At 71.4% G+C, this 57671-nt stretch carries 38 protein-coding genes (1 of these 38 running past the window's edge); 21 read left to right on the forward strand and 17 right to left on the reverse strand.

What is annotated here, in order from left to right; translation table 11 throughout:
* The 9 genes from rplK to panB form a co-directional block, all read left to right on the forward strand.
* Positions 1–246: the 3' portion of a 50S ribosomal protein L11 gene (gene rplK / locus WMF17_RS02830; RefSeq protein WP_437600428.1), read on the forward strand. The gene continues 198 nt to the left of window position 1, outside the view; the window shows 246 of its 444 coding nt (coding positions 199–444); its start codon lies beyond the left edge, outside the window; it ends in the stop codon at positions 244–246.
* Between the two features lie 147 nt (positions 247–393).
* A complete protein-coding gene (rplA, locus tag WMF17_RS02835; protein WP_437600430.1) occupies positions 394–1104 on the forward strand; it encodes a 50S ribosomal protein L1 in 711 nt (236 codons plus the stop codon).
* A gap of 3 nt (positions 1105–1107) precedes the next feature.
* Complete coding sequence (gene rplJ, locus WMF17_RS02840) at positions 1108–1638, forward strand: 50S ribosomal protein L10 (protein ID WP_437600431.1); 531 nt, start codon at positions 1108–1110, stop codon at positions 1636–1638.
* Between the two features lie 99 nt (positions 1639–1737).
* A complete protein-coding gene (gene rplL, locus WMF17_RS02845) occupies positions 1738–2124 on the forward strand; it encodes a 50S ribosomal protein L7/L12 (RefSeq protein WP_437486075.1) in 387 nt (128 codons plus the stop codon).
* A gap of 369 nt (positions 2125–2493) precedes the next feature.
* Positions 2494–6630 carry a DNA-directed RNA polymerase subunit beta gene (gene rpoB, locus WMF17_RS02850; protein WP_437600432.1) on the forward strand — a complete coding sequence of 1379 codons (4137 nt, stop codon included), beginning with the start codon at positions 2494–2496 and terminating at the stop codon, positions 6628–6630.
* Positions 6631–6771: 141 nt separating this feature from the next.
* A complete protein-coding gene (gene rpoC / locus WMF17_RS02855) occupies positions 6772–11055 on the forward strand; it encodes a DNA-directed RNA polymerase subunit beta' (protein WP_437600434.1) in 4284 nt (1427 codons plus the stop codon).
* A gap of 387 nt (positions 11056–11442) precedes the next feature.
* Positions 11443–13659 carry an HD domain-containing phosphohydrolase gene (locus WMF17_RS02860; protein WP_437600436.1) on the forward strand — a complete coding sequence of 739 codons (2217 nt, stop codon included), beginning with the start codon at positions 11443–11445 and terminating at the stop codon, positions 13657–13659.
* 22 nt (positions 13660–13681) lie between these two features.
* The gene (locus WMF17_RS02865; RefSeq protein ID WP_437600438.1) at positions 13682–14311 is read left to right on the forward strand and encodes a GNAT family N-acetyltransferase; all 630 of its coding nucleotides are present in this window, start codon (positions 13682–13684) and stop codon (positions 14309–14311) included.
* Between the two features lie 202 nt (positions 14312–14513).
* Positions 14514–15461 (forward strand): 3-methyl-2-oxobutanoate hydroxymethyltransferase, encoded by a 948-nt coding sequence (gene panB, locus WMF17_RS02870; protein ID WP_437600439.1) that lies wholly within the window; start codon positions 14514–14516, stop codon positions 15459–15461.
* Positions 15462–15533: 72 nt separating this feature from the next.
* On the opposite strand, the gene WMF17_RS02875 is transcribed toward panB, so the two are convergent.
* Positions 15534–17624 (reverse strand): VWA domain-containing protein, encoded by a 2091-nt coding sequence (locus tag WMF17_RS02875; RefSeq protein WP_437647959.1) that lies wholly within the window; start codon positions 17622–17624, stop codon positions 15534–15536.
* Positions 17621–18565 carry a DUF58 domain-containing protein gene (locus WMF17_RS02880; protein ID WP_437647961.1) on the reverse strand — a complete coding sequence of 315 codons (945 nt, stop codon included), beginning with the start codon at positions 18563–18565 and terminating at the stop codon, positions 17621–17623. Before WMF17_RS02880 ends, WMF17_RS02875 begins: the two co-directional genes overlap by 4 nt.
* Positions 18566–18839: 274 nt before the next feature.
* On the opposite strand from WMF17_RS02880, the gene ftsH reads away from it, so the two are divergent.
* Positions 18840–20699 (forward strand): ATP-dependent zinc metalloprotease FtsH, encoded by a 1860-nt coding sequence (gene ftsH, locus WMF17_RS02885; protein WP_437647963.1) that lies wholly within the window; start codon positions 18840–18842, stop codon positions 20697–20699.
* A gap of 61 nt (positions 20700–20760) precedes the next feature.
* Here ftsH and WMF17_RS02890 read toward each other — a convergent pair whose 3' ends face one another.
* The 3 genes from WMF17_RS02890 to WMF17_RS02900 form a co-directional block, all read right to left on the reverse strand.
* Positions 20761–22200, reverse strand: a complete 1440-nt coding sequence (locus WMF17_RS02890) for a choice-of-anchor D domain-containing protein (protein WP_437647965.1) — start codon at positions 22198–22200, stop codon at positions 20761–20763.
* 62 nt (positions 22201–22262) lie between these two features.
* Complete coding sequence (locus tag WMF17_RS02895) at positions 22263–23501, reverse strand: serine/threonine-protein kinase (protein ID WP_437647967.1); 1239 nt, start codon at positions 23499–23501, stop codon at positions 22263–22265.
* A complete protein-coding gene (locus tag WMF17_RS02900; protein WP_437600445.1) occupies positions 23498–24430 on the reverse strand; it encodes a LysM peptidoglycan-binding domain-containing protein in 933 nt (310 codons plus the stop codon). The genes WMF17_RS02895 and WMF17_RS02900 overlap by 4 nt, the downstream gene beginning before the upstream one ends.
* Before the next feature lie 164 nt (positions 24431–24594).
* On the opposite strand from WMF17_RS02900, the gene WMF17_RS02905 reads away from it, so the two are divergent.
* Positions 24595–25626 carry an OmpA family protein gene (locus tag WMF17_RS02905; RefSeq protein WP_437647969.1) on the forward strand — a complete coding sequence of 344 codons (1032 nt, stop codon included), beginning with the start codon at positions 24595–24597 and terminating at the stop codon, positions 25624–25626.
* Positions 25627–26646: 1020 nt separating this feature from the next.
* On the opposite strand, the gene WMF17_RS02910 is transcribed toward WMF17_RS02905, so the two are convergent.
* Both WMF17_RS02910 and WMF17_RS02915 read right to left on the reverse strand, forming a co-directional pair.
* Positions 26647–28167, reverse strand: a complete 1521-nt coding sequence (locus WMF17_RS02910; RefSeq protein WP_437647971.1) for a glycosyltransferase family 39 protein — start codon at positions 28165–28167, stop codon at positions 26647–26649.
* Positions 28160–29818, reverse strand: coding sequence for a helix-turn-helix domain-containing protein (locus WMF17_RS02915; protein ID WP_437647972.1), 1659 nt, complete (start codon positions 29816–29818; stop codon positions 28160–28162). The genes WMF17_RS02910 and WMF17_RS02915 overlap by 8 nt, the downstream gene beginning before the upstream one ends.
* Positions 29819–30027: 209 nt before the next feature.
* Here WMF17_RS02915 and WMF17_RS02920 point away from each other — a divergent pair, with 209 nt between their 5' ends.
* From WMF17_RS02920 to WMF17_RS02940, 5 genes are all read left to right on the forward strand, one after another.
* Positions 30028–31251 carry a DUF1015 domain-containing protein gene (locus WMF17_RS02920; protein WP_437600449.1) on the forward strand — a complete coding sequence of 408 codons (1224 nt, stop codon included), beginning with the start codon at positions 30028–30030 and terminating at the stop codon, positions 31249–31251.
* 32 nt (positions 31252–31283) lie between these two features.
* Complete coding sequence (locus tag WMF17_RS02925; RefSeq protein ID WP_437600450.1) at positions 31284–31721, forward strand: rhodanese-like domain-containing protein; 438 nt, start codon at positions 31284–31286, stop codon at positions 31719–31721.
* A 175-nt stretch (positions 31722–31896) separates the two neighbouring features.
* Positions 31897–32661, forward strand: coding sequence for a glycosyltransferase (locus WMF17_RS02930; RefSeq protein ID WP_437600451.1), 765 nt, complete (start codon positions 31897–31899; stop codon positions 32659–32661).
* Between the two features lie 199 nt (positions 32662–32860).
* Positions 32861–35029 carry a HAMP domain-containing sensor histidine kinase gene (locus tag WMF17_RS02935; RefSeq protein ID WP_437600452.1) on the forward strand — a complete coding sequence of 723 codons (2169 nt, stop codon included), beginning with the start codon at positions 32861–32863 and terminating at the stop codon, positions 35027–35029.
* Positions 35026–35394, forward strand: a complete 369-nt coding sequence (locus WMF17_RS02940; protein WP_437600453.1) for a response regulator — start codon at positions 35026–35028, stop codon at positions 35392–35394. Before WMF17_RS02935 ends, WMF17_RS02940 begins: the two co-directional genes overlap by 4 nt.
* Here WMF17_RS02940 and WMF17_RS02945 read toward each other — a convergent pair.
* Both WMF17_RS02945 and WMF17_RS02950 read right to left on the reverse strand, forming a co-directional pair.
* On the reverse strand, positions 35382–36404 hold the full coding sequence (locus tag WMF17_RS02945; protein WP_437647974.1) for a squalene/phytoene synthase family protein: 1023 nt from the start codon (positions 36402–36404) through the stop codon (positions 35382–35384). The two genes, WMF17_RS02940 and WMF17_RS02945, sit on opposite strands and share 13 nt — an antisense overlap.
* An 834-nt stretch (positions 36405–37238) precedes the next feature.
* Positions 37239–41174 carry a serine/threonine-protein kinase gene (locus WMF17_RS02950; RefSeq protein ID WP_437647976.1) on the reverse strand — a complete coding sequence of 1312 codons (3936 nt, stop codon included), beginning with the start codon at positions 41172–41174 and terminating at the stop codon, positions 37239–37241.
* 514 nt (positions 41175–41688) lie between these two features.
* On the opposite strand from WMF17_RS02950, the gene WMF17_RS02955 reads away from it, so the two are divergent.
* Both WMF17_RS02955 and WMF17_RS02960 read left to right on the forward strand, forming a co-directional pair.
* On the forward strand, positions 41689–42210 hold the full coding sequence (locus tag WMF17_RS02955) for a hypothetical protein (RefSeq protein WP_437647978.1): 522 nt from the start codon (positions 41689–41691) through the stop codon (positions 42208–42210).
* Positions 42211–42536: 326 nt separating this feature from the next.
* A complete protein-coding gene (locus WMF17_RS02960; RefSeq protein ID WP_437600457.1) occupies positions 42537–43667 on the forward strand; it encodes a hypothetical protein in 1131 nt (376 codons plus the stop codon).
* A 102-nt stretch (positions 43668–43769) separates the two neighbouring features.
* On the opposite strand, the gene WMF17_RS02965 is transcribed toward WMF17_RS02960, so the two are convergent.
* From WMF17_RS02965 to WMF17_RS02985, 5 genes are all read right to left on the reverse strand, one after another.
* Complete coding sequence (locus WMF17_RS02965; RefSeq protein WP_437647980.1) at positions 43770–44699, reverse strand: trypsin-like serine protease; 930 nt, start codon at positions 44697–44699, stop codon at positions 43770–43772.
* 588 nt (positions 44700–45287) lie between these two features.
* The gene (locus tag WMF17_RS02970; protein ID WP_437600459.1) at positions 45288–47078 is read right to left on the reverse strand and encodes a glycoside hydrolase family 15 protein; all 1791 of its coding nucleotides are present in this window, start codon (positions 47076–47078) and stop codon (positions 45288–45290) included.
* Between the two features lie 329 nt (positions 47079–47407).
* On the reverse strand, positions 47408–48922 hold the full coding sequence (locus WMF17_RS02975) for an AMP-binding protein (protein WP_437647982.1): 1515 nt from the start codon (positions 48920–48922) through the stop codon (positions 47408–47410).
* A gap of 10 nt (positions 48923–48932) precedes the next feature.
* Positions 48933–49202, reverse strand: coding sequence for an acyl carrier protein (locus WMF17_RS02980; protein ID WP_437600461.1), 270 nt, complete (start codon positions 49200–49202; stop codon positions 48933–48935).
* Between the two features lie 28 nt (positions 49203–49230).
* The gene (locus tag WMF17_RS02985) at positions 49231–50616 is read right to left on the reverse strand and encodes a cystathionine beta-synthase (protein ID WP_437600462.1); all 1386 of its coding nucleotides are present in this window, start codon (positions 50614–50616) and stop codon (positions 49231–49233) included.
* Between the two features lie 368 nt (positions 50617–50984).
* Here WMF17_RS02985 and WMF17_RS02990 point away from each other — a divergent pair, with 368 nt between their 5' ends.
* Positions 50985–52352 carry a sigma 54-interacting transcriptional regulator gene (locus tag WMF17_RS02990; protein WP_437600463.1) on the forward strand — a complete coding sequence of 456 codons (1368 nt, stop codon included), beginning with the start codon at positions 50985–50987 and terminating at the stop codon, positions 52350–52352.
* A 97-nt stretch (positions 52353–52449) separates the two neighbouring features.
* Here WMF17_RS02990 and WMF17_RS02995 read toward each other — a convergent pair whose 3' ends face one another.
* Positions 52450–52749 carry a CsbD family protein gene (locus tag WMF17_RS02995; protein WP_437600464.1) on the reverse strand — a complete coding sequence of 100 codons (300 nt, stop codon included), beginning with the start codon at positions 52747–52749 and terminating at the stop codon, positions 52450–52452.
* Positions 52750–53173: 424 nt separating this feature from the next.
* Between WMF17_RS02995 and WMF17_RS03000 the strand changes: the two genes are divergently transcribed.
* A complete protein-coding gene (locus WMF17_RS03000; protein ID WP_437600465.1) occupies positions 53174–53431 on the forward strand; it encodes a GlsB/YeaQ/YmgE family stress response membrane protein in 258 nt (85 codons plus the stop codon).
* Positions 53432–53805: 374 nt separating this feature from the next.
* Positions 53806–55020, forward strand: coding sequence for a pyridoxal-phosphate-dependent aminotransferase family protein (locus WMF17_RS03005; RefSeq protein ID WP_437600466.1), 1215 nt, complete (start codon positions 53806–53808; stop codon positions 55018–55020).
* Here the strand turns inward: WMF17_RS03005 and WMF17_RS03010 are convergent.
* On the reverse strand, positions 55017–56915 hold the full coding sequence (locus WMF17_RS03010) for a chloride channel protein (protein ID WP_437647984.1): 1899 nt from the start codon (positions 56913–56915) through the stop codon (positions 55017–55019). The two genes, WMF17_RS03005 and WMF17_RS03010, sit on opposite strands and share 4 nt — an antisense overlap.
* Position 56916: 1 nt before the next feature.
* Positions 56917–57474 (reverse strand): MarR family winged helix-turn-helix transcriptional regulator, encoded by a 558-nt coding sequence (locus WMF17_RS03015; RefSeq protein WP_437647986.1) that lies wholly within the window; start codon positions 57472–57474, stop codon positions 56917–56919.
* Positions 57475–57671 lie beyond the last annotated feature (197 nt).

Raw genomic sequence — 57671 nt, forward strand, 5'->3', positions numbered from 1 at the left:
ACGTTCATCATGAAGACGCCGCCGGCCTCCGTGCTCCTGAAGAAGGCGGCGGGGCTCGAGACCAAGAAGAAGCCGGGCGCGGGCTCCAAGGAGCCCAACAAGGTCAAGGTGGGCAAGGTGACGCAGCAGCAGCTGCAGGAGCTCGCCCAGCTCAAGATGCAGGACATGAACACGACGAACCTCGACTCCGCGATGCGCAGCATGACGGGCACCGCCCGCTCGATGGGCATCGACATCGTCGACTGAGGTTGGTCACAGCGCTCCCCGCCGTCGGGGATGCGCGCCGCCCTGGCGGCGCTCCGAATCGAGGGCGCCCCGGCGGACTGGGAGAAGACTTACCACGGTAGTTTAAGGCGCACCGTGGGAGGCGAGAGCCGTTACGAAGGAGGGCATATGCCGAAAGTCGCCAAGAAGAAAGTCGCAGCGCGAACATTCGTCGATCGCGCGCGAAAGTACACATTGCAGGAGGCGTGCGCGCTCGTGAAGCAAGCCGCGCCCGCCAAGTTCGACGAGACGGTGGACGTTGCGGTCCGGCTGGGGGTCAACCCGCGGCACGCAGACCAGATGGTCCGCGGCGCCGTGGTGCTCCCGCATGGCACGGGGCAGTCGCTCCGCGTGCTTGTGTTCGCCAAGGGTGAGAAGGCCAGGGAGGCCGAGGCTGCCGGGGCCGACTTCGTCGGCGAGGCGGATCTCGTGAACAAGGTCCAGGAAGGCTTCATGGACTTTGACCGCGTGATCGCGACGCCCGACATGATGGGCCTGGTGGGCAAGCTCGGCCGTATCCTCGGTCCGCGCGGCCTGATGCCGAACCCCAAGGTGGGGACGGTGACGTTTGACGTGAAGACGGCCATCTCGGAGGCCAAGGCCGGCAAGGTCGAGTACCGCGTCGAGAAGGCGGGCATCGTGCACGCTCGGATCGGCAAGGTCTCCTTCGCGGAGAACGCGCTCCAGGTCAACGCGGACGCGCTGATCCAGGCGCTCGTCCGGGCCAAGCCGGCGACAGCCAAGGGCATCTACCTCCGGAGCATCACGATGTCCTCGACGATGGGCCCGGGGGTTCGCATCGACCCGGTCCACTTCGTCGGCAAGGCAGAGGAGGCGTAGCCCATGGAACGGTCCCAGAAGGAAGCGGTTGTCGGCTCAGTCCGGCAGAAATTCGAGCGGATGTCTTCCGCGGTCTTCCTGGATTTCAAGGGAATGAACGTCGAGGCGGTCACCAAGCTTCGCGATGAATTCCGGAAGTCCGGCGTCGAGTACCGGGTCGTGAAGAACACGCTCGTCCGCCACGCCGTCAAGGAGCATCCCTGGGCGAACACGCTGGCGAAGAGCCTGACCGGCATGACCGGCGTGGCCTGGAGCTACGAGGATCCGAGCGCGGCAGCCAAGGTCGTCAAGGCGTTCCGCAAGGACAACCAGAAGCTCCAGATCAAGGCTGGGCTCATCGAGGGGCAGATCCTCTCGGGCGACGCCGTCGAGACGCAGCTCGCGACGATGCCCGGCAAGGATGAGCTCCGTGCCACGCTGCTCGCGACGCTCCAGGCGCCGCTCCAGCAGTTCGTGCAGCAGCTCAACGCGCCTCTCCAGAATTTCGCCTATCTCCTGAAGGCGAAGGAGGACGCGGCGGGTACGTCGGCCTGAGAGGGCGCTTTCGTAATAAATGGGCCTTGCGCCCGTCTGGTTTTGGTTTACATCGCCCCCCTCCCCGGGGCGCGCAGAAGAGTTTGAAGGAGTCTTGCAATGGCTGAGATCACGCGCGAGCAGGTCGTCGATTACCTCTCCAACCTCCCTGTCATCCAGATCGCCGAGCTCATCAAGGACCTCGAGAACAAGTGGGGCGTCAAGGCTGCCCCCGCGGCTGTCGCCGTCGCCGCCGGCCCCTCGACCGCCGCTCCGGCCGAGAAGCCCCCGGAGCAGACCGAGTTCGACGTCATCCTTGCGAGCGCCGGCAGCAACAAGATCGGCGTCATCAAGGCGATCCGCGAGATCACCGGTCTGGGCCTGAAGGAGGCGAAGGACCTGGTCGAGGCCGCGCCGAAGACCGTCAAGGAGCAGGTTTCCAAGGCGGACGCGGAAGAGATGAAGAAGAAGCTCGTCGAGGCAGGTGCTACCGTCGAGCTCAAGTAACGATCACCGTTCCCTGCCAGGGGAAATCGGGATCCGCCGGAGGACGGCGGCAGGGCGGTCGTCCCTGCCGCACGTCCCGCTTTTGTCTGAAGAAAGGGACCGCGGGTGCGGGTCCCTGCGCAACGCTGCTGTAGAGGACCGCGGCTACGGGTCCTCGGTCAATTCTGACGAGGACCGCGGGTGCGAGTCCTCGACCAATGCCGGAGCTCAATGGGTCGCCACGCGGTCCGCTCTGCCCCCACAGCCAAGATGTTTTGGGTCCTCACACCCTGGGGACGCTCGCTCGCCATTGGTGCGTAGCTTCGTGTTCGTTGCTCGGTTCGAGCCGTGCGCCCGCCCCGCACGGCTCGTGTGAGCCGGAGGAAATCGATGCCGTCGGTCGTCCAATCCAACTTCCGCGTCCGTAAGAACCTGGGTCGCGTTCGTCGCATCATCGACGTCCCCAACCTGATCGACATCCAGAAGTCGAGCTACGACAAATTCCTCCAGATGAGCGTTCCGCCGAACGAGCGGGAGGAGATCGGGCTGCAGGCGGTGTTCCGCTCGGTCTTCCCGATCAAAGACTTCAACGGCACGAGCGAGCTCGTCTTCGTCTCGTACAACCTCGAGCCGCCGAAGTACGACGTCGATGAGTGCCGCCAGCGCGGCATGACCTACTCGGCGCCGATCAAGGTCACGAACCAGCTGATGATCTACGACACCCGCGACGGCGGGGAGCGGATCGTCCGCGACATCAAGGAGCAGGAGGTCTACTTCGGCGAGCTCCCGCTGATGACCGAGACGGGCACGTTCATCATCAACGGGACCGAGCGCGTCGTCGTCAGCCAGCTGCACCGCAGCCCCGGCGTCTTCTTCGACCACGACAAGGGCAAGACGCACTCGAGCGGCAAGCTGCTCTATTCCGCGCGCGTCATCCCGTACCGCGGCTCGTGGCTCGACTTCGAGTTCGACCCGAAGGACATCATCTACGTTCGCATCGACCGCCGGCGGAAGATGCACGCGACCGTGCTGCTGCGCGCGCTCGGGTACTCGACGCAGGACCTGCTCAACTACTTCTACTCGACCGAGACCGTGTACCTCGAGACGGGGGGCAAGTACTCGAAGAGCATCGAGTACGACCTCCTGGCCGGCCAGCGGACGACGCGCGACATCAAGATCGGCGCCGATGTCATCGTCAAGAAGAACACCAAGTTCACCCGCGCCGCCATCCGGAAGATGAAGGAGGCGAAGCTCGAGCGGCTCAGCCTCGAGCCGGAGGAACTCGTCGGGAAGGTCGCGGCCCACGACATCGTCGACCCGGAGACGGGCGAGGTCGTGGTCGAGGTGAACGAGGAGCTCACCGAGGCGAAGCTCGAGCGGCTGCGCGACGCGAACATCGAGCAGTTCCGCATCCTCTTCATCGACGGCCTGAACGTGGGCTCGTACCTGCGCGACACGCTGCTCACCGACAAGGTGAAGACGATGGAGGACTCGATCCTCGAGATCTACCGGCGGCTGCGTCCGGGGGATCCGCCGACGCTCGAGACCGCCAAGACCCTGTTCCACAACCTGTTCTTCAACGCCGAGCGCTACGACCTGTCGAAGGTCGGCCGGCTGAAGCTGAACTACAAGTTCTACCGGGACGTCCCCGAGGACGAGCGGCCGGGGCTCGACCTCACCGTGCTCACGCCGCAGGACATCCTGGAGACGGTGCGGCACCTGATCGAGCTGAAGAACGGGCGCGGCTCGGTCGACGACATCGACCACCTCGGCAACCGCCGCGTGCGCGCGGTCGGCGAGCTGATGGAGAACCAGTATCGCATCGGCCTCGTCCGCATGGAGCGCGCGATCAAGGAGCGCATGAGCATGTCGCAGGAGATCGACACGCTCATGCCCCACGACCTGATCAACGCGAAGCCGGTCAGCGCGGTCGTGAAGGAGTACTTCGGGAGCTCGCAGCTCTCGCAGTTCATGGACCAGACCAACCCGCTCTCCGAGGTCACCCACAAGCGCCGCCTCTCGGCGCTCGGGCCGGGCGGCCTCACGCGCGAGCGGGCCGGGTTCGAGGTGCGCGACGTCCACGCGACCCACTACGGCCGCATCTGCCCGATCGAGACGCCCGAAGGGCCGAACATCGGCCTCATCGCGTCGCTGTCGACGTTCGCCCGCGTGAACGAGTTCGGCTTCGTCGAGACGCCGTACCGCAAGGTCGAGAACGGCCGCGTGACCGAGGACGTGATCTGGCTCTCCGCGCTGGAGGAGGAGGGCAAGTACATCGCGCAGGCGACCGTGAACCTCGATGAGAGCGGGCGCTTCAAGGAGTCGCTCGTCTCGGCCCGCTACAACGGCGAGTTCAAGATCGTCACGCCCGAGATGGTGGAGCTGATGGACGTCGCGCCGAACCAGATGGTGTCGGTCGCCGCCGCGCTCGTGCCCTTCCTCGAGCACGACGACGCGAACCGCGCGCTCATGGGCGCCAACATGCAGCGCCAGGCCGTGCCGCTGGTCCAGTCGCACGCGCCGCTCGTGGGCACCGGCATGGAGGAGCGGCTCGCCCGTGACTCCGGCGTCTGCGTCATCGCGCGGCGCCCCGGGGTCGTCGAGAGCGTCGACGCGACGCGCATCGTCGTCCGCGCCGAGGGCGAGGGCGCCGAGGTGCCCGATATCTACCACCTCATGAAGTTCCAGCGCTCGAACCAGTCGACCTGCTACACGCAGAAGCCGGTCGTCAGGACGGGCGAGGTGGTGAAGAAGGGCGACGTGCTCGCCGACGGCCCGTCCACGGACATGGGCGAGCTCGCGCTCGGCCAGAACGTGCTCGTCGCGTTCATGCCGTGGCAGGGCTACAACTTCGAGGACTCCATCCTGGTGTCCGAGCGCATCGCCAAGGACGACGTGTTCACCTCGATTCACATCGAGGAGTTCGAGTGCGTCGCCCGCGACACGAAGCTCGGCAAGGAGGAGATCACCCGCGACATCCCGAACGTCGGCGAGGAGGCGCTCAAGGACCTCGACGACTCCGGCATCGTCCGCATCGGGGCCGAGGTGCGCCCCGGCGACATCCTGGTCGGCAAGATCACCCCGAAGGGCGAGACCCAGCTCTCGCCCGAGGAGAAGCTGCTCAGGGCGATCTTCGGCGAGAAGGCGGGCGACGTCCGCGACAGCTCGCTCAAGGTGCCGCCCGGGGTCGGCGGGATCGTCATCAACGCCCGCGTGTTCTCGCGCAAGGGGACCGAGAAGGACGACCGCGCGCGGGACATCGAGGACCAGGAGCGCGCCAGGATCGAGCGGACGCGCGACGAGGAGATCAAGATCCTCCGCGACTCGTTCTTCCGCCGCATCCGCGAGCTCCTGCTCGGCAAGGAGGCGTCGGGCAAGCTCGTCGACGACAAGGGCAAGGTGCTCTTCCAGAAGGGCGCCATCATCGACGAGGCCTCGCTCGCCGAGATCCCCCGCAAGTACTGGGGCGAGATCCCCGTCGACGACGCCGAGCGGGTCCAGCAGATCCTGCGCGACCTCGAGGAGCTCGTCCGCACGCGCGAGGAGCACTTCCGCGACAAGATCGATCGCCTCTCCAAGGGCGACGAGCTGCCGCCGGGCGTCATCAAGATGGTGAAGGTCTATATCGCCATCAAGCGCAAGCTCCAGGTCGGCGACAAGATGGCGGGCCGCCACGGCAACAAGGGTGTCATCAGCCGCATCCTCCCCGAGGAGGACATGCCGTATCTGCAGGACGGTAGGCCGGTCGATCTCGTGCTCAACCCGCTCGGCGTGCCGAGCCGCATGAACGTCGGTCAGATCCTCGAGATCCACCTCGGGTGGGGCGCCTTCGAGCTCGGCAACCAGCTGCAGCGCATGGTCGAGCAGCAGCGGGCGACCGCCGAGATCAAGGCGCACCTGAAGGCCATCTATGCGGGCGACGAGTCGATGGACGGCTTCTTCGACGACCTCGACGACGGCGACGTCAAGCGCTTCGTCAAGACGGTCGACGAGGGCGTGTTCATGGGATCGCCGGTGTTCGACGGCGCTCACGAGTCGGATATCAAGGGCGCTCTCGATATCGCGGATCTCCCGACCTCAGGCCAGGCGATCCTCTTCGACGGGCGCACGGGCGAGGCGTTCGATCAGAACGTCACGGTGGGCATCATGTACATGCTGAAGCTCCACCACCTGGTCGACGACAAGATCCACGCGCGCTCGATCGGGCCCTACTCCCTCGTCACGCAGCAGCCCCTCGGCGGCAAGGCGCAGTTCGGCGGGCAGCGGCTCGGCGAGATGGAGGTCTGGGCGATGGAGGCCTACGGCGCGGCCTACGCGCTGCAGGAGTTCCTCACCGTGAAGAGCGACGACGTGATGGGCCGCACCCGGATGTACGAGGCCATCGTGAAGGGGGACTACACCCTGGAGGCGGGGCTGCCGGAGAGCTTCAACGTGCTCATCAAGGAGCTCCAGTCGCTGTGCCTGAACGTCGAGCTGGTCGAGTCGACCGGAGGCGTGGAGGCCTCGGCCGCGGAGGAAGAGGAGTGATGCAGTTCGTCACGTCACGAGCGCCGCGCGCCGGGTCGGTGATGGCGAGGGAGGCGCGTCGCGCGGGCGGCGCGCTCCCGAAGGCCGACACGGTGGGCGCGGACAGGTTCATCGGTTTCGTTTCCGTCTCCGGAGGTCTCCATGCGTGACATCTTCAGCTTCTTCGAGAAGCCCAAAGACCCGCTGTCGTTCAGCGCCATCCGCATCTCGCTCGCGAGCCCGGAGAAGATCCGCGAGTGGTCCCACGGCGAGGTGAAGAAGCCGGAGACCATCAACTACCGGACGTTCAAGCCGGAGCGAGATGGCCTGTTCTGCGCCAAGATCTTCGGGCCGGTGAAGGACTACGAGTGCAATTGCGGCAAGTACAAGCGCATGAAGCACCGTGGCATCGTGTGCGAGAAGTGCGGCGTCGAGGTCATCCAGTCGAAGGTCCGCCGCGAGCGGCTCGGGCACATCTCGCTGGCCACGCCGGTCGCCCACATCTGGTTCCTCAAGAGCCTGCCGTCGCGCATCGGCAACATGCTCGACATCACGCTCAAGGACCTGGAGAAGGTGCTCTATTGCGAGGCCTACATCGTCATCGATCCGAAGGAGACCGGCCTCATGAGGGGCGATCTCCTGAGCGAGGAGCGCTATCTGCAGCTGCTCGACGAGTACGGTGACGACAAGTTCAGCGCCGGGATGGGCGGCGAGGCGGTCCTCGAGATGCTCAAGCAGGTCGACGTCCACGGCCTGGCCGAGCTGCTCAGGACCGAGATGCGCGCGGCGACCAGCGAGGCCAAGCGGAAGAAGCTCGCGAAGCGGCTCAAGGTCGTCGAGGCCTTCCGCGAGAGCGGCAATCGGCCGGAGTGGATGATGCTGACCGTGATCCCGGTGCTCCCGCCGGATCTGCGCCCGCTCGTGCCCCTGGACGGCGGCCGCTTCGCGACCAGCGATCTCAACGACCTCTACCGCCGCGTCATCAACCGCAACAACCGCCTGAAGCGGCTCCTCGAGCTGAACGCGCCGGAGATCATCATCCGCAACGAGCGCCGGATGCTGCAGGAGGCGGTCGACGCCCTCTTCGACAACGGCCGCCGCGGCAAGACGATCACCGGCCCGAACAAGCGCCCGCTCAAGTCGCTCTCCGACATGCTGAAGGGCAAGCAGGGCCGGTTCCGCCAGAACCTGCTCGGCAAGCGCGTCGACTACTCGGGCCGCTCGGTCATCGTCGTCGGCCCGACGCTGCGCCTGCACCAGTGCGGTCTGCCCAAGAAGATGGCGCTCGAGCTCTTCAAGCCGTTCATCTACAACAAGCTGGAAGAGCGCGGCTACGTCAACACCATCAAGAGCGCGAAGAAGATGGTGGAGAAGGAGCGCCCGGAGGTCTGGGACATCCTCGAGGAGGTCATCAGCGAGCACCCGGTGCTCCTGAACCGCGCCCCGACGCTCCACCGCCTCGGCATCCAGGCGTTCGAGCCGGTCCTCATCGAGGGCAAGGCGATCCAGCTGCACCCGCTGGTCTGCGCGGCGTTCAACGCCGACTTCGACGGCGACCAGATGGCGGTCCACGTGCCGCTGTCGGTCGAGGCGCAGATGGAGGCGCGCGTGCTCATGATGAGCACGAACAACATCCTCTCGCCCGCGAGCGGCAAGCCGATCATCAACCCGACCCAGGACATCGTGCTCGGGCTCTACTACGCGACCCGCGAGCGCAAGTTCGAGAAGGGGTCGTACCGCGCGGACACCCTCTCCTTCGGCGAGGACGGCGTGGCGCAGGGCTACCTGCGGGGCATCTACGCCTCCCCCGAGGAGGTGCGGATGGCCTACGACAACGGCGAGGTCGCGCTGCACGCCGGCGTCCGCGTCCGGGTGCCGATCATCGACGACGACGGGAACCCGCAGCTCGACGAGTTCGGCCACGTGAAGCGCCGCATCGTCGAGACCACGGTGGGTCGCGTCATCATCTCCGAGGTCCTCCCGAAGGGGGTCGCGTTCGAGTACGCGAACAAGACCCTCGACAAGAAGGCGCTCTCGGCGCTCATCGACGTCTGCTACCGCATCCACCGCAACAAGGAGACCGTCCTCCTCGCAGACCGGCTCCGCACGCTCGGCTTCGACCACGCGATGCGGGCGGGCATCTCGATCTGCATGGATCACATGGTGATCCCGGCGGCCAAGAAGGTCCTCCTGGGCGAGGCCCAGAAGGAGGTCGAGCGCGTCGTCGAGCAGTACCAGGAGGGGCTCATCACCGACGGCGAGCGGTACAACAAGATCGTCGACATCTGGGCGAGCATCGCCGACCAGGTCACGACCGAGATGATGGCCGGCATCGGCAAGGAGACGATCGTCGATCACGAGACGGGCAAGTCCTCGATCGAGCCGAGCTTCAACCCGATCTACATCATGGCCGACTCCGGCGCGCGCGGCTCCACGCAGCAGATCCGGCAGCTGGCCGCGATGCGTGGCCTGATGGCCAAGCCGTCCGGCGAGATCATCGAGACGCCGATCACCGCGAACTTCCGCGAGGGTCTCAGCGTGCTCCAGTACTTCATCTCGACGCACGGCGCGCGCAAGGGCCTCGCCGACACCGCGCTCAAGACGGCGAACTCGGGTTACCTCACCCGGCGGCTCGTCGACGTGGCGCAGGACGCGGTCATCTCCGAGTTCGACTGCGGCACGCTCGACGGCATCCGCGTGGCGAAGCTCGAGGAGGCCGGCGAGGTCATCCAGCCGCTCGGCGACCGCATCCTCGGCCGCGTCGCGCTGGAGGACGTCGTCGACCCGCTCACCGGCGAGGTGCTCATCACCGCGAACACCGAGCTCGACGAGCAGGCGGTGCGGTCCATCGAGGACGCCGGCATCGAGGAGGTCGTCATCCGCTCGGTGCTGACGTGCCAGCTCCGCCGCGGGGTGTGCGCGCTCTGCTACGGCCGCGACCTGGCGCGCGGTTACCGGGTCAACATCGGCGAGGCGGTGGGCATCATCGCCGCCCAGTCGATCGGCGAGCCGGGCACGCAGCTCACGATGCGCACCTTCCACATCGGCGGCACCGCGGCGCGCGGCAAGATCGAGGCGAGCTACCTCGAGGCCCGCACCGAGGGCACGGTCCGCCTCCGCCGCGCGGTCGTCCAGAAGAAGAAGGACGGCACGATGGTGGTCATGAACCGCCACGGCGAGATCGTTGTCGTCGACGAGACGGGGCGCGAGCGCGAGCACAACCGCCTCGTCTACGGCGCCATCCTCAAGAAGGCCGACGGCGAGCGCACCAAGGCCGGCGAGCTGCTCGCCGAGTGGGACCAGTTCGCGACGCCGATCCTCACCGAGGTCTCCGGCGTGGTGAAGTTCGGCGACCTCATCGAGGGCGTCAGCGTGCAGGATCGCCTCGACGAGGTGACGGGCCTCTCGCGAAAGGTCGTCATCGAGTCGAAGGCGGCCGACGTCCGCCCGCGCATCTCGCTGAAGGACCCCGAGTCCGGCAGGACGCTGAAGCTCCCGAACAGCGAGCTCGAGGCGCGCTACCTGCTCCCCGTCGGTGCGCACATCGTCGCGCAGGAGGGGGATCTCATCGAGGCCGGCGAGGTCATCGCGAAGATCCCGCGCGACACGACGAAGGTGCAGGACATCACCGGCGGTCTGCCCCGCGTCGCCGAGCTGTTCGAGGCCAGAAAGCCCAAGGATCACGCGATCATCAGCGAGATCGACGGCGAGGTCACGTTCGGCAAGGACACGAAGGGCAAGCGGAAGGTCATCATCACGCCGTACTCGCCGGACGGGCATGCGCTCGGCGATCAGGCGCGCGAGTACCTGATCCCCAAGGGCAAGCACATCCAGGTGCAGCCGGGCGACCGGGTGCGCGCGGGTGACCCGCTCCAGGACGGCCCGCCGAACCCGCACGACATCCTCCGGGTGAAGGGCGAGAAGGAGCTGTCGGCCTGGCTCGTGAACGAGATCCAGCAGGTCTACCGGCTCCAGGGCGTCGGCATCAACGACAAGCACATCGAGGTCATCGTCCGGCAGATGCTCCGGCGGGTCCGCGTGCGCGAGGTCGGCGATACGAACTTCCTGGTCGATGAGCAGGTGGAGAAGCACATCTTCGAGAAGGAGAACGAGACCGTCCTCGAGCGCGGCGGCAAGCCCGCCATCGCCGAGGCGCTCCTCCTCGGCATCACCAAGGCCAGCCTGTCGACCGAGTCGTTCATCAGCGCCTCGTCGTTCCAGGAGACGACCAAGGTGCTCACCGAGGCGGCGATCAACGGCAAGACGGACGATCTCCGCGGTCTCAAGGAGAACGTCATCATGGGCCGTCTGATCCCGGCCGGGACGGGGCTGCCCGCCTACAAGCGTCTCCAGGTCGTGGTCGAGGGCGAGCCGGTGGTGCAAGCGCCGTACGTCGCCCCCCGGCCGCGTCCCGAGGAGACGCTCACGGCGGTGAACGAGGAGTAACGGCCGCCGGCGCGCCCAGGGCGGGGTCGACTCCCGCCTACGGGCGCGCCGTCCGTCCCCTGGACACCGTCCCGGGGGCGGCTTTCCTCTTTCAGCCCTGAGCTTGTCGGCCTGGCGAGCCGCGCCGGACGTGGCGCGCGCGCCTACCCGGGGTCAGCCTTCACCTCCACGTAGCAGCGCATCGGGTCGAGCGGGGCCTCGGGAGCCAACCAGCGTTGGCCGGTGTTCACGGGGCTCGCGCACCGAGCCGAGCTCTGCTCTCATTCATCGAGCGCACCCCATGGCTGCACACGCCGCGAGCGGCTGGCCAGCTTTCCCCGCGTGCTTTCGTTCCGCGAGGGTTCTTGGGCGCGCTTACCTCCAATTTCCGAGTAGAATCAGGTTTCGATGGCTTCCGTTCACGGATTGAACCAGCGGATTGCCGATCGCCTCGTCCTCGAGGGGCGCATCACTCCGGACGACCATCGTCGTGCGGTGGAGTACGCGATGCGTACCCGCGGCCGCATCGAGGACGCCATCATCGAGCTCGATATCGTCAACGAGGCCGAGCTCCTGAAGTTCATCGCGACCGTCCACAACACCCGCTTCGTCTCGACCGAGAAGCTCTCGAAGGCGATCATCGAGCCCCGCGTGCTCGCCAAGGTTTCGGCGATCACCGCGACGTTGCACGGCGTCTTCCCGGTCCTGCTCGACGATCGGAACACGACGCTCTCGGTCGCGACGGCGGATCCCGACAACGACGTCGCGCTGCACGAGATCCGGCTGGCCGCGGGCGTGCGGGACGTACGCGCCATCGTCGCCAGGCCGGCGGCAGTGCGCGCGGCCATCGCCTACCATTACCGGGGCGACACGACCGCCTTCAATTCGCTGCTGCGGCCGGTCAGCTCGTTCGACGAGATCCTCTACAACAACAGCAATAACCCGTTCGAGCGCACGTCGATGACGCACGAGCGCGCGTCGATGACGCACGTGCCGGCTGCGCACTCGCAGACGATGCACGGCCAGCCGGCGCACGCGCCGCCCTCGCATTCGCAGCCGATGCACGGGCAGACGACGACGATGCACGGGCAGACGACGATGCACGGGCAGACGGCGCACGCGACGCCGCAGCCCGCGCCGGTGCCCGCGGCGCTCGTCACGGCGCCGCAGGCTCCCGCGGTGATGCGGGCGCCCTCCGCGCCGCCGCGCGTGGCCCCGGCCGGGCCCCCGCCCACGCCCGTGCCGCCCTCGCCCCCCGTTCAGCCGCAGGCCGCCCCGCTCTCGGCGCCGGTCGCGGTGGCAGCGGCGCCGCCGCCGCCGCACCCGACCACGAGCCACGCGTATGTCGAGACGCTGAACGTCCTCGTGAGCCTGCTCGAGAACGCGCGGCAGGACCTCCGGGGTCACTCCTCCACGGTCGCGCGCATCGTCCGCAAGCTCTGCGAGCGCATCGGCCTGCCGCCGACGACGGTCGCGAGCTACGTGGCCTCGGCCTACCTGCACGATCTCGGCAAGAACGGCCCGTACCACCTCACCGCGCTCAACGTCGCCGAGTACGAGGGGCACCGGCTCGCCGCGACGAAGAGCGTCGACCTCCCGGCCCACCTCATGGAGTCGGTGGGCCTGCCGCAGGACGTCGTCTCGGCGATCAACCTGATGTACGAGCGCTACGACGGCAGCGGCTTCCCCGACGGCCTGTCCGGCAAGGAGATCCCGCTCGGCGCGCGCATCCTCGCGGTCGCGGACACCTACGCCGACCTCACCCAGAACCCGCGCAACCCCTACCGCAAGGCGCTCCGCCCGCCCGAGGCCTGCGACGTGCTCGCCCAGTACCGCGGCACCATCTTCGATCCGAACATCGTCGATCTCTTCCGCCAGGTCATGACCGGCGACGACATGCGCGCGAAGCTCCTCGCCGACCGGCATCAGGCGCTCATCGTCGACCCGGATCCCGAGGAGACGACGGTGCTCGAGCTGCGGCTCCTCGAGCAGGGGTTCGAGGTCTCGATCGCGCGCAACGTGGCGCAGGCGCGCCGCGAGCTCGAGACGAAGGACATCGAGGTGGTCGTCAGCGAGATCGACCTCGAGGAGCCCGACGCCGGCCTCGTGCTCCGCGCCGACGCGCTGAAGCTCGGCTTCGGCCGCGACAAGACGTGGGTCATCCTCACCGCGAAGACCGACCGGCAGACCGCCCAGCGCGCCTTCGATCTCGGCGTCGACGACTTCGTCTCGAAGCCGGCGTCGACCGACGTCATGGCCGCCAAGCTCCGCCAGCTCATCGAGCGACGCTCCACGACCGCCGTCCCCCGCGGCGTGTCCGGCTCGCTCGCCGAGATGGGCCTGCCGGACATGATCCAGATCCTCTGGCACGGCCGGAAGACGTGCGCGCTCAAGATCCAGGCGAACTCCATGGCCGGCGAGATCCACTTCGCCGACGGGCAGGTCGTCCACGCGCTCTGGGCCGGCGCGCTGGGCGAGGACGCGTTCTACAGGATGCTCACGCTCCGGGAGGGCGACTTCCGTCTCGACCCGAGCTTCTCGCCCAGCACCCGCAGCATCACCGCCTCACCCGAGGCCCTGCTCCTCGAGGGGATGCGCCGCCTCGATGAAGGGACCTTGTCGTAAGAGCGGCGCGCGGGAGGCCCGGTTGAAGAGCTCCGTCTGCATCGAGACCCCGCGGCTGCGCCTCCTCATCCCGTCCCTCGACTTCGCCGGCCGCTACCTCGCCTATTTCGAGCGCAATCGCGAGCACCTGGCCCGGTGGGATCCGCCGCGACCCGAGGGCTTCTACACCGAGGCGTTCTGGCGGGAGCGCCTCCTCCGCGATCGCGACGATCTCGTCGCGGACCGGGCGCTCCGGCTCGCGCTGCAGTGGCGCGGCGCTCCCGCGGGCGAGGTGATCGGGGTCTGCAACTTCACCCAGTTCGTTCGCGGCGTCTTCCAGGCCGCGACGCTCGGCTACTCGCTCGACCAGCGCGTCGTGGGCTCGGGCGTGATGTTCGAGGCGCTCGAGGCGGCGATCGCGTACATGTTCGGCACGCTCGGCTTCCACCGGGTGATGGCGAACTACCTGCCGCATAACGAGCGCAGCGGTCGGCTGCTCCGGCGCCTCGGCTTCGTCGTCGAGGGGTACGCCCGCGATTACCTGTTCATCGACGGCGCCTGGCGCGACCACATCCTGACCGCGCTGACGAACCCCAGGCCGGCACCCCCGGGCGCCTCGCGGGCGCCTGCCGCGGCGCTCTCTTCTGGCGGCGCCGGCCAGCGACGCGGATGATCGGTCGGCGCTGCAGCGACCGCCGAGCGGCGCCTGGGCCCCCTACCTGCCGCGGCTGTTTCCGTCGGTAACTCTCCACGATCCTTGGTGATTGTGACGAGGTCGGCCGCGGCCGGCGCGCGCCGCGTCTTGCCCTGTAGCGTGCGCGGCTCTAGCCTTTCCGGAGGCGTGGACCGCAGGTGCGGCCGCGACCAGGAGGCACATGTACGGTCCGCAAGGCAATGGTGGCGGCAGCGCGCGTAGACCAGCGCAGCGCTCGACGAAGGTCATGGTCCCCGAGATCCGCGCCCGCAAAGGGGTCTCGCCGATCGCGATGGTGACGGCCTACGACTTCACGATGGCGCGGCTGCTCGACGAGGGCGGCGCCGATCTGCTGCTCGTCGGCGACTCGCTCGGGATGGTCGTGCAAGGGCACCCGACCACCCTCCCCGTCACGGTCGAGGAGATCTGTTACCACGGCCGCGCGGTGACGCGCGGCGCGCGGCGCGCCCACGTCGTGGGCGACATGCCGTTCATGAGCTTCCAGCTCTCTCCGATGCACGCGCTCGAGAACGCCGGGCGGATGATGAAGGAGGGCAGCTTCGAGAGCATCAAGCTCGAGGGGGGCGCCGAGATCGCGGAGCATGTGCGCCGGATCGTCGCCGCGGGCATCCCGGTGATGGGTCACCTCGGGCTCACGCCGCAGTCCGTGCACGCGATGGGCGGCTTCAAGGTGCAGGGCAAGGGCGACGAGGCGGCCGAGCGCCTCATCGCCGACGCGCGCATCCTCGACGAGGCGGGCGCCTACGCCATCGTGCTCGAGGCCATCCCGCCGGACCTCGCGCAGGAGGTGACGGAGGCGGTCTCCGTGCCGACGATCGGCATCGGCGCCGGGGCCGGCTGCGATGGGCAGGTGCTCGTCTGCTACGACCTGCTCGGGATGTTCCGCGAGCTGACGCCGAAGTTCGCGAAGCGCTTCGCCGAGGTCGGCGACCAGATCGTGGAGGCGACGCGCGCCTACGTGGACGAGGTGCAGTCGCGCACGTTCCCGGCCGCGGAGCACAGCTTCAAGCCGAACGGGCCTCGCCGGGCGGCCGTCGTGCCCGCCTCGCCGGCCAAGCCCGAGTTCGCGCCGGCGGACGAGATCCCGCCGCATTGGCAGACGCACTGAGCGCGGTGGCGGCGGGAGCTGGCTGACGCCGGCCGCCCCGCTGCCAGGCCGCGCTGAAAGCGGCCGCCGGCCTCAGCTCGCCTGGACTTCGGCCGGCTGCCGCCGGCCTCCGAGGGCGCGCAGCAGGAGCTCGGCCGCGAGCAGCGCGAGCAGCAGCAGCGCCACGTAGGGCGATCCGTCGATGGATGCCGACATGCCGCCCAGCTCCGCCGCGCGGGCGCTCTCGGCGACGCGCCGGGGGCGAAGGTCGATCTCGCGCTCCGGCACCGACACGACGCGCGTCGAGCGCTCGCCGTCCAGGGTGAGCTCGTAGAGCCCGGCGAGCGGGGGCGAGACGCGCAGCCGCCGATCGACCTCCACGACGGGGAGCGCCTCACGCCCCGCGGGGCCCTGGCCGCGGTCGATCCGCACGCGCTCGACCTTGACGTCGTGGTAGCCGTCGAAGGTCCACGTCTCGCCCGCGGCGAGGCGCCGCGCGCCGCCGCGGGCGCGCGCGGCGCCGACGAACCCGTCGAGCAGCGAGAGGAACGCCGGCCGCAGCGCGACGTCGCTCTCCTCCGTACTGAGCGGCAGCGTCATGAACAGCACGACGCCGCGCCCGAGCGGGCGGCGCACGAGGAACGGGGCGCCGTCGGTCCACCGGGCGAGCACCTCGGCGCCCTCCGAGGCCTCCGCGCCCAGCGTGGCCCGGCCGCGCGGAGCGACGTCGGCGAGGCCAGCCGCGGACGGTCCGAGCCAGCCCGCCGTGGCGCGGTCCAACCCGGGGACCGGGGACGCCGACCAGCGGACGACGCCGGGCACCAGCGGCTCGAACCCGGCGCCGAGCGGCGCGGCGGCGGCGCGCTGGCCGAGCGTCAGGAGCGCGACGCCGCCGCGCTCGACCCACGCGGCGAGCGAGCGGCGCACCTCCGGCGTGAAGCCGGGCGCGTCGTCGACGATGAGCCCCGCGTGCGCGGCCAGCTCGTCCGCGTGCTCCGGGACCGAGGGCAGCGGCCTGATCTGCGCGTCGAGATCCAGCGCAGAGAGCGCCTGCTCGAGCGGCGGCGGGCCGCCCGTCTCGACGTGCGTGGTCGCGGGGTCGACCACGACCGCGATCGAGAGCGGGCCGCCGGCGGTGATGATCGGCGCGCGGTCGTCCTCGGCGATCGCGTCGCCGCCGGTGAGCACGGCGAGCAGGAGCTCGGGCGCCCCCGAGGGCAGATCGATCGTGAGCTCCTCGGCGCGCAGCGCCGGATCGAGCGCGACCTTGCCGAGCACCGCGTCGCCGGCGCGCACCTCGAGGGATCGCCCCGCGGCGGCGGAGGCGCCCGCGGCGGAGGCGGCCGGCGCCGCCGCGCCGCCGTCGCGCTCCGCGGCGGCGGGGTCGGGCCCGGGCGCGGCGGGCGACGCGGCGGTGCAGACGACGCGGATGCGCGCCTTCTGGCTCGATCGATCCGCGCGCACGATCCCGCAGTCCTCGCCCGTCGCCTCGAGCTCCTCGAGCGGCACCCACGTGGCGATGTCGGGGGTGCCCGAGATGGGCGGGGCGCCTGGCGCGCCGTCCGCGAGGTCGCTGAGGAGCACGATGCGCTTGTCGCTCTGGGGCAGGCCCCGGAGCAGATCGCGCGCGAGGTCGAGGGCCCCGTCGAGGTCGGTGGCGCGGTCCGACGGCGTCACCGCGGCGAGCGCCTCGGTGACGGCGGTGAGGTTGGTCGTCGACGCGAGGGCGACCCGGGCCGGGGCGCCCGCGAGGACGAGCGCCGCGGCGTCGCCGGGCGCGAGCCCGCCGGCGAGCTCGCGCGCGGCCGTGAGCGCGCGCTCGAACCGCGCGGGGCCGCGCTCCACGCCGCCGGCGCCCGGGCGCGCGCGCATGCTGAGCGAGTCGTCGACGACGATGGCGAGCGCGACGGACGCGCCGGCCCTGCGGCTGAGCGCCAGGTGCGAGCAGCGCAGGAGCGGCGTGGCGCCGAGCACCGCGAGCGCGAGCACCGAGACGGCCCGGGTGGCGAAGAGGGCGCGGTCCTCGAGGAGGCTCCGGCGCCGCGCCGTCGGCGGCGTGGGCGGGACCAGCCGCGCGGGCGGGAACGGCCGCTCCTCGGCGCGGCGACGGCGCAGGAGGTGCGCGGCGACCGGCGCGCCGACGAGCAGCGCGACAAGCAACGCGCCCAGGGTGACGAAGCTCATCGCCGCACCTCGGCGATCGCCTGCACCAGGGAGCGGACGACGTCGGTCGAGGGATCGGCGCTCGTCGCGCGCAGCAGGCGGCCGCCGCGCGACGCGAGCGCGCGCGACCAGCCCTCGGTCAGGGCGGCGAGGCGCGCCTTGTACTGCGCCCGGACCGCGCCCGCATCGGCCTCGACGACGGCGTCGCCCTCGAGCGCGCGGAGGCGCACGTTGCCCTCGAAGTCGAGCTCCGCCTCGCTCGGATCGAGGACCTGGAGGGCGATCAGCGTGCGGCCGCCCGTGCTGAGCGGCGTGAACGCGGAGAGCGCGCGGTCCGTGCCGGATTCGTGAGCAAGATCGAGTAGATCCGAGATCAGCAGGACGACGGCGCCGCGGCGGGCCTTCTTCGCGACGGGCGCGAGGGCGCGCTCGATCGCGCCCGCGTCGCCGCTCCAGTCCTGGGCCGCGGAGGTGGCCTCGAGGGCGCCCACGATCCGCTCGAACGCCTCGCGCCCCGCCATGGCGGGCAGGCCGTGGGTGCCGGCGCCGCCGAGCCACGCGAGCCCCACCGGGTCGCCGGTGGCGAGCGCGACGCGGGCCATGGCCGCGGCGATCAGCGCCGCGTAGGCGAGCTTGGCGCCGGGCGCGCGCTGGCCTCGGTAGGACATCGAGGCGGTCGCGTCGACGCACAGCCAGAGGGCGCGATCGGTCTCGGTCTCGAACTCGCGCACCATGAGGCGATCGTGGCGGAGCAGGGCGCGGCGATCGAAGAAGCGGAGATCGTCGCCGGGCACGTAGGGCCGCTGCCCGCCGAACTCGACGCCGGCGCCCTTGCGGATGCTCCGGTGCATTCCGGCGTACACGCCCTCGGCGACGGCGCGCGACTTGAGCCGGAGCGGGGCGAGCCCGCCCCAGTCGATGGGGAACGTGGCGAGCGAGGCGCGGTCGGAAGCGAGCGGCACAGGGGCGCTTCTTAGCCTGGATCCACGGGGCGATCACCCCGCGGCAACCGGGCAGCAGGCGCGCGGTAGAGCCGCGGAATCGAACGGTGATCGAACGGTGACCGAGCGGTGACCGAGCGGTGGACGCGTGGTCCCGGGCCGTAGAACCGGGGCCGGGTGGCTCACGGTCAGCCTCCTGGGCTCCCTCCCTCGCGCGGCTTTACCGTGTAATTTCCGGTTCTTCCGGGGCCCGGGGCTTGCCGAGGCGACGCACGCCACACATCAGATCCATGGAATGGCTGACGAGAAAAGGCCGACGTCGCGCACGTGGCTCGGGTACCTGCTGATCGCCGCCGCGGCTCTGGTCTTTTCCGGGATCTTCAAGCCGCCGGGGCCTCCGCTCGTGCCCTACGACGAGGCGGTCGCCGAGGTGCGGCGCGGGGAGGTCGCCGCGGCGGTCGTGAAGCCCGACGAGATCGAGCTCGTCCGCCGCGCCGGCGAGCAGCGGCCCGAGGAGCGCGTCCGCGTGACGCGGCTACCCGGCGTCGAGGACGAGCCGATCGTGCGGGCGCTGCTCGAGCAGCAGGTCCGCATCGAGGCGAAGAGCGCCCGGTCCGCGGCGTGGACGCAGGTGGCGCTCTGGCTCTTGCCGCTCCTGCTCATCAACGCGGTGTTCTTCATGATGCTGCGCCGGGCGGGGCAGGGGGCCGGCGGGCCGCTCGGGTTCCTGCGCAGCAAAGCGAAGATCTACGATCGGTCCAAGCAGGATCCGGTGCGCTTCTCCGACGTCGCGGGGGTCGACGAGGCCAAGGACGAGCTCGTCGAGGTGATCGACTTCCTCAAGGAGCCGTCGCGGTACCGGTCGCTGGGCGGGCGGATCCCGCGCGGCCTCCTGCTCGTCGGGCCGCCCGGCACCGGCAAGACGCTGCTCGCGCGCGCCGTGGCAGGCGAGGCGAACGTGCCGTTCTTCTCGCTGAACGCGAGCGAGTTCGTCGAGATGTTCGTGGGGCTCGGGGCGGCGCGCGTGCGCGAGCTCTTCGAGGAGGCGCGCAAGAGCGCGCCCAGCATCGTGTTCATCGACGAGATCGACGCCGTGGGCAGGACCCGGGGCGGCCTCAGCGCCCTCTCGACCCACGACGAGCGCGAGCAGACGCTCCACCAGCTCCTCGCCGAGCTCGACGGCTTCGACGCGCGCACAACCGTGATCCTGATGGCCGCCACCAACCGGCCCGAGGTGCTCGATCCGGCCCTCATGCGGCCCGGGCGCTTCGACCGCCAGGTCATCGTGGATCGGCCCGATCTGCGCGGCCGCGAGGCGATCCTCGCGGTGCACGCGCGGCGGGTGCCGCTCGCGAAGGACGTCGACCTCGGGCTCGTGGCGCGCCGCACGCCGGGCATGGTCGGGGCCGACCTCGCCAAGATCGTCAACGAGGCGGCGCTCGCCGGGGCGCGGCGCGGCGCCAGGGAGATCGGCCAGGCCGACTTCGACGAGGCGCTCGATCGGTCGCAGCTCGGGCTCCGGCGCCGCGGGCAGATCATGACCGCGGAGGAGCGGCGGCGCGTGGCGTACCACGAGGCCGGGCACGCGCTCGTCGCGCTCGCGCTGCCGGCCGCCGATCCGGTGGAGCGGGTGTCGATCGTGGCGCGCACGATCGGCGCGCTCGGCGTCACGATCCAGGTGCCCCGCGACGAGCGCCAGCTGGTCACCGAGCAGGAGATCGAATCGCGCGTCACGGTGATGCTCGGCGGCAGGGCGGCGGAGGAGATCGCGCTCGGCCAGGTCTCGAGCGGCGCGCACGACGATCTCGGGCGGGCCACGGCGCTCGTCCGCGAGATGGTGACCCGCCTCGGCATGAGCCGGCGCCTCGGGCTGCCCGCGCTCTCGCGCCAGGTCGGCGCGCCCATGCTCGGCGTGATCCAGGAGGAGCGCACGTGCAGCGACGAGACCGCGCGCGAGGTCGACGAGGAGGTGAGGGAGCGGCTCGGCGAGATGTATCTGAAGGCCAAGCAGCTGCTCGTCGATCGCCGCGAGGGCCTCGAGGCGGCCGCGGAGGCGCTCGTGCTCAAGGAGACCCTGCGCGGCGACGAGCTGGAGCAGATCGCGGCCATGTCGGTGCGCCGGAAGATCGCCGTGGGATCGCCGAGCGCGGCCTGAAGCTCGGGGCCGCGCGGCGCCGGGGCTCGCGGCCAGGGCCGTACGGTTCCGGGCACGAGGCTCAGGTCGCGCGGCGCCGGCGCCTGAGGCCGCCCGCGATCGCGGCGAGCGACAGCCCGGCGGCCGCCCACGCCCCACCGCCCGCGCCCCCGCGCGGCGCGCTCCCGGCCGCGCGGCAAGCGCAGCCGCCGTCCTGAGCCATGGGCTCACCGCCGTCCGGCCCGTCGTCCGGCGCTGCGACGCCGATCCCCCTCACCGTGATCTCCTGCACCGGATCGCTCGGGTCGTTCGACTCGACGAGGACGGTCGCCGCGAACGCGCCGCTCGCCTTCGGCGCGAAGCGGATCGCGAAGTCGACCGCCGTCTCGGGGTCGACCTCGAGCGCCGCGCTCGCGAGCTCGAAGCCCTCCGGATCGTCGGTCGTCACGGCGACGTCGAGCAGCGCCTCCCCTGTGTTCGACAGCTGGACGATCTCCACGTTGGCCTGCCCGACCTCCACCGCGCCGAAGTTGATCTCCTGCGTGTCCAGCGCGAGATCCGGGAGCGGGATATGGACGCGCTCGCTCTCGAAGAGCCATTCCCGCTCGGTGAGCGGGAAGGCGAGCGGGAGGTCGGCGATCGGGATCGACCACTCGCGGCCGAGCAGGCTGACGCTGAACGTGGGGATGAGGTGGAGCGTGCCCTTGTAGCGCACCGAGCCCTCCGGACGGACGTTGAGCTCGACCGACGGGCCGCCCAGGTACTCCGTGAAGGAGGCGCTGCGCTCCGAGGTGATGTCGCCTCCGCTCACCGTCGCCTGATCGAGCGTCTCGATGGCCACGCGGTGGGTCACGTACCGCGCAGCGACATCCATGGCGACGTCGAGCTCGAACCGCCCCTCGATACCGGGGATCGATCCGCCGATGAGGTCGCCGATGGCGACGGACGCGAGCCGCTGCGGCTCGGTCGAGCTCGCCAGCGCAATGCCCGGCTCCCAGCCCCAGGCGTCGAACGGCGCGCTGGCGTGCACATGGAAATCGAGCTGGGGCACATAGGGGATTTCGCCTGTCCAGTCGAAGTCCTGGCCCAGGATGGAAACGCTGATGCGCCCCTGTGCGCTGACGCCGAGCCCGTAATCGCAGCTGAACGTGCCTCCGTCCTGGTCGCCGGGGGCCGTGAGCGCGAGCGCCTCTGGCCACGACGCCTCGAGCGCTCCGCTCAGCGAGACCTTCGTGTTCGCATAGACCGCGGCCCGGAGGTTCAGTTGCAACGGTGAGCCCGGTGGGACCCAGCCCGTCTCGAAGTCGAGCTGGAGCGGGATGGCTTCTCTGCGCTCGAAGGCGACTGCCCCCCGCTCGCAATAGAACGGATCGTCGACGCACGGCGCAGCGAGCGAGTCGTAGGCCGACGCAGCCGCGGGGGCGAAGAGGGTGAGCGCGGCGGCGGCGCAGGGGAGAGCGCGCCGGGGCCGAGCCGCGCGGGAGGCCGTGAGTGCAGCGTCGCCGGGCAGCAGAGAGCGCATGATAACGATTACCACGAGCCGCGCGCTCCACGCCATGGCCGCATTCCACGATGACGGCGTCGCTAACGTGCCCCGAACAGCGTGCCGACCACGATTCCGGCGGCCGCACAGAGAATGGCCACCACGGTCCAGAGGAACCGCTCGCGCGAGGGGCTCGCCGCCGCCTGCGCGCCGTTGCTGGACGTGTCCTCGAACACCGCGGATCGGCCCGCGGGCAGCGCCCTGAGCACCGCGCTCTCCCGGGGCGGAACGGGGGGACCGACGTCCGAGGTGGAAGCGTCGTTTTGGGGCGTCGCGGCGTGGTCCAGGCCGGTCCGCTCGAGCTCCAGCTCGGTGATCGAGATGGCGTCCGCGAGGTTCGCTGGCGTGTGGCCGACGACGCGCCGTTCGCGGCAGGCGCGCAGGGCGTCGGCGAAGGCCCGGGCGCTCCGGTGCCGCTCGGCCGGGTCCTTGGCGAGGGCCCTCAGGATGACCGCCTCCAGCCCGGCCGAGATGAGCCCGTCGCGCTTGCCGGAGCGCGGCGGCAGCGGTTGCTCGGCGATCTGCGCTGTCATCACGGCGATGGGCGTCCGCTTGCTGAACGGCACGGCGCCGACCACCATCTCGTAGAGGATGCAGCCGAGCGCATAGATGTCGCAGCGCGGATCGACGTCCTCGCCGCGCACCTGCTCCGGCGCCATGTACTCCGGCGTCCCGAAGATCATGTCCTGCTCGGTGAGCCCGGTCGTCATCTGCTCGCCGTGCACCACCTTCGCGAGCCCGAAATCGACCACGCGGACGCAGCCCGCGAGCGGCGACGGCGCGCCGCCGGCATGCCCGTCCGAAGGCGGCGCGCCCGGGCGCTCGACGAGCACGTTGGCCGGCTTGAGATCGCGATGGACCACGCCCGCCGCGTGCGCGGTCTCCAGCGCGGAGCAGATCTGGAGGGCGATCTCGATCGCCCGGTCGGCCTCGATCGGCGCGCGCTCCTGCAGGAGCTCCTCGAGCGAGCTGCCGTCGATGTGCTCGAGGGCGATCACGAGGAGCCCGCCCTCCTCGACGAAGTCGAGCATCCGGACGACGTGGGGGCCCTCGATGCGCTTCAGGATGGCGGCTTCCCGGTGGTAGCGCCTGAAGATCTGCGGTGTGCCGGAGAGGTGTCTGTGGATCACCTTGAGCGCGACGCGCCGGCCGTCCTCGTCGCGGGCGGCGCGGTAGACGACGCCGGATGCGCCCTCGCCGACGACCGACTCCACGGTGTACTGCGACGCGACGCGGTGCCCGGGGGGCAGGCGCTCGGGCGCGATGGGCTGCGAGGTCACCGCGCACCACCTGCGTCCGCGGGGTTCGGCGGGGCAGGCTCCGGCGGAGGCAGCCTGAGGTGCAGCTCGGTCGATGAGGTGCAGGCGCCCACGATCTTCGGGCTGAGCTCGATGGGGTCGAGCCGCGCTGTCGGATCGTGCTCGCGCCACGCGGCGCAGGCGGTCTCGGCGAGCCCGGCGGCGTCGAGCGCGACGTAGGCCTCCAGCAGATGCCTGTGCAGCGTGGCGATCTGCATCCGGGCGAGCTCGCCGTAGCCGAGCAGGCGGCTCGCCCGCGCCACGGCGTCGATGTACCGGCCGCTCCGCACGTCGCTCGCGAGCTGCGGCAGCTCGGCGTCGACCCGGCGCTGGGCCTCGCGCGCGCGGCCCGCCCCCTCGGAGCGCACCAGCGCGCCGGCGTTCGCTGCCTCGGCCTTGCCCTGGGTCGTGAGCGGAAGATCCGTGAGCGGCACGAGGATCACCGCGCCGCGGCGCAGCGTGTCCTTCTTGAAGTGGTTGTACTTGTGGAGCATCCACGCCTTGTCCCGCTTGCCGAGGAAGCGATAGGCGATGGTCAGCAGCGTGTCGTTCTGGCCGACGACGTACCGCAGGTTGTACGGGACGATGATCTCCTGCCCGTCGCTCGGCTCGATCCACGGCATCGTGTCGTTCGAGAGCGCGAGGACGTCGCTCCGGTCGGCGGCGCCGAGCATCCGCTCCGCGAGGATCGCCCAGGTCTCGCCGGCGGTGACGCGGTGGTGGCCGAGCGCGGGCACCTCCAGCCGCAGGCCGGGCATGATCGGCACGCCGGCGCCCGCGTCGAGCGCGTTCGCGGCGACGAGCACCTGCTCCATCTGCACGCGCCCGTAGGTGCGCTCCGCGATCTGCGCGAGGGTCTCGCCCTCGCGGACGACGTGCGGGAACGCCGCCGCGGCGCTGGCTGCGAGCATCGTCGCGGCCAGGGCGCCCACGGAAAACCAAGTTCGCCGAGAGCTCACGCCGCGGAGGGTACCAGGGGTTTGCCCGCCGTGGGACCGCTCGTTCGGCGGCGCCGGCGGGATGTTCGCCGCGATTTCGGCGCGCCGACAATTTCGTGCCAGAGTGCGCGCGAAGCATGAAAACCACGACGACGGCCGGCAAGATCCCGGTGTGGCTGTCGCGGCGCTCGCCCGCCGCGGCGCGGCTCCTCACGGCCGGTCTGCTCGGGCTGGCGGCGCCGGGCTGCCTCGTCCGGCAGGACCTGTACGATCAGGCGCGCGCGGAGGTCCAGAGAGAGCGCGAGGAGGGGAAGAAGGTCCGGACCGAGGCGCAGAGCGCGCGCGCCGAGGCGGCGCAGCGATCGGCGCAGGTCGCCGCGCTCGAGGAGGAGATCTCGGGCCTCGCGCACGACCTCCGGGCGCGCGATCTCCGGCTGTCGGAGGCGACGACGGCGGAGGCCGGGCTCGCGCGGCAGCTGGACGAGCTCGCCGCCATGAACGAGGAGCTGTCGGCGCGGCTCCGGAGCGCCGGGCAGAGCGTGGGCCAGCTCGCGAACGAGCGCGGCAGCCTGTCGGCGGAGCTCGCCGAGACGCGGGCCAAGGTCGACGAGCTGCGCCGCCAGCACGCCGCGGCCGAGGCGCGGGCGGCGCGGATGCGGGATCTCGTGGGCCAGCTCGAGAAGGAGGTCGACGCCGGCAAGGTCCGCGTCGGGCTCCGCGCCGGGCAGGTGGCGATCGAGGTGCCGAGCGACGCGCTGTTCGACGCCGGCGGGGCCGACCTCAAACCGGCAGGGCGGGCGGTGCTGGACGGGATCGCCAAGGTGCTGCGGGCGATGCCGGATCGGAAGTTCCAGGTCGCCGGGCACACGGACAATGACGGAAGGCGAGCGCGGCGCGCGAGGTTCACGTCGAGCTGGGAGCTCTCGACGGCGAGAGCGGCCGCCGTGGTGAAGCGGCTCGTCGAGCGCGGCGTGCCGCCGCAGGCGCTGTCGGCTGCTGGATACGGCGAGTTCGCGCCGCTCGGACCGAACGACACGGCGGCGGGGCGGGCGAGGAACCGGCGGATTGAGATTGGCCTGGTGGCGGAACAGGAAGCGGAACGGCAACGGGAAGAAGTGACGGGGACCGGGAAGGTCGCCGGCGAGGAGGGGGCTGCGACGGCGCCGTGATGCTGGCACCAGAGCGCTGACGAGAAGGGCTGGCCAAGGCTCGCGGGGCTGGAGGGAGGCATCTCCAGCGCGGAGATGGATGCGACCCATCTCTCGTTGGAGGCGCTTCCACCGGGAGAGGTAGTGCGGTGCTTCGGCCGAGCGTGCGGCGCTTCGTGAACCGCCAAGACGCCAGGTGCGCCAAAAATCCTAAAAGTTTGGCGCACCTGGCGTCTTGGCGGTTCGATCTTCCACGGCAGCGTCCCGTTGGGCGGCGCTCTTGGTTCAGGGGTCGCTCAAGGAGAAGAGGGGCTTCCGCGTGTAGTGTGCGACTCTGGGGTCCAGTCGAAGCTGGAAAGGGAGCCCATTTTTGAGATACAGAGTGCCGAGGCGATCGCCGGGTTTCTCCGGGAACGTGAACCTGGCCCTGGGGCCGAGCGAGTTTCTAAGGACGCTCGATTCGATACGAGCGAAGGTGAGCTCGACCTCGTCCGCTCGTCCAGCCTTGCGCACAACGTTGGCGCGAACAGAATCAAGGATAGAAGACCAGCCGGAGATCGTGACCGTCACGTAGTCAGGCGAGCAGGCTGACCCGCCGTCATCGTCACGAATCGGTTCTATGTCGTAGCGGTAGCACTCCGGATAGTCGGGCTGCGTAGGGCGAGGATTACAGTCCGAAAAAGAAGCGGGCGACAGCGCGCTAGCGCAGGCCGCTTCAGCCCGGGCGCTTTCTGCCGGCCGTGGGCGATCCCCAGGCTCAGCCGGCGAATCGCCGCTGTGCGTCAGGGATGCGGCGGGATTCGCAGTTGAAGACGGACTGGCGCGCTCGCTGCACGCTCCGACGACGATCAACGCGATCCTGCAGAAGCGATTCACGCCGCTCACCATCTTGGTCTCTTGTGTCACAGCCGCCCCTTCAACGCTCTCATCCTCGCGCAGCCGGAGGCCGTCGGGGGCAATGCCTCGTTGAACGAAACCGCGCAAGCGCGTTAGCTCCACGCCGCGGCGCACGCCGGTAGGAGCGTTGGTCGCTGCGCGCGCTCACCATGTCTCTCGTGGGACGGCTGACCCGCCCCGCTCGTCCGCCCGCCCCGCAGCCGGCGCCGCCTCCCCGCGCCGCAGCGCGCACGCCGCGAGGATGCACAGCGCCGGGGTCACGACCATGTGATACCGGTCCTCGCCGAAGAACACCGCGTGCGTCAGCGCCACCGAGGCGACCGCGAACGCGAGATAGCCGACGACCCCCCCGTTCGCGGGCCGGCCCGGCAGCGGCAGCGCCGCGATGAGCGGGATCGCCACCGCGAGCGGCCAGAACGCGTGCTCGTCCCCGAGCACCCCCCACGCGATGAGCCCGAGCACCGCCGCGAGCGCCATCAGCTGCGCGACGAGCCCCTTCCACGGCCGCCGCCGCGGCAGCGCCACCACCCCGAGCGCCGCGACCGACAGCAGCCCGAGGTGCGACCCCGTGAGCACGCCGCGCCCCGCCGCGCGCCGCTCCTCGGGCCACGCCGCGGGGTTCGCCTCGCCCAGGTAGCCGATCGGGAACGACTCGTGATCGAACGTGAAGCTCAGCTTCCTCGGGATCAGGCCCAGCCAGCGGACTGGATCATTTTTGATCCACCTGAGCCCCTCGACCATCCAGCAGCGGTCCTGCGCCACCTGTCCGCGCGCGATCGGGCAGCCGTCGCCCGCGCGCAGCGTCTCGAAGCGGCCCGTGGCGCGCGGGAACGCGCCGATGGCGAGGTTCCAGCCGCCGTTCGTCGAGACGAGCGCGCAGCCGTCCATCACGCGGCAGTTCCGGATCGTCCACGGCGCCACCACGGCGAGGGCCGTCGCGGTCGACAGCGCCGCCGCGAGCGCGCCGCGCCTCCACCCGGCCCGCGCCCCGCCGGACGCCGCGCCCGGGCCACCCCGCGCGAGCAGCGCGAGCGCCGGCGCGCAGAGCAAGCTCTGCGGCCGCACCAGCGTCGCCAGCCCGAGCGCCACGCCCGCGAGGACCGCGCCGCGGACGGGGCGCCCGCGCGCAACGCCGCGCGCGAGCAGCCACGGCGCCGTCACCAGGCCGAGCGCCGCGAGCGGCTCCGTCATGACGAGCGCCGCGTAGAGGACGAGCCCCGGCGAGAGCGCCGCGAGGAGCGCCGCCACGCGGGCGCGCGCCGGCGTGGTCGCGTACCGGGCCAGGCGATGGACCACGACGACGAGCAGCGCGCCGAGCACCGCGTTCGCGACGGTCGCCACGTGCGGCCCGGCGCCGAACAGCCGGTAAACGAGGCCCAGAAACCCGCTGTAGCCGACCGGGTAATGGCACCACGGGTGCCACACCGGCTGGCCGCCGACGATGAGATCGTCCGAGTAGCCGAGGCCGGCGGCGATCCGGCGCGCGCCGAAGTCGTAGTAATGGCCGTCCCAGACCGGCTCGCGCGCCCACGCGATCGCCACGTAGAGCCGCGGGAGCAGCGCGAGCACGAACGCGAGCGCCGAGAACGCGAGATCCCCGCCGGCGCGGGGCGGCGCGCGGCCGGGTCGCGCCGCCTCGGCGCCGGCGCGCGCCGCCTCAGCCATGCTGCCTGGCGCGCGTCCCGGCCGAGATCTCGCGCAGGCGACGCATGTACGTCTTCACCACCTGGGCCGGATCAAGCCGCAGGAATTTTGCAAATTCTTGAACGAATCCATGTATATAGACTGGTGCCGGCAGGTCGCCGATCGACTCGTTCTCGATCGCCTGGAGGTGCGCCAGGGAGATCTTCGTCCGCTGCGAGATGTCGGTGAGCTCGACCCCCTGCGACTCGCGCACCTTGCGCAGCAGCGCGCCGCTGAACTGCGTCTCGGCGTTGATCTCGCGCGCGAGCTCGGCCTGGAGCATGGCGAGCTCGGCCGCGGCGGCGGCGTTCTCGGCGCGCGCCGGGCCGAGCGGCGTGCGCGGGTCGTCCGGGTAGGTCGAGAGGTCGTAGGCGCGGCGGCGCACCGGATCGAGCAGGGTGTCGTGCGCCTCCTCGATGCGCGCCTGCTCCCGCTGGAGCACCGCGGGGCTCAGCACGCTCACGACCGGCAGGCTGCCCTCGCGGTAGGTGTCGCGCTGCCGCTTGTAGGCGCGCCGGATCTCGTCGTCGGCGGCCGCCCGGGCGAGGCCGAGCGCCTCGTACAGGGTGGCCGGCGCGGCGCTCTTCGCGGCGGCGGCGAGGGCGCGCGCGTGCGCCTCGGCGGGGCGCGAGTCGCGGGCGGCGAGCAGCGCGAGGATGCGCCGGGCCACGCGCTCGAGGTTGCGCGCGCTCTTCGAGGTCGGGCTGTCGATGAGGAGCGGCTGGCGCCGCCGCGCGGTCAGCCACACCGCGTCGTCGTGCTCGATGTGCCCGAGGTAGTCGAGGGAGATGCCGAGGAAGCGCTCCGAGACGGCGCTCATCGCCGGGCCGAGCTCCAGGTCCGAGCGGTGCCGCGTCTGGCTGACCACGAGGTGCGGCGTCACCCGCGGCAGCTGCGCGGCCGCGAGCGACGCGACCCCCTCGTCGAACCGCTTCACCTCCATGATGAAGTCGCGCGGCGTCGCGAGCGCCGGGAGCGACGAGGCCACCTTCTCGACGAGCCGGATCTTGAAGCGCTCCTTCATGAGCGCCCGGCGCAGGGTGCGCTGGTAGAGCGCGCGGCAGAAGCGGTAGGCGTGCTCGACCGCGAGCGGCTCGGGCGTGGTGACGCAGATGCTGACGTCGGCGTGCAGGAAGAGGTCGAGCGTCGAGGAGCCCGTCGCCGCGCCGAGGCTGACGATCACGTAGTCGACGTCGAGCTCCTGGATCATCTTCATCCAGTAGGCGGCGCGGCTCGGCCGGAGCGGCGTGGCCGTCATCGGGTCGTACGCGGTCGGGACGAGCCGGAGCCCGGGCACCGTGGTCGCGATCGGCTCGGCCTTGCCCTCCTCGATGTCCTCGCGCGTGACGAGCGGCGGCGCCTGGATCCCCAGCGCCGCGTGCAGCCCAGGGCTGTAGGCGTCGGTGTCGACGATGACCACGTCGCGCCCGAGCTGCGCGAAGTACACCCCCAGGTTGACCGCGAGCGTCGCCTTCCCGACGCCCCCGCGGCCGCCCCCGACGGCGATGACGCGGCGGGATCGCGAGCTGGAGAACGAATGGGCCTCGCCCGGCAGGGCGAGGTCGTCGTCCGACGAGCCGGGCGGGAGGGTCGAGAAGCGCGACGGAGGGTAGGACTCACCGGAGCTGGACAAGGTTCCTCTTCGTGCGGCGGGCTGTGTGCTGCGTCGATCACCTGCGCGCTGCTCGTGAAGCGCGCGTGTCCCTCCTAGCACGCGTCGCGCGCCGCCATCAGCGCCGCCGTCGCCGGGGCGCGGCCCGGGCGCGCGCGCCGTCTGCCCGCGCCGTCCGGCCCAGCCGGAGCCGTCTCGACGCGCCCCGGCCGTTGGGCTAGTCGCTCTCCGTGGCCACCGTCCGACCCTTCCGCGCTTACCGACCTCCCCAGGCGCACGCGGCCCGCGTCGCCAGCCCGCCGTACGACGTCATCTCCACCGCCGAGGCGCGCGCCCTCGCGGCCGGAGGCCTGCACAGCTTCCTCCGCGTCTCCCGGCCCGAGATCGACCTGCCCGAGGGGACGGACGAGCACGACGACGCCGTCTACGCCCGCGGCGCGCGGAACCTCGCCGACCTCATCTCTGGCGGCGATCTCGCGCAGGACCCGGATCCGCACCTCTACCTCTACGCCCAGAAGATGGGCAATCACCGGCAGATCGGCGTCGTCGGCTGCGCCTCGGTCGCGGAGTACGAGCAGGAGGTCATCAAGAAGCACGAGAAGACGCGCCCCGACAAGGAGGACGACCGCGCCCGCCACATCGAGGAGCTCGGCGCCCACGACGAGCCGGTGTTCCTCACGTACCGCGCCGACACGGGCATCGACAGCGCGGTCGCGCAGGCCACGCAGTCGCCGCCCATCTACGATTTCACGACGGCCGACGGGGTCGAGCACAAGCTCTGGGTCCTCGGCCGCGAGGCGACCGCCGAGCTCGAGGAGCACTTCCAGGCGATCCCGACGCTCTACATCGCCGACGGCCACCACCGCAGCGCCGCGGCGGCGCGCGTCCACAGGACGCTGCGCGGCGACGGCGGCGAGCACGACGTCTTCCTCGCCGTGGTCTTCCCGCACGACCAGATGAACATCATGCCGTACAACCGCGTCGTGCGAGACCTCGCCGGCCGCAGCGCCGAGGCGCTCCTCGGCGCCCTGGGCGAGCGGCTCGACGTGGCGCCGGCCAGCGACGGCGCGGCCGCGACCCCGGCCAGCCCGCGGTCGTTCGGGCTCTACCTCGGCGGCCGCTGGTACACCGCGAAGGCCCGCCCGGGGTCGTTCGACGCGAAGGACCCGGTGGCCTCGCTCGACTGCTCCATCTGCCAGGACCAGATCCTCGGCCCGATCTTTGGCGTCAGCGACCCCCGCCGGGACAAGCACGTCGATTTCGTCGGCGGCATCCGCGGCATCGCCGAGCTCGAGCAGCGCGTCGACTCGGGCGCGTTCACGATGGCGATCCACCTCCATCCGACGCAGATCGGCGAGCTGTTCGCGGTCAGCGACGCGGGGCTGCTCATGCCGCCGAAGAGCACGTGGTTCGAGCCGAAGCTCCGCAGCGGGCTCTTCATTCATACGTTCTGACGAAAGCGCCGCGCCGGGGGTAGACTGCGCCCATGGCGGACATCAAGCGTGTATCACCCGAACAGGCAAAGAAGCTCATCGACGAGGAGGGGTATCTCTACCTCGATGTCCGGAGCGAGCCCGAATTCGCCGCCGGGCACCCGAGCGGCGCGCACAACGTGCCGCTCATGCACGCCGCAGCCGGCGGCATGAAGCCCAACCAGGACTTCCTCGACGTGGTCTGCTCCCTCTACCCGAAGGACGCGAAGATCATCGTGGGTTGCCGGTCCGGACAGCGCTCGATGCGCGCGGCCGAGGCCATGGTGTCGGCCGGCTACACGGCCGTCATCGATCAGCGCGCCGGCTTCGAGGGGCCGCGCGACGCGTTCGGCGCGCTCACCGAGAAGGGGTGGGGACCGGCCGGGCTGCCCGTCGAGACGACCACGCCCGGCGCGTCGTACGCCGAGCTCCGGCAGAAGGCCGGCAGGTAACGATCCCGCCGAGTGATCCCGGCGCAGGCGGGCGATCCAGACGAGCCGCGCCGGCGTCGCGACCCGGACGTCCGCGCTGTCGGGCGCCTCGGCGGGCGCCCTGTACAGCGCGAGCGGCTTCGACCGCTCCGGATCCGCGGTTTGCCGAGGGCCGCGCCTTCCGCTAGGAACTCGCGTGCTCCACGGTGCGCGCGTCGCAGTGGTCATCCCCGCGCGGGACGAAGCGCGGTGGATCGCCGAGGCGGTTGGGTCCGTCCCCGCCTTCGTCGACCACGTGATCGTCGTGGACGATGCCAGCCGGGACAGCACGGCCGAGATCGCGCGCGGGACCGGGGACGAGCGCCTCGAGGTGCTCGTGCACCCCGAGTGCCGCGGCGTCGGCGCGGCGATCGTCGGCGGCTACCGGCGCGCTCGCGCCCTGGGCGCCGCCGCCGTCGCCGTCATGGCCGGCGACGGGCAGATGGACCCCCGCGACCTCCCGCGCGTCGTCGCCCCGATCACCTCGGGCGAAGCCGATTATGTGAAGGGCGACCGGCTGCGGCACCCCGACGTCTTTCGCGTCATGCCCCTCCAGCGGCTCGCCGCGACGGCGGCGCTCGCCGCGCTCACCCGCCGCGCGGCGGGGCTCGACGCCCTCTCCGATAGCCAGTGCGGATACACCGCCATCTCGGCCCGCGCGATCGACGCGCTCGACCTCGAGGGCCTCTGGCCCCGCTACGGCTATCCGAACGACCTGCTCGCCGCCCTCGCGGCGCGCCGCCTCCGCGTCCGCGAGGTCACCGTGCGCCCCGTCTACCGCGGCGAGGCGAGCGGCTTGCGCGCGCGCCACGTGCTCACCATCCTTCTCCTGATTGCCAGGAATGCCATAAGGCACCGCCTGAGCCCATCAGGGAAATCGCAGATCGCCCAGGCCAGGACGGAACGCGTGAGTCGGAGTTGACCGAATCGACAGGAACCCTCGCGTAAAAGGTCGACAATCCGACCGCTGGTTCCATAGCAAAGCTGCCTGGCGACCTGACTCATCGGCTTGGCGCAGCGTGCCCCGCAGGCGTGGGCCCCGCAGCCATGCTTCAACACGGGGGGTGACGGACGTGGCGATCAGCCGAGCCGCCTGGTCTAGAATCTGGAATCCGGGGAGGGTGCGGACTCCGTCCTTCACGCCCCGGGTCGTGGCTTATGCGTTCGGCATCGAGCTGCCGTATAGCCTGCTCGTCCCGGTCGCTCACCTGCGGCTCCTCGGCGTCGTGGACTCATCGATCCAGGCGCGTATGCTCGGGCTGATCGGGCTCATGTATGTCGTGAAGACCGCGGGCCTCATTGCCCTGCTCGTCCACATGCTGCGCCCGATCGAGCACCTGCGGCGGTACGCCGTGGGCCACCCCCTCCAGAGCGGCGCGGGCGTCGAGGAGCGGGGCGGCGGCGCGGCGCCGCCGGAAGGGCTCATCCTCGCCGCGGCGAACGCCGCCTACGACACGCCGCTGGCGTTCGCGACGGTCTGGGCCGTCTCGTGGGCGCTGCTGTACCTGCCCGTCACCGCGGCGTTCTACTACATCGCGCCGGCCCAGAGCCCGCTCGACGTCCAGCGCGCCGTCGCGCTGGCCCTGTTCGCGCTGGCCCTGTTCGCGGCCGCGCTGCCGCTCGCCTACAGCATCCTCGGCCGCCTGCTCTCGCCCGCCGCCGGCGTCATCTCGCTCATCGCCCGCGAGCGCGGCCTCTCCGTGCCCGGCAGGGGCTACTCGCTCGCCGTCCGCCTCGTGATCCTCGGCGCCTGCCTCGCCATCGCGCCGACGAGCTGGATGGCGGCGATGGTGCTCGGCGAGACGGCGGGGCCGGCCAAGCCCGGCCTGAAGCTCACGCTGGCGATCTTCTCGATGGTCGCGGTCACCTGGGCGCCCGTCTGCGCCGGCTTCCTCGCGGGCGCCCTGGCGGGCCCGCTCCAGCAGGTCGCCGCGGTCATCCAGAAGATCGTCCAGCGCGGCGAGGTCGACCGGCTGGAGCGGATCCCTGTCTACTTCAAGGACGAGATCGGCGCCCTGGCCGGCGGCGTCAACGCGATGGTCGATCGCCTGGAGGAGTCGTCCCGGCGCAGGCGCAGCTACCTGGCGGAGCGCGAGCGCCTGCTGCAGGACGCGGCGCAGCGCGCGGCGCAGCTCGGGGCCGTGCTGGACAACCTCGTCGAGGGGGTGTTCGCGTGCGACCTCCACGGCCGGCTGACGATGATCAACGCCTCGGGGCTCCGGCTGCTCGGGCTGTCCGGTCGCTCGGAGCAGGACGGCCGGATGGTCGAGGAGGTCATGGACCTCAGCCGGATGCGCCACAGCGACGGCCGCCCCTTCACGCGCGACGAGCTGCCCATGGTGCGGGCGCTCGCCGGCGAGACCATCGTGCAGGAGGAGCAGGTGCTCGCGAACGGCCGCGCGGGCCGCGACGTCTTCCTGCGCACCAGCGCGGCGCCGATCCGCAGCGAGGGCGGGGCGATCCTCGGCGCGGTCACGGTCGCCCGCGACGTGACCGAGCTCATGGAGCTCGATCTCGTCAAGGACCAGTTCATCCGGGTCGGCGCGCACGAGCTCAAGACGCCGGTCGCGATCATGAAGGGCTACGCGCTCGCGCTCCTGCGCAACATGGACGATCTGCCGGCGCCCCGCCGCAAGATGCTCGAGGCCATCGACCGCGGCGCGGACAGGATCAACCGCATCGTCGACGATCTCCTGGCCATCTCGCAGGTCTCGCTCGACGTCCTCCACGTCTCGGAGGAGGACGTCGACCTGAAGGCGCTCCTGGACGAGACGGTCGACCGCGTCGCCAAGTCGGCGAGCCGCCACCGCGTGCGGTTCGCGCTCGACGCCGAGCGGCCGCCCGTCGTGCGCGCCGATCCGGAGCGGCTGCGCCAGGTGCTCGCGAGCCTCCTCGACAACGCGGTGAAGTACTCGCCGGACGGCGGCGACATCGACGTCCGCGTCGCCGTGGTCGAGCGCGCGCCGGTGTCCTCGCCGCCCCGCTGCGACGCCGCGCTCTTCTCGCAGCGCCACGGCGCTTCGCCGGGCTTCGAGGCGGTCGTGTCGGTGCGCGATCAGGGCGTCGGTATCCCGACCCACAGGCAGGAGCGCATCTTCGAGCGCTTCTTCCGCGCCCACACGGACACACGACATGATTACGGTGGGATGGGGATCGGGCTGTTCCTTGCGAAGGACATGATCTCCCGTCACGGTGGTCGTATCTGGTTCGAGAGCGAGGAGGACAAGGGCAGCACCTTCTATTTCACCGTTCCACTCAGCAGCGCGGCCCCCGCGGTCGACCGACAATGAGCGAAAGACACGCAAAGACGGTGCTCCTCGTGGAGGACGACGCGGACCTCGTGGCGCTCGTCTCCCTCGTGCTCCAGGAGGGCGGTTACCGGGTCCGGATCGCGAGCAACGGCCGCGAGGCGCTGGCCAAGCTGGAGCACGACCTCCCGGATCTCATCCTGCTCGACATGAAGATGCCGGTGATGAACGGCCCGGAGTTCGCCCGCGAGCTCGAGGTCCGGCACGGGCGGCAGGCGCCCATCATCGTGCTCACCGCCGCGGCCGACGCGCACCGGCGGGCCGCCGAGGTCGGCGCGGACGCGTGGCTGGGCAAGCCGTTCGACCCGGACGCGCTCCTCTCGACGGTGAGGCGTTACACCGGGTGAGCGCGCGGGAGCTGCCGCCGCTCGGCGAGGTCGCGCCGCACCTCGGCCCAGTACCGCGCGGGGAACCGGCGGTGATCGAAGCCGATCGCGCGGAACACCCGGGTGATGCGGGCATAACGGCGCAGGCTCCACTCCCTCATGATCTCGAGCGAGGGGTGCAGCCCGCGCGCGCCGATGAACGGCGCTGCCCGCGCGTAGAGCGACGGCATCACGTCATCGAGCCAGGACCGCATCAGGCGCTCGTATCCGGGCGTATCGACGCACCGTCCGGAGATCACCTGAGCGCGCGTGACGCCGTGACGCGCGAGCTCCTCCTCGGGCAGATAGCAGAGGCCGCGATCGGCGTCCTCCTGCATGTCCCTCAGGTTGTTGAAGAACTGGTCGAGCCGGCCGAACTCCCCGGCTGTATCCCAGTGCTCCTTCGTCAGGAACGGAACCAGCTGGAAGATATGCCCCGACAGCCGCCCCAGCATGGTGTCGTGCTCCTTCATGGTGCGGATGAGGAGGCCGGGAGCGTGGTAGTCGGCGAGGGCGAGCAGGTAGGCGTCCCAGGCGGCGAGCGAGCGCGCCTGCATGTCGTCCTGGTCGCGCCGCGCGCTCGCGGGATCGTGCCCGGGGCAGGCCGCGTCCCGGAGCCACAGCGCGCGGATGGCCGAGAGCTCGCCGGCGAAGGGGCAGCTCGGATCGACGAAGCCGCGTGAACGGAGCAGCCTCCAGGCCTCCATGAACCGGCTGAAGCGCCGCTCGTGAGGCTCGATGCGCTCGTTCTCGGCGAGCCGGTCGACGATGCGGATCCAGCGGAGGCGGTCGAGCCACGCCTGCTTCATGTCCGGTTCGAGGCCGAGCACCCAGGCGGCGTTGTCCTCGTCCTTCAATGCGTCGTCGGAGAGCGCGCGATAGTGCGATGAGCCGACGACCGCCGAGATGGTCTGGTAAGCAGTCCGCTCCGACGCCGGCGCCGCAGCGGGCAGGCAAGGCAGTCGGGTGGAGATGGGTTGAATAGGTTTCACGAGATCGCGTGCCGCACGTTGATGGTGCCTGTTTCTGGTGTCGCCCTGGGCTCACGCGCGGTCGTCGGTGATTATGGACGTGGCCCATCCTGGTTACTTGGGATCACCTGTGTCGATGATGGCTTGTGGCCCTCTGTCTTGCAGGACTTTCCGCTCTTCCGCGAGATGCGGGATGACGCCCGCTCGCCTTCCTTTATGAGACCTTATAGTCTCCCAGTCGACGCGGAAATTCGTCGTCCAGGGCACGGGCTCCGGAGATAATGCATGGATTCCCTGAGTGTTTTGCCCGTGAGTTGGGGACACGCCGGCAATGGTCGTCGGTGTATACCCTGGGTTGATACATTGTCGAACGGACAAAGCCGGGATTGGCTCGACGTTCTCGCCACTTTGTGCTCCGTCGCGGCGGTCTTTGAGGCGTCCTGGGCAGAGGGGTTTTCCGGAGCTCCGGGTGGATGGCGGCTCTGCCCACATGACGTCCTGCGGCCCGACGGCGCGTGTGCGCCGCGGGGCGAGCCTCTTTTCCTGTCGTCCAGTCCGCTTTGGCGCGCGGCGCGATGGGGCCGATCGGAGGCGCGATCCTGCGCGGTGCTAGACGCTCTCGTGAGCTCTATGATTCAGCGCTTGTCTTCGCACCGCTCGTGATGCGGTGAACGCGGCGATTCTGTGGTTGCGAACACGACTCAAAGCGGTCATCCGTGCCTGTCGGACCATCCGCTCCAGACACAGCAGATGGACGTGAGGAGGGGCCCCGGCGAGCCACCTCACCTCTGCCGCGCGGGCGGACGCCGACGGGGGGCCGGCGGCGTCGTCCGCCGCCCGGCGCGGCCCTGCGCGCTAGCGCTCGCGCAGCCGGGCCACCCGGTCGCGCCAGTACTGCAGGTCGAGCGTCGAGAAGAGCGCGACGGCGCGCGCGATCTGGCGCTCGCGCCGCGGATCGCTGCGCGCGAGGTGCCGCGCGAGCTCGAAGCGGGCGCGCGCCTCGTCGACGGGCAGGCCGCGCCGCACCGCCTCGTCGATCGCCGCGGCCCAGAGCCGCCGCGCGCGCGCGCGGCCGCCGGCGAGCCACGCGGCGAGGCCGCGCAGGCGGAGCGAGATCGAGCGCCCGAGCGGGAAGACGCGCGCGTACCGGTCGAGCGCGCGGCACGCCTCCGCCGAGAGCCGCCCGAGCTCGCGCCGCTCCGACGGCGCAGAGGCCTCCTCGAGCAGCGCGAGCAGCACCTCGCTCGTCGCCGCATAGCCGTACAGGCAGTGATAGCCGGCCGGCTGTCCGTCGCGGATCATCGGGAGCGTCCGCTCGGCGGCCGCGCGCGCCTCGCCGCGCGCGCCGCGGAGCAGGTGCCCCAGCGCGACCTGGCCGTGCGTGATCTGCTGCGTGCGGTCGCCGAGCCGCTGCACCTCGTCCGACAGCGCGTCGAAGATGGCCGTCGCGCCCTCGCCGTCGCCGAGCAGCAGCCGGCACTGCGCGCGCCCGCTCTCCGCCCAGAGGTGGCCCTGCGCGTTGTCGCTCGCGCGCGACGCCACGGCGAGCGCGCTGTACAGATCGAGCGCCTCCATCCAGCGGCCCTCTGTGTGCGCCACGCCGGCGAGCAGCGTGATGCACTCCTCCCTGCGGCGGCGGTCCAGCAGCGCCTCCGCCAGCCGCTCCGCCTCGGTGAGCAGCGCCCGCGCGTCCCGGCACCGGCCCTCGCCGAGCGCCGTCAGCCCGCGCAGGAACGAGACGAACGCGACGCCCCGCGGATCGTCGAGCGCCGCGGCGGCCTCGGTCGCGCGCGCGGCGTAGGCGTCCACGACGGCGTTCCACGGCACGTACCCGAACGCGACGCTCAGGGTCGCGTAGCCGCGCGCGAGCGCGAGCGACGGGCCGAGCCGCGCCGCGGCGTTCGTCGAGGCCAGCGCGGCCAGGAAGGCGAGCGTCGGCTCGTTGCGGAACAGGTAGGTCTTGGACAGCGTCTCCGCCGCGAGCGACGCCTCGGCGAGGCGCTCGCGCTCGACCGCGTCGCGCGCGACCGGGATCGGCAGGCCCGCGACGTGCGCGAGCTGCAGGCCGAGCTGCTTCATCGAGGCCGTCGCGGCGCGGAGCCGCTCCCGGAGCGGCGCGCCGCCCCCCGCCGCGCGCAGCCACGCCGCCTCGCCCTGCGAGAGCAGCTCGAGCGCCGCCGCGCAGTGCCGCTCCGCGCCGAGCAGGTGGCCGACGTTGTAGTGGGCCTGGCCGAGCCGCCGCTCCCAGCGCGCGCGCCGGAGCGGCGAGGCGCGCTCCTCCGCCGCCAGCGCGCCGTCCAGGTCGAGAGCCCTCCTGTAAAAATCCACCGCGTCGCCGGACGCGCCGGTCGTGAGGGCCTGGTCGCCCGCCTTGTCGAGGTACTCGAGCGTCTTCTGGACGACGCCCGCGATCGCGTAGTGGTGGGCGAGGAGCGGGTACGACAGCGCGAGGTCCGGCGCGTCGCGGTGCCGCTGCTCGATCGCGCGCGCCGCCGCGCCGTGCAGGGCCCGCCGCTCCGGCTCGGGGGTGCCGGCGTAGACGACCTCGCGCAGCTTGTCGTGCACGAAGCGGAGCTGCCCCGGCTCGGTCTCCTCGAGCACGTGGCGGCCGGCGAGCTCCGCGAGCGCGTCCATCGCCTCGACCTCGGCGAGGCCCGCGGCGCCGAGGAGCAGGCGCTCCTCGAGCTCGCGGCCGAGCACCGAGGCGAGCCGCGCGAGCGCGAGCGCCTTCCGGCTCAGGCCCGACAGCCGGCGCGCCACGAGCTCGCGCAACGAGCCCGGCAGCGGCAGCGACGCGGGCGGCTGGCTCGCGCGCGCGGCGCGGGCGAGCGCCTGCGCGGCGGCGCCCTCGGCGCTCGCGCGGATGCGCCACACGTAGGCCTCGTCCCGGTAGATCATCCGCTCCTGGATCGCGGCCCGGAGGTACTCGGCGATGAAGAACGGGTTCCCCTCCGACTGCTCGAAGAGATAGCGGACGAACGCCTCGGGCGGCTCGTCCAGCGCGAGCATGTCGCGCACCATCCGCCCGACCGAGCCGCGGTCGAGCCGCCCGAGCTCGATCCGCGACGCCCAGGGCGCGCCGAGCAGCGGGGCGAGCGCGGGCGCTGCCTCCTCGGTCCGGTACGCGCCGAGCAGGACCACGGGGTGGGCCGCGAAGTAGGCGGCGTCGAGGTGCTCGAGGACGTCGCGCGAGCTCGCGTCGGCCCACTGGAGGTCGTCGAGCACGAGCAGGACGGGCCTCGTCGCCGCGAACGCGGCGAGCGTGTCGGCGAGCGCGGTCCGCAGCCGGTAGCGGGCCGCGTCCGGCGGCAGCTCGGGCGGCTCCGGGGCGCGCTCGTGGCCGCGGAGCTGGGCGAGCGACGGCTCGTACGGCGCGAGGACCTGGCCGCGCGGGCCGAGCAGCGCGTCGTAGCCCCAGGGCCCGAGCTCGTTGCACCGGTCGGCCACCGCGAGCAGGAGCGGGCGGAACGGGTGGAGCGGCGCGGCCTTGACCGCGCCCTCGCGCTCGCCCTCGGCGGACACGGCCGCGCACGCGCCCGTGACCACGGCCATGTGGACGAGCGCCGCCTTGTGCACCGCCTCGACCGCGAGGCGCGTCTTGCCGACGCCGCTCTCGCCGCCGACGAGGACGAGGCTGCCCTGGCGGCGCTCGTTCGCGCGCTCGATCGCCTCGTTGATCTGCCGCAGCGCTTCGCCGCGCCCGGCGAGGCGCGGCCGGTACAGGTACGGCTGCGCCGGCGGCGCGGGCGCCTCGTCGCGCGGCGGCGGCGCGTCGCCGGCGCCGAGCCCGGCGAGCGCGGTCGCCACGTCGTCGGCGTAGCCGAGCCGGTCCTCGGGGCGCTTCTTCAGGAGCCGCGCGATGAGGGCGTCGAGCTCGGGGGGCACCTCGGCGACGAGCTCCGAGGCCGGGAGCGGCTCGGCGTAGAGGTGCATGGACAGCACGACCGAGCTCGAGTCGCCGAGGAACGGGACCGCCCCGGTCACGGCCTCGTAGAGCATGCAGCCGAGCGCGTAGAGGTCCGCGCGCGCGTCGACGAGGTCGCCGCGGATCTGCTCGGGGGACATGTAGTCGGGGCTGCCCATCAGCCTGCCGCCGGCCTGGAGCTCGTCGCGCCCCTTCTGGCCCTCGAACCGGAAGGCGAGCCCGAAGTCGAAGAGCACCGGCGCCCCGTTCGCGCGGATGAACACGTTGTCCGGCTTGAGGTCGCGGTGGACGAGCCCCCGGCCGTGGACGTACGCGAGCGGCCGGCAGATCGCGCGGAGGAGCGTCAGCGCCTGGCGGAGCGCGCCGCCGGCCGCGCGGTGGAACGGGCGCGGCGCGAACGGCTGGTACGAGCGCGGGATGACCGAGGCGGGCGCGATCTCGGCCGTGGCGGTGCTCGTCTGCGCGTGCGCGTCGACGCTCGCGGACACGCTCACGGTCACCTCGCTGTTCACGGTCGCGCGGGCGCGCCAGCGCTCCTGGTTGTGATCCCGGAGCGTGCGCCCCACGAGCAGCTCCATCGCGTACCACGGGATCCCCCCCTCTACCCCCTCGTCGAGGATCCGCACGACGCCCGGGTGCTGGACGCCCCGGAGCGCGTGGATCTCGCGGCGGATGCTGGAGACGAGGCTCGCGTCGCCGACGCAGACGGTCTTCAGCGCCGCGAGCGCGCCCGTTCCGCTGTGCTGCGCGCGGTAGACGACCCCCATGCCGCCGCGGCCGAGGGGCGCGAGCACCCGCCACGGCCCGATGGACACGGGGAGATCCGGAGGGGGCCTGGCCTGTCCCGAGCTAGGCGTCGTGATCATCTGGGGACCGAGGCCCTCCGGGCCTGGGCCGGGATGAGCTCCAGGTGGCAGGCCAAAGGCGGTTCCCCCACATCGCCGCTGGGACTGAGTACATCCACCCGAGGGGCTGCGATGATGTCACGAGGCGGCCGACCCTACAACAAGTCCGTGTCGAGCCCCGATCATCGCACGAGCGCCGCGTCCTGTGGCCGCTGCACCGACAGGCGACCACACGCGGTCACGCGTCGAGGTCGAGTCGCGCGTCGAGTCGCGATGTCGCGGAGAGCCTCCCGGGGCGGCGCTCGGGCGAGGACGTCTCGACTCCTCTGAACGCTCGGGCGGACGCTCGGGTTGTCGAGAATGGTTTTCCTTTCTCGCTCGGTGCATCCCGCATCTCCGTGGTCGATGTCCTGTTTTGCCGGGCCGTCGCAGCGCCGAGCGGTCGAATCGTGCACAGCTGTGCTCGCGGTACATGGCTTGCTCCCGGGTGCGCCACGGCCGTGCTCGCGGCCGCACTTAGAAAGGAAGATAGCGAATGAAGCGAACGACTCGTATCGGGGCCCTTCTGACCGTCCTGTCCCTCGTCGCGTGCGGCGGCGAAGGTGCAGATACCGCCCCGACGGACACCGCCATGAGCAGCAAGCAGCTCAAGGACCTGACGGCCGATGACGTCCAGTCCACCTGCGACTCGCTCGAGGCGAGGGTGAAGCTCTCCAAGGAGGATGCGTGTGAATATATGGGTCTACTCGCGGCTTCCACCCTCGAGAAGCCGTGCGGCACGTTGAGGGACGAGTGCGTCGCCGCGGCGGATCCGGCCGAGGATGAGAACATCGAAGCGGACTGCATGCCTCCGACCGACCAGCGCGCGGGCTGCACCGCCACCGTGGCGGAGTACGAGGTCTGCCTGATCGCCCAGACGCAGCTGGTCCGGGCGCTCACGTGCGACTCTGCCCTGAGCTCGCTGGACGTCGTTCCTACGGAGTGTGATGCGGTGGCGCGCAAGTGCCCGCAGCTCGTCGCGACCGAGGGCGAAGGCCAGGGCGCCGAGGACCCCTGAGCGCGGCGCCGCGGAGCGGGTGATCGGCAATCGTCGGCGCTCGATCGACCGACGCGCGCGCGACCGACGCGCGCGCCTCGCTGCCTGAACGAATTGCGGGTAGGCCCGACACGGCCGCTCAGCGGCCGTGAACCCCCTTATCCCACCTCCGTTCTCGTGGATCTTTTGATTCCCACCGATATTCGCGCTCGTCCGCGCCTTCGAGGGCAACTCGTCGTAAGATGGGCCCCGACGCTGGCGTGTCCGGGGGGCTTTCGGCCCCGGCGCATCGGCACGAGCGAGGCCGCGGCTCCCGCCGAGGGCTCGCTCGAACCGAGGAGGATTTCATGAAGATCACCAAGCTTTCCGGAGTGTTCGCCCTGCTGCTGCTCGCCGCTGCGCCCGCATGCGGCAAGGACGAGCAGCCGGCCGAGGCGAACGCGACGGTCGAGGCGACCGCCACCGCCGAGTCGACGATCGGCGAGGGCGCTTACGTCGAGGAGCACGAGAGCGGCAAGGCCGCCTTCAACGTCGCCGCGGACGGGAACGTCAAGGCCGCGGTCACCGGTCCGGACGGCGAGCCGATCCGCGAGGACGTGAGCGGCACGCTGCTGTGGAAGGATGCGTCCGGGGAGAAGAGCGTGCCGCTGACGTTCGACGCGAAGGCCGGCGTCCTGGTCGCCGCCGGCCCCAAGCTCGACGCCGACCTCACCGAGATCGGTTACACCCTCAACGTCGCCGGCAAGCCGTGGAGCGGCACGCTGCACGTCCCCGCGGGCGGCACCGCCGAGCTCTACGCCAACGCCAAGGGGGCGGCGGATCTCGGGCTCCCGGAGGGGAAGCTCGGCCCGCACGGCGGGCGCATCGAGATCGTCGGCGACGACCGCCTCGAGCTCCTCGTCGACGAGGCGACCGGCGAGGTCCGCGTCTTCGCGCTCGACGCCGATCTGAAGCCCATCGACATCGGCGAGCGCAAGGTCACGCTCGGCGTGGTGGCCGAGGCGCCGCAGGTGGTCGTGCTCGTCCCGGTGGCCGCGACCGCGGGCGTCGCCGCGGGGGCGTACCTGACCGGCAAGCTCGCGCTCGCCGCCGATCCGCTGAAGGTGACCATCGCGGTGCGGAACGCCGGTCGCTCGGCGGTGGCCCTGTGCGGCTACCGGGCCGGAGCGGCGTTCGCCGTCCACGCGCGCGCCCCGCGCGTGAAGCTGCGCATGAAGACCGACTGGCACGCGCACGCGCACGCGCACGCCGACCTGAAGGCGAAGGCCGATCTCGATCCGAAGGTCCACGTCCACGCCGGGGCCGGCGCGAAGGCCAACGCGAAGGCCCACGTGAACGTGAAGGCGCCGAGCGTCCGGGTGACGCCGCCGAGCGTGAACGTGAAGATCAAGGCGCCCAGCATCTCGATCCCCAAGCCGAGCTTCAAGGCGTCGGCCTCGGCGCGCGCGAGCGCGGGGGCGAAGGTGGGGACGCACTGACGTGCGCCCCGGGGGGAGGGGCGCGCGGCGCGGGCCCTTCCTCCCGTTCCTTCCGCCGGTTCCTCCGAGGCGTCGGAGAGCGCACCGCGGGTCAACAGGCTCTCATGGGCACGCGACCGAGTTCGGCAAGCACTGGTTGCACGTCGTGCCGCCGCCGGGCTCGCAGCAGTGGAATCCCGAGGGGCACGCGGGGCCGGGGGGCGGCTCGGGGTCGTACACGCGCTCGGTGCACACGGTGCCGCAATCCAGCATGAGGCCCGTGTTCCTCGAGGTTTCGTACATCCAGGTCCGATTGGGCGGGAAGAGCGCGGCCTGCTGCTTCATCGAGAACGAGGGCGCGTCGAGGTAGCGACCCGAGTGGACGCCCACGATCGCGCGCACGCCGTCGCGGGTGAGGAGCCAGGGCGCACCCGAATCTCCGCCGCAGGTGTGCTTGCTCCCGTAGGACGACTTGATGGTGCGGACATTGAAAGACTCTCTGTCCATGACGAAGCCGGTGGCGATGCGCTTCGTGCTGTCGGAGCCGCCGCAGCCCGGGTCCGACAGGCCATAGCCGATGATCGAGAACTCGCGGTCGCTTGTCGAGCTCGACGTCCAGGGCGACGTGTAGCCAAAGAGCCTGGCCGTGCCGGTGACGCCGAGGTTGACGCCGGACGCGCCCGTGAGCCGGACGATCGCGATGTCATGATCAACGTCCGGCGAGAGCCCGGAGCCATAGAACGTGTGCTGGTACGTGCGCGCGTTGCCGGTGTAGACGTTCACGACCGAGCCGGCGGTGTTGCGGGTGCTGACGCTGACCGTCGTGAGCGCGCCCTGGGCCAGGCTGTCGACGCAGTGAGCGGCGGTGAGCAGCCAGTGCGCGGTGAGGACGGACGCCGTGCAGCGGGCCCCGATGCCGGTGAACGTCAGGTTCACGATCCACCGCTCTGCGGTGGTCGCGGGCGAGTTGGTGAGAGGCTGCAGCGCCTCGCCCACCTCGTCGGCGCCCTCGAGCTCCAGCTCGCTCCAGCTGGTCGCGCCCTCGGTATCCATCGCGCAGCCGCTTGTGGCGAGCACAGAGAAAGAGAGGGCGGCTGCAAAAGCATGAGTCGATTTCATGTGATGTCTCCCTGAACTGATTGGCTATGAGCGGGTCATGCCCTGTGTTGGTGATGAACAGCGCTGCGCGCGAACGCGCGCTTCGACCTCGATGAAGGCAAGCTCGTCTCTGCGTGCCCGGTCAAAGCCGCGTGTCGGCGAGGAGAGCAACACTCGGGCCAGCCCTCGGGCGCAGAGCGCGGCAGCCTTCACGGCCCGCGCGCCGCTCGTCAGGCGATTGATCTGCACTACGGGACGGTCCCGCGTTGCGCGCCGTGGCGCGCTGGAGGCCGTCAATTGCGCGAGGACCTGCTCACTGTGCGAAGTCTTGCGCATGCGCGCTGCGCTGCCGTTGCTCGGCCAGATCACGCGCATCGCGCGTCGCCCGGTCGCGTTCCGGAAGGAGCCCGGCGCGTACGAGCCCCCGGAGCGGTCGGACGCCTGAAGCGGGGCCAGGCCAGCGCCGTCCACGCGCGCGCCCCGCGCCCCGGAGGGAAGGGCGGGCGGCGCGGGCCGCCCGGCGAGCTCTTTCCTGCGGACTGCCTACGGGTGCTGGCGGTCCTCGGCGGGGCCGCCGGCGTGGTCGAGGTTGCGGGCCGTGTTGATCAGCCCCACGTGCGAGAAAGCCTGGGGGAAGTTGCCCACCAGCCGGCCGGCGCTCGGGTCGTACTCCTCGGCGAGCAGCCCCACGTCGTTCCGCAGCGAGAGGAGCCGCTCGAACAGCGCTCGCGCCTCGTCGACCCGCCCCTGGAGGGCCAGGTTGTCGGCCAGCCAGAAGGAGCAGAGCAGGAAGGCGCCCTCGCCGGGCGGGAGCCCGTCGACGCCGGAGCGGGTCGGGTAGCGCTCCACGAAGCCGTCGCGGCTCAGGCGCGCCTGGATGGCGGCCACGGTGCCGACCATGCGGGGATCGGTCGCGGGGAGGAAGCCGACGAGCGGCAGCATCAGCAGGCTGGCGTCCACGTCCTTGGAGCCATAGTGCTGCACGAAGCTGTTCAGCCCCCCGTCGAAGCCCCGCGCGCAGACCTCGGCGTGGATCTCGTCGCGCAGCCTTCGCCACGTGGCCGCATCGCCCGGCAGGCCGAAGCGCTCGACCGCCCTCACCGCCCGGTCCATGGCCACCCAGGCCATCACCTTGGAGTGGGTGAAGTGGCGGCGCGGCCCGCGGATCTCCCAGAGCCCCTCGTCGGGCTCGCGCCATGCCGTCTCGAGGAAGCCCATCACCGCCCGCTGCACCTGCCAGGCGTCGTCGCTGAGGGTCAGCCCGGAGCGCCGGGCGAGGTGGAGCGCGTCTATCAGCTCGCCGTAGACGTCGAGCTGGTGCTGATCGTAGGCGGCGTTGCCGATCCGCACCGGCGCCGAGCCCTCGTAGCCTGGCAGCCAGCCGAGCGTGAGCTCGGTGATGCGGCGCTCGCCCGAGAGGCCGTACATGATCTGCAGCTTCGCCGGCTCGCCGGCCGCGGAGTTGACGAGCCAGGTGCGGAAGGCCTGCGCCTCGTCGAGGTAGCCGCCAGCCATCAGCGCGTAGAGCGTGAAGGTCGCGTCGCGCAGCCAGCAGTAGCGGTAATCCCAGTTGCGCACGCCCCCGAGCAGCTCGGGCAACGAGGTTGTCGGCGCCGCGATGATCCCGCCGGTCGGCGCGTAGGTGAGGGCCTTGAGCGTGATGAGCGAGCGCAGGACGTCGTCGCGATAGGCGCCCTCGTAGGTGCAGCGGCCCGACCAGGCGCGCCACCAGGCCGCGGTGGCGTCGAGCTCGTGCACCGGGTCGAGGGCGAAGGGCACGGGCGCATACGTGGGCGACCAGGTGAGCGCGAACGGCACGCGGTCCCCGGCGGCGACGGTGAACTCCGCGACCGTCCGCAGATCTTCGCCGTGCAGCGGGACGGGCGTGTGCAGAAACAAGGTGTCGGGCCCGGCCGTGGCCCGGATGCCGTCGGGGGTGCGCTGGACCCACGGCACCACCCAGCCGTAGTCGAAGCGGATGATCAGCTCCAGGCGCAGGGGCACGACGCCGCGGCGGCCGACGACGAGGCGCATCACGTCGGGGGCGGCGTCGCGGGTCGGCATCCAGTCGATGACGGAGACCACGCCGCGCTCGGTCTCGTGCTCGGTCTCGAGAATCAGCGTGCCGGGCCAGTAACGTCGGCGCACGCTGCGCGTGGGCTCGGCCGGCGCGATCTGCCAGCGGCCGTGCTCGGGCGTGCCGAGCAGCGCCGCGAAGCAAGCGCCCGAGTCGAAGCGCGGGAAGCAGAGCCAGTCGATCGATCCGTCGCGGGCCACGAGGGCCGCCGTCTGACGATCGCCGATCAGCGCGTAGTCCTCGATCCGGGAAGGCATGGGGCGGCTCCTCTCAGCGGGAGAGCGGCGCGGAGCCAGGAACGCCGGGGTGTACGGTCAACGCGCGCATCGCATCGCTCCTGTGGGGCGCTCACCGCTGCACGCCCGCAGCGCACGAGGACCTCGGCGAGGCCGCATGCCGGTCGAGCGCTGCGGTGCCGGGTCGGAGCCGTCCTGGACGGGGAGTCGGGCCATCCAGCGGGCTCGGGCGTGAACGCCCTCCTGCTTCTCCACTTCTCCATCCATATCCATCACGGTCTCCTGGTGCCTTCAGGGGAGGGACGGAAGCGGGGGAGGGGCCGTGCTGGCCGCATGACGCGCGCAGGCGCTCATCCTGGCAGCGCGCGATAATCGATCTTCCCCGTCGCGGTCCGCGGCAGCTCGTCCATCATGACGATCTTCTCCGGGACCATGTACGGAGGCAGCCGCTCGGCAAGGTACATCCTGAGCGCGTGGTCGTCCGCGTCCCCTGCGAGGGCGACGAAGCCACGGAGCGTCTTGCCGAGGCGCGCGTCCTCGACGGCGATCACGGCGGCCTGGCGCACGGCCGGGTGCGACGCGAGCGCCGCCTCGATCTCGCCCGGCTCGACCCGGTAGCCCCGGACCTTCACCATCCGGTCGATGCGGCCGCGGAAGTAGAAGAGCCCGTCGGCCCTGCGCTCCACCCGGTCGCGCGTCCGGTACGGGCCGCCGTCGACGGTCGTCGGCCCCGAGACCACGAGCTCGCCCGTACCAGGGCCCTCGATGATGCGGCCGTCCTCGTCTTCAGCGAGCAGCGCGCAGGCGGCGTAGGGGCACGCGCCGCCGATCGGGAGCTCGCTCACCCCGTCGAGCGCCGCGCGGTCGACGCGGTGAAACGTGCAGACGTTCGTCTCGGTCGGGCCGTACAGGTTGTAGAGGGCCGCGCCGGGGACGCGCGCCGCGAGCGCCGCGAGCTCGCGCGGCGGGAACACCTCGCCGGCGAACAGGAGGGCGCGCACCGGCGGGGGGAGCGCCCCGGCCGGTGCGCCCGCGTCCGCCGCGGGGAGCGCCGCGGCGAGCTTCATGAACATCGACGGCACGCCGTAGATGACCGTCGGCGCGAGCGCCGAGACCGCGTCGCGCAGCGCGCGGCCCGAGGCGAGATCGCGCCGCGCCATCGTCGCGAGCGTCGCGCCGGCGCGGAGCGTCGCGAGGTGGTCGAACCACGCGAGATCGAAGACGAGCTCGGCCACGCGGAGGACCCGATCCGCCGGCGCGAGGCCGATGAGGTCGATGCAGAAGGCGGTGAACGCGTCGAGCCCGGCCCAGGTGATGGGGACCGGCTTCGGCTCGCCGGTGCTGCCGGAGGTGTGCAGGATGCACGCGAGCTCCTGCGCCCCGGCTTCGCAGGCTTCGCCGCCCGCCCCGGCTTCGCGGGCTTCGCCGCCCGCGCCTGGGGGCGCCGCCCCGCGCAGCACCCGCCCCTCGGCGTCGAGCTCCACGCGCGCAAGGCCCCCGCCGAGCTCGGCGCCGATGCCGTCGGCGAGGGCCGCGGCGGCGGCGTCGAGCACGAGCGCGCGGCATCCCCGGGCCCGCGCGATCCGCCCGAGCCGCGCGGGCGGCGCGGTCGCGTCGAGCGGGACCGCCACGACGCCGGCCGTGAGCACCCCGGCGAGCGCCACCGGCTCGTCGTGGGCGCGGCCCGAGGAGAGCAGCGCCACCCGGTCTCCGGGGCGCACGCCCGCCCCGGCGAGCGCCGCGCCGACGGCCGCCGCGCGCGCCGCGATCTCGGCGTACGTGACCGCGGCGCCGCGCGACGCGAGCGCGACGGCGTCGCCGCGCGCGGCCAGGTCCTCGACGCGCAGCCGGTAGGGGCCGGCCACCGCGGCCTCGCTAGCCCTGCGCGGCCGCGATGCGGCCGGCGACGAAGCGCGCCATGCGGTCCACGGTCGACACCTCGTCGACGTCCACCTCCTCGTCCGGGATCTTCACGCCGAAGCGCTGCTCGATGAACACGAGCACCCGCGTCAGCGACATGGAGTCGAACCCGGACCCGCCCTCGAAGAGATCCTCGTCCGGGGCGAGCGGCGCCTTGCGAAGGAGGATCTCGTTCACGATATGGTCGTGCAGCGCGCGCCGCACCGCCTCGAGGTCTTGTGTCACCGCGATGCTCCCTCTCCTGTCCGGGCGCTCAGCCGAGCGCCGGCGTCGCCTTGCGGGCAAGATAGTCGATGAGGTCGATCTTGGACACGACGCCGAGGACCGTGTCCTTGTCGACGACGAGCGCGATCTTCGCGTCGCTCAGGACGCCCTTCAGGAGCTCGACCTTCGTCGCCGGCGTCACGGTCGCATAGTCGCTCTCGACGAGCCCGCCGATGCTCGAGTCGAGCGTGCCGCTCCCCTTCACGAGGTGCCGCAGCAGGTCGACCTCGTGGACCATCCCGCGCAGCTTGCCGTCCTCGGTGACCGGGAGCTGGCTTATCCCGTGCGATTTCATCATGTCGATGACGTCGCGGACCCGGGCGTTCGCGTCGGCGGTGACCACCGCCCCGCTCGGCTTGACGGCGAGCAGATCGCGCACCGTCCCGAGGCCCTTGTCCTCCTCGAGGAAGCCGTTCTCTCGCATCCAGTCGTCGTTGAAGATCTTGGAGATGTACTTGGACGCGCCGTCGGGCAAAAGGACGAGGATGTTCTCTTTCTTCCCGCTCTGCCGCGCATACTTGATCGCGCCGGCGACCGCCGCGCCCGCGGAGCCGCCCACGAAGAGGCCCTCGAGCCGCACGAGATCCCGGGTCATGAGGAAGCACTCCTTGTCGTCGACCCGGACGATCTCGTCGATGATCTCGAGGTTCATCGTGCTCGGAAAGAAATCCTCGCCGATCCCCTCGACCTTGTAGGCAAAAGGCTTCGTGATCCGCTGGGTCTTCACGTAATCGTAATAGAGCGATCCCACCGGGTCGACGCCGACCATCTTGATGTTCGGCTTGCGCTGCTTGAGGACCTTGCCCACGCCGCTGATGGTGCCTCCCGTCCCCATGCCGGCGACGAAGACGTCGAGCTCGTCGCCGCACTGCTCCCAGATCTCGGGGCCGGTGGAGCCGACGTGGGCCTCGGGGTTCGAGGGGTTATGATACTGGTTCGAGTAGAAGCAGTTCGGCGTCTCGTCGGCGATGCGCCTCGCCACCTGGTAATAGCTGCGCGGGTCGTCGGGCTCGACGGCGGTCGGACAGACCACGACGCGGGCGCCGTAGGCGCGCAGGGTCGCGATCTTCTCCTGCGACATCTTGTCTGGCATGACGAAGACGCACTTGTACCCGCGGATCGCGGCGACCATGGCGAGGGCGGCGCCGGTGTTGCCGCTGGTCGCCTCGACGATCGTCCCGCCCGGCCTGAGTCCGCTCGCCTCGGCGTCGCGGATCATGTTCAGCGCGACCCGATCCTTGTGGCTGCCGCCCGGGTTCAGGTACTCGCACTTGACATAGATGTCGCTCTCGATCCCCTCCGTGACCCGGTTCAGCTTGACGATCGGCGTGTTGCCGACGGCTCTCGTGATATCGCTGAGCGCGCCTCGCATCATGGAGGGACCTCTACCCGCCGCGCGCCGCAGCGACAAGAGGAGCGAGCGGGCGCGGAGGGCCCCGTTACATCGCCTCTCGCACCCGGCGCGCGGCGGCTCACGGGCGCTTTCGCGATCGTCGGGCGGCGAGGGTATAGGGTCTTATCCATGATCTCCCGCCGAGCCGTGATCGCCGCGTGATGCGTTCCACGCGCACCGGAGCGCCCGTCGCCCTCGACGCGGCGCGCCCGGGCGGCGCCGAGCAGCCCGCGGAGGTCGTGCGGGAGCCGGTCCGCGAGGCCGGTTCGCGAGACAGGGCGCCGCGCGCCCCGGGGAAGATCGCCGGGCGGCCCCGGCCATGCGCCGCACCGTCGTGGTAGGCTGGCGAGATGGGCTCCGAGCCGAAGGTTCACCCGAGCGCCGAGACGGCGCTCCTCGATGTCCGCTCCAAAGAGATCGCGTTCAGCCGTTTCCGCGTGCAGGTGACGGCCGGCCCCGACGCCGGGTCATCCCAGGTGTCGGACGCGACCGAGTTCGTGATCGGCACGGCGCCCGGCAACCAGCTCATCCTGACCGACCGGGCGGTGTCGCGGCACCATTGCGTGATCACCGTCACCCCGCGCGGCTTCCTGCTCCGCGATCTGGGCAGCAAGAACGGCACGACCCTCTCCGGCTTCCGCGTCGAGGCGGCCTACCTCCAGCCGGGCGCCACGCTCGGGCTCGGGCAATCGACCCTCCGCTTCGAGCCGCTCGCCGAGCAGATCCGCGAGCCGCTCGGCGACGAGGAGCGGTACGGCCGGGTGCTCGGGCAGAGCACCGCGATGCGCCGCATCTTCGCGGCGCTGCCGCGGATCGCCGCGTCGGACTCGACGGTGCTCATCGAGGGAGAGACGGGCACGGGCAAGGGCCTGCTCGCCGAGGCGATCCACGAGAGCAGCCCGCGCGCGCGCGGGCCGTTCGTCGTGATCGACTGCGGATCCATCCCGCCGACGCTGATCGAGGCCGAGCTCTTCGGCCACGCGAAGGGGGCGTTCACGGGCGCGCAGGCGGCGCGCGCCGGCGCGTTCGAGGCCGCGCGGGGCGGCACCGTGCTGCTCGACGAGATGGGCGAGCTCCCGCTGGACATGCAGCCGAAGCTCCTGCGCGTGCTCGAGGAGCGACAGATCCGGCGCATCGGCACGATCGAGCCGATCAAGCTCGACATCCGGATCATCGCGACGACAAACCGCGATCTCCGCCAGGAGGTGAACCGCGGGAATTTCCGGTCGGACCTCTATTACCGGCTGAACATCGTCCGGCTCCGCGTCCCCGCGCTGCGCGAGCGCCCCGACGACATCGCGCTGCTCACGGCGCACTTCTACCGGCAGCTCGCGCAGGGGCCGGACCAGAGCCCGCCGGGCGACCTCCTCGAGGCGTTCATGCGCCAGGACTGGCCGGGCAACGTCCGCGAGCTGCGCGGCGCGGTGGAGCGCGCGGTGCTGATGATCGATCCGGCGCTGTTCCGCGAGGCGGTGATGGGCTCGGGGGAGAGGGAGAGCGGCCTCTCGGCGCCGGAGGCGCTCCGGGACGACGAGCTCAGCCTGTCGTTCCGAGAGGCGAAGGAGCGCGCCGTGGCGCGCTGGGAGCGGACGTATCTGACGGCGCTCGTGCGCGGGAACGGCGGCAACCTCTCGCGCGCCGCCCGCGCGGCGCGGATGGACAGGAGCCACCTGCGCGAGCTCCTCCAGCGGCACAGCGTCTCGGCGACCGAGGTGTGACGGCGCGAATCTGCACGGAAGTCCGGCCTTCCCCGGCCGGACTTCCGTCGGGCGAGCCAGCGCCCGCCCGCTGCTGCGGGCGAGCAGGGGGCGACCTCTACTGATTGTCCTTCTGCCGGTTCTCTCCCTTGAGCTCCTTGGCCTTCCCTTCAGCGGCCATCTGCTCGTTGTCGACGAGCTTTCCGATCCGGTTCTTGATGGCGCCGGCGGCCTCCTCGAGCGCGCCCTGCGCGCGCTCATCGGCCTTGGCGTCCTCCTGCTGGACCTTTCCTCGGAGCTCCTTGGCGCGGCCCTCCGCTTCCATCTGCTCGTCTCCCATCAGCTTGCCGAGGCCCTTCTTGATCTTGCCGCCCAGCTCGTCGGCAGCCCCTTCATTACGGTCGCTCGCGTTGCTCATTGTACCCTCCTCCGGGTGGACACCCGTAGAACATGTCTGCGGTGCGCCATGATCTCTGCACCTGGCAACATCTGAACCTAGCAACCGCCGCGCCACCGCGGCGCGCCGGGTCTTGTCGAGGTCGTGAGGGCGAATGGGGCAGGCTACCTCGCCCGCCCCCTGTTTTTCAGCTCGCCTGAGGCAATACGCCACGCTGCCCTCAAGCAAGCAGTCCCACAGCGCAGTCCGACCGTCCTGGCTCTCCAGAACGCATTCTGCGCCGCGGTCGAATCTCGCGACGGGAAAGGTGACCCGGCGCTCTGTCCGCGGCGTTCAGCTCGCCTGTGGGCCTGTGGAGAGGCCGGACTCCACGGCATGGCGCGGCGCTTGCTGAACAGGCTGCATAGCAACCAGGAGCGCTTCGCTCCGATCCGGGAGGTTCATCATGTCGTTCATTCTCTTTCTCCTGTTCGGCCTCGTCATCGGCGCTCTGGCCCGCCTTATCGTCCCGGGGCGTGAGCCTGGCGGGTGGGTCGTCTCGATGATCATCGGTGTCGTCGGCTCCTTCGTCGGCGGGCTGCTCGGCCGCATGCTCTTCATGTACCGTGAGGGCGAGCCGGCGGGGTTCTTCATGTCCCTGATCGGCGCCATCCTGCTCACCGCCGGGTATCAGGCGATCGCGCGGCGCCGTTCGGCGGTATGAAAGGGTCGATTGACCCTCTCGTGAGGCGCTACGCCCGAGCTCGTCCCGGGGGGCGACGTGGCAGAGCTCCCGCTCCGCTGCAGTGCCCTGCGGCGTCCGGGAACACCTCGGGTCGACCGCACGACGAGCGGTGGATGAGGCGTCGCTGTCCATGAGCCCGTCTCTCGGGCTCAGGCGCCGCGGCGCTCTCCTCCCCCCGGCGGTGGGCCGGAGGGGGCCCTGCTCGTCGCATGGCTCATCCCCCCAGGGTCGTGCGACGAGCAGGACCGCCTCTGGCCGGCTTGCCCGGTAGAGCTTCTTGCCCGGTAGAGCTTGACGCGGCAGGATGCTCTGGGCTTGCTAGCGCGCTCCGCGCTCCCGCCCAAGGTCCTGCCATGTCGTTCTCCATTCTGCCCCCGCCGATCACGCCCCTCGCCGCGATCCTGCCATCCGAGCCGTTGCTCCTCATGGGCGCCGGTCCGGTGCCCATCCCGCAGGCGGTCGCCCAGGCGAACGGGGTCATCATCAATCACCTCGGCCCCACCATGGACCGCGTCATCCAGAACGTGAAGTACATGGCGGCCTACGCGTTCCAGACGCGCAGCGACAAGATCATCGGCATTGCCGGGCCCGCGTCCGCGGCGATGGAGATGGCCGTCTCGAACCTGTGCTGGCCCGGGCGCAAGGTCCTCTGCCTGAAGGTGGGGACGTTCAGCGGGCGCCTCGGCGAGATGGCGCTCGGCGTCGGCGCCGACGTGACCTTCCTCGAGGGGCCGCCCGGCCGGCCCGTGACGCTCGCGGATGTGCGCGAGGCGATGAAGAAGCAGCGCTACGACGTGGTCACGATGGCGCACGGCGAGACGTCCTGCGGCGTCCGCATGGTGGAGCTGCCGGAGATCTGCAAGCTCGCGAAGGCGCAGGGCGCCCTCACGATCGTCGACGCGGTGGTCACGCTCACGGCCATGCCGGTGCACATGGACGAGTGGGGCATCGACGTCGGCATCGTCGGCGGCCAGAAGGCGCTGTCGTCGATCCCGGGCGTGTCGGCCTGTGCGTTCTCGCAGGACGCGTGGAAGGTCGTCGAGGAGCGCCCCTCGCCGCGCCCGCACTGGTGCTACGACGCCACGCGCGCGCAGCGGTTCTGGGGCTACCAGCAGTACCACTACACCGCGCCGGTGCCCGGCGTGCTCGCGCTGCACGAGGCGCTGCGCCTCGTCTGCGAGGAGACGCTCGAGCGGCGGTTCCGCCGCCACGAGATGAGCTCCCTGGCGATGCAGGCGGGCCTCGAGGCGATGGGGCTCGAGCTGTTCGCTTCGAAGGACGTGCGCCTCAACAGCGTGCTCGCCATCAAGCTGCCGGCCGGCGCCGACAGCGCCCGGATCCGCGAGTACATGACCAAGGCCTTCCGCGTCGAGATCTCGGGCGCCTTCGGCCTGAACATCGTGCGCGTCGGCCAGATGGGCGAGCAGTGCCGCTCGCACAACCTGTTCAAGACGCTCTACGCCATGGGCATGAGCTTCCAGCGCGAGGGCGTGAAGCTCGACGTCTCCGAGGGCATGGCCGCGCTCGAGCAGGGGCTCGCGGGCGATCGCAAGTACTTCGTCGACTAGCTCCGCCCGCCTGCGCCGCCGGCAGTCCGGGGAGAGATCACCTGGCTTTCGCCATGGGTCGCGGCTGTGAGCGCCGGCTCGCGGCGCTGCGCGGCCTCGATCCGGCTCCGGTGCGCGTCGAGCAGGTCGCTGCGCGTCAGCATCCCGAGCACCTTGCGGGGCGCCTGCCGGGACACGACAGGGAGCCTCCCCACGCCCTCGGTGACCATGTGATCGGCGGCCTCGCGGAGGGAGCTATCGTCGAACACCACGGCGGGCGGCCGCCGGATGAGGTCGCGGATCGCGAGCGCGCCGGGCTGCTCGGTGAGCACATCGCGCTGGGTGACCACGCCGACGAGCTCCCCTCCGCGGTCCACGACCGGGAAGCCCTGGTGGCGCGAGCCCTCCGCCTGCGACAGCAGAAAGGCGCGGGCCGCCTCGACCGTGTCGTCGGCGGCGAGCGTCACGGCGGGGCGAGAGCCGGCGTCGCGCACGGTGATCTGCGCCAGGTGATCGGCCGCGTACTCGACCATCACGCGCGCGCCGCGGCGGGCGAGCTTCTCGGTCATGATGGAGTGCCGCATCAGCAGGCTGGAGACGAGGAACGCCGCGCTGCAGCCGCCGAGCAGCGGCAGCAGCCCCATCGGCTGCCGGGTCGTCTCGAACGCGAAGACGACCGAGGCGAGGAGCGCCCGGGAGGCGCCCGCGAAGATCGCCGCCATCCCGACGAGCGCGGCGACGCGCGCGTCCACGCCGAGCCAGGGGAAGAGCGCGGCGGCGGAGAGGCCGAGGATCGCGCCGAGCCCGCCGCCGATGGTGAAGAGCGGCGCGAGCGTCCCGCCCGAGGTGCCGCTGCCGAGCGCGATCGACCAGGAGACGAACTTCAGCACCGAGAGCGACACGAGCGCGGCGAGCGCGAGGTGGCCGCTCAGGATGTCGTCGATGTTGTCGTACCCCACGCCGAGCGTCTGCGGCGCGACGTAGCCCACCGCGCCGATCGCGACGGCGCCGATCGCCGGCCACCACATCCAGTGGAGGGGCAGCCGCTCGAACGCCTCCTCGATCGCGTAGATCGCGCGGGTCGCGCCCATCGCCGCGACGCCGAGCGCCGCGCCGAGCGCGATGTAGAAGGCGAGCGCGGGGCCGGTCGAGGGCGCCACGGCCGCCATCTCGAACGCCGGCGCGGTCTGGCCCGCGGCCAGGCGCGCCGCGGCGGCCGTGGCGGCGGCGAAGGCGACGGGGATCACCGAGCGCGGGCGGTACTCGAAGAGCAGGAGCTCGATCGCGAGCAGCACGGCCGCCACCGGGCTCCCGAAGGTCGCTGACATGCCCGCCGCCGCGCCCGCGGCGAGCAGCGTCTTGCGCTCGTCCGCGGTGGTCCGGAGCAGCTGCCCGACGAGCGAGCCGAGCGCACCGCCTGTCGCGATGATGGGCCCCTCCGCGCCGAACGGCCCGCCTGTGCCGATCGCGATCGCCGCGGAGAGCGGCTTGAGCAGCGTCATCCGCGGCGGGATGCGGCTCTGGTTGAAGAGCACCTGCTCCATCGCCTCCGGGATCCCGTGGCCGCGGATCGCCTGGGAGCCGTAGCGCGCCATCACGCCGACGACGAGCGCGCCGGCGATCGGCACGACGAGCACGAGCGCGCCCACCTGGTGCTCGGCGGGCGACGCGGGCGCGGCGGACAGCCGGCCGAAGAACGCGAGGTTCGTGATGACGGCGATGAGCGCGGTGAGCAGCTCCGCCGCGAGGAAAGCGACGCCGGCGATCGCGATCGCGAGGCCGCTCACGAGGACGACCCGCCGGTCGACGGCGGCCCTGGGGGCGGGGACGTGGAGGACCTCGAGGGCCGGGCCCATCGAGGGGGCGACCGGGATGCTCTCGGTGGCCGCGGTGTGGGGGGGGTTCACGCTCGACATGTCAGCTCTCGCTCTCGTCTCGGGCGGCGGCGGCGAGGGCTTCTTCGCCCTCGAAGAACAGGGGCGGGGCCTCGTCGCCGGCGCCGAGCGCGCGGGCGAGGGTGGTGAGGCTCTGCGCGAGCCCGCAGCGCTCGTCTTCCGGCAGGCGGTCCACGGCGGAGACGAGCTCGGCCTGCACGGTGCGCGGCGCGCGGCGGAGCAGCGCGCGACCGGCAGGGGTGAGCGAGATCTCGGTCCGGCGCGCGTCCTCCGGCGAGGGGCGCCGGGTGACCAGCCCGCGCTCGGCGAGGCGCGTCACCACGACCGAGACCGAGCTCTGGTGGGTGAGCGTGCGCCGCGCGAGCTCGGCGACCGACGCGGCGGCCGCCTGGTCGAGCTGCTGCAGCACGAACAGCTGCGCGCTGCTCAGGCCGAGACGCCGCTCGCACGCGCGCGAGGAGACGCGCAGGCGCTGCACGATGGCGCGGATCGCGTCCATGACCCGCTGCGCGTCCGGCCCGCCGGGGGCCTGCTGCTCGGCGGCCTTCCGCCGCGCTGGTGGAGATGCATGGGAGCCCATATATTGCGCGGGAAGCTACGCCGCGCGTCGACCGGGCGCAAGCGGCGCGCGGGGTCAGCGGGGGCCGAGGCGGGGCCGTCCTCGACGGGGTACGCCGGGGAGGGCGGCCGAGGCGGTCTTCCACGTGGGCGTGCGGCGCGCGGCGCGCGCCCACGTGGAAGACCGCCCATCGGGCGGACCGCGCGGGGGATCCTTCG

This window comes from Sorangium sp. So ce362, from assembly GCF_051519845.1.
Classification (GTDB): domain Bacteria; phylum Myxococcota_A; class Polyangia; order Polyangiales; family Polyangiaceae; genus Sorangium.

Excerpts from the sequence above, each read along its gene's own strand:
- rplA (WP_437600430.1), top strand. The coding sequence starts at position 394 with ATGCCGAAAGTCGCCAAGAAGAAAGTCGCAGCGCGAACATTCGTCGAT.
- rplJ (WP_437600431.1), top strand. The coding sequence starts at position 1,108 with ATGGAACGGTCCCAGAAGGAAGCGGTTGTCGGCTCAGTCCGGCAGAAA.
- rplL (WP_437486075.1), top strand. The coding sequence starts at position 1,738 with ATGGCTGAGATCACGCGCGAGCAGGTCGTCGATTACCTCTCCAACCTC.
- rpoB (WP_437600432.1), top strand. The coding sequence starts at position 2,494 with ATGCCGTCGGTCGTCCAATCCAACTTCCGCGTCCGTAAGAACCTGGGT.
- rpoC (WP_437600434.1), top strand. The coding sequence starts at position 6,772 with ATGCGTGACATCTTCAGCTTCTTCGAGAAGCCCAAAGACCCGCTGTCG.
- WMF17_RS02860 (WP_437600436.1), top strand. The coding sequence starts at position 11,443 with ATGGCTTCCGTTCACGGATTGAACCAGCGGATTGCCGATCGCCTCGTC.
- panB (WP_437600439.1), top strand. The coding sequence starts at position 14,514 with ATGTACGGTCCGCAAGGCAATGGTGGCGGCAGCGCGCGTAGACCAGCG.
- WMF17_RS02875 (WP_437647959.1), bottom strand. The coding sequence starts at position 17,624 with ATGAGCTTCGTCACCCTGGGCGCGTTGCTTGTCGCGCTGCTCGTCGGC.
- ftsH (WP_437647963.1), top strand. The coding sequence starts at position 18,840 with ATGGCTGACGAGAAAAGGCCGACGTCGCGCACGTGGCTCGGGTACCTG.
- WMF17_RS02890 (WP_437647965.1), bottom strand. The coding sequence starts at position 22,200 with ATGCGCTCTCTGCTGCCCGGCGACGCTGCACTCACGGCCTCCCGCGCG.
- WMF17_RS02900 (WP_437600445.1), bottom strand. The coding sequence starts at position 24,430 with ATGCTCGCAGCCAGCGCCGCGGCGGCGTTCCCGCACGTCGTCCGCGAG.
- WMF17_RS02905 (WP_437647969.1), top strand. The coding sequence starts at position 24,595 with ATGAAAACCACGACGACGGCCGGCAAGATCCCGGTGTGGCTGTCGCGG.
- WMF17_RS02910 (WP_437647971.1), bottom strand. The coding sequence starts at position 28,167 with ATGGCTGAGGCGGCGCGCGCCGGCGCCGAGGCGGCGCGACCCGGCCGC.
- WMF17_RS02925 (WP_437600450.1), top strand. The coding sequence starts at position 31,284 with ATGGCGGACATCAAGCGTGTATCACCCGAACAGGCAAAGAAGCTCATC.
- WMF17_RS02940 (WP_437600453.1), top strand. The coding sequence starts at position 35,026 with ATGAGCGAAAGACACGCAAAGACGGTGCTCCTCGTGGAGGACGACGCG.
- WMF17_RS02950 (WP_437647976.1), bottom strand. The coding sequence starts at position 41,174 with ATGATCACGACGCCTAGCTCGGGACAGGCCAGGCCCCCTCCGGATCTC.
- WMF17_RS02955 (WP_437647978.1), top strand. The coding sequence starts at position 41,689 with ATGAAGCGAACGACTCGTATCGGGGCCCTTCTGACCGTCCTGTCCCTC.
- WMF17_RS02960 (WP_437600457.1), top strand. The coding sequence starts at position 42,537 with ATGAAGATCACCAAGCTTTCCGGAGTGTTCGCCCTGCTGCTGCTCGCC.
- WMF17_RS02965 (WP_437647980.1), bottom strand. The coding sequence starts at position 44,699 with ATGGATACCGAGGGCGCGACCAGCTGGAGCGAGCTGGAGCTCGAGGGC.
- WMF17_RS02970 (WP_437600459.1), bottom strand. The coding sequence starts at position 47,078 with ATGCCTTCCCGGATCGAGGACTACGCGCTGATCGGCGATCGTCAGACG.
- WMF17_RS02985 (WP_437600462.1), bottom strand. The coding sequence starts at position 50,616 with ATGATGCGAGGCGCGCTCAGCGATATCACGAGAGCCGTCGGCAACACG.
- WMF17_RS02990 (WP_437600463.1), top strand. The coding sequence starts at position 50,985 with ATGGGCTCCGAGCCGAAGGTTCACCCGAGCGCCGAGACGGCGCTCCTC.
- WMF17_RS02995 (WP_437600464.1), bottom strand. The coding sequence starts at position 52,749 with ATGAGCAACGCGAGCGACCGTAATGAAGGGGCTGCCGACGAGCTGGGC.
- WMF17_RS03000 (WP_437600465.1), top strand. The coding sequence starts at position 53,174 with ATGTCGTTCATTCTCTTTCTCCTGTTCGGCCTCGTCATCGGCGCTCTG.
- WMF17_RS03005 (WP_437600466.1), top strand. The coding sequence starts at position 53,806 with ATGTCGTTCTCCATTCTGCCCCCGCCGATCACGCCCCTCGCCGCGATC.
- WMF17_RS03010 (WP_437647984.1), bottom strand. The coding sequence starts at position 56,915 with ATGTCGAGCGTGAACCCCCCCCACACCGCGGCCACCGAGAGCATCCCG.
- WMF17_RS03015 (WP_437647986.1), bottom strand. The coding sequence starts at position 57,474 with ATGGGCTCCCATGCATCTCCACCAGCGCGGCGGAAGGCCGCCGAGCAG.